This is a genomic window from Ruminococcus turbiniformis (genome assembly GCF_020687545.1).
Lineage (GTDB): Bacteria > Bacillota > Clostridia > Lachnospirales > Lachnospiraceae > Mediterraneibacter > Mediterraneibacter turbiniformis.
The window spans coordinates 1-57,671 of record NZ_JAJEQX010000025.1; the positions used below are offsets into that span (position 1 = coordinate 1).

44 protein-coding genes, 1 other RNA gene and 1 pseudogene (1 of these 46 running past the window's edge) are annotated in these 57,671 nt (G+C 48.3%); 10 read left to right on the plus strand and 36 right to left on the minus strand.

Annotation, left to right across the window (positions count from 1 at the left end):
• Positions 1-191: 191 nt before the first annotated feature.
• The 16 genes from LKD70_RS12945 to LKD70_RS13020 all read right to left on the minus strand — a co-directional run bounded on the left by LKD70_RS12945 (position 192) and on the right by LKD70_RS13020 (position 22,961).
• Complete coding sequence (locus tag LKD70_RS12945; RefSeq protein WP_227708387.1) at positions 192-1,628, minus strand: flippase; 1,437 nt, start codon at positions 1,626-1,628, stop codon at positions 192-194.
• A complete protein-coding gene (locus LKD70_RS12950) occupies positions 1,625-2,716 on the minus strand; it encodes a glycosyltransferase (RefSeq protein ID WP_227708388.1) in 1,092 nt (363 codons plus the stop codon). The genes LKD70_RS12945 and LKD70_RS12950 overlap by 4 nt, the downstream gene beginning before the upstream one ends.
• A gap of 15 nt (positions 2,717-2,731) precedes the next feature.
• Positions 2,732-4,495 (minus strand): ABC transporter ATP-binding protein, encoded by a 1,764-nt coding sequence (locus LKD70_RS12955; RefSeq protein WP_227708389.1) that lies wholly within the window; start codon positions 4,493-4,495, stop codon positions 2,732-2,734.
• Complete coding sequence (locus LKD70_RS12960; RefSeq protein WP_227708390.1) at positions 4,492-5,313, minus strand: hypothetical protein; 822 nt, start codon at positions 5,311-5,313, stop codon at positions 4,492-4,494. The genes LKD70_RS12955 and LKD70_RS12960 overlap by 4 nt, the downstream gene beginning before the upstream one ends.
• Positions 5,310-5,786 (minus strand): S24/S26 family peptidase, encoded by a 477-nt coding sequence (locus LKD70_RS12965; protein ID WP_227708391.1) that lies wholly within the window; start codon positions 5,784-5,786, stop codon positions 5,310-5,312. Before LKD70_RS12965 ends, LKD70_RS12960 begins: the two co-directional genes overlap by 4 nt.
• Positions 5,783-6,025, minus strand: a complete 243-nt coding sequence (locus LKD70_RS12970; protein WP_227708392.1) for a PqqD family protein — start codon at positions 6,023-6,025, stop codon at positions 5,783-5,785. Before LKD70_RS12970 ends, LKD70_RS12965 begins: the two co-directional genes overlap by 4 nt.
• Positions 6,026-6,069: 44 nt before the next feature.
• Positions 6,070-8,709 carry a SpaA isopeptide-forming pilin-related protein gene (locus tag LKD70_RS12975; RefSeq protein WP_227708393.1) on the minus strand — a complete coding sequence of 880 codons (2,640 nt, stop codon included), beginning with the start codon at positions 8,707-8,709 and terminating at the stop codon, positions 6,070-6,072.
• A gap of 6 nt (positions 8,710-8,715) precedes the next feature.
• Positions 8,716-10,032: a DUF4832 domain-containing protein gene (locus tag LKD70_RS12980; RefSeq protein ID WP_227708394.1), complete on the minus strand. Its 1,317-nt coding sequence runs from the start codon at positions 10,030-10,032 to the stop codon at positions 8,716-8,718.
• A 112-nt stretch (positions 10,033-10,144) separates the two neighbouring features.
• Entirely contained in the window at positions 10,145-11,365 is a 1,221-nt protein-coding gene (locus LKD70_RS12985) for a glycosyltransferase (protein WP_227708395.1), read from the minus strand.
• Positions 11,358-12,845, minus strand: a complete 1,488-nt coding sequence (gene pelG / locus LKD70_RS12990) for an exopolysaccharide Pel transporter PelG (protein WP_227708396.1) — start codon at positions 12,843-12,845, stop codon at positions 11,358-11,360. The genes LKD70_RS12985 and pelG overlap by 8 nt, the downstream gene beginning before the upstream one ends.
• The gene (pelF, locus tag LKD70_RS12995) at positions 12,845-14,320 is read right to left on the minus strand and encodes a GT4 family glycosyltransferase PelF (protein ID WP_227708397.1); all 1,476 of its coding nucleotides are present in this window, start codon (positions 14,318-14,320) and stop codon (positions 12,845-12,847) included. Before pelF ends, pelG begins: the two co-directional genes overlap by 1 nt.
• A gap of 20 nt (positions 14,321-14,340) precedes the next feature.
• On the minus strand, positions 14,341-16,161 hold the full coding sequence (locus LKD70_RS13000) for a DUF2194 domain-containing protein (RefSeq protein WP_227708398.1): 1,821 nt from the start codon (positions 16,159-16,161) through the stop codon (positions 14,341-14,343).
• Positions 16,154-18,547 (minus strand): hypothetical protein, encoded by a 2,394-nt coding sequence (locus LKD70_RS13005; protein ID WP_227708399.1) that lies wholly within the window; start codon positions 18,545-18,547, stop codon positions 16,154-16,156. The genes LKD70_RS13000 and LKD70_RS13005 overlap by 8 nt, the downstream gene beginning before the upstream one ends.
• Before the next feature lie 41 nt (positions 18,548-18,588).
• On the minus strand, positions 18,589-19,509 hold the full coding sequence (locus LKD70_RS13010; RefSeq protein ID WP_227708400.1) for a hypothetical protein: 921 nt from the start codon (positions 19,507-19,509) through the stop codon (positions 18,589-18,591).
• Between the two features lies 1 nt (position 19,510).
• A complete protein-coding gene (locus LKD70_RS13015; protein WP_227708401.1) occupies positions 19,511-21,712 on the minus strand; it encodes an NAD-dependent epimerase/dehydratase family protein in 2,202 nt (733 codons plus the stop codon).
• 16 nt (positions 21,713-21,728) lie between these two features.
• Positions 21,729-22,961, minus strand: a complete 1,233-nt coding sequence (locus LKD70_RS13020) for a nucleotidyltransferase domain-containing protein (RefSeq protein WP_320442606.1) — start codon at positions 22,959-22,961, stop codon at positions 21,729-21,731.
• Positions 22,962-23,209: 248 nt separating this feature from the next.
• Between LKD70_RS13020 and LKD70_RS13025 the strand changes: the two genes are divergently transcribed.
• The 3 genes from LKD70_RS13025 to LKD70_RS13035 all read left to right on the plus strand — a co-directional run bounded on the left by LKD70_RS13025 (position 23,210) and on the right by LKD70_RS13035 (position 26,292).
• A complete protein-coding gene (locus tag LKD70_RS13025; protein WP_227708402.1) occupies positions 23,210-23,476 on the plus strand; it encodes an autorepressor SdpR family transcription factor in 267 nt (88 codons plus the stop codon).
• A gap of 2 nt (positions 23,477-23,478) precedes the next feature.
• A complete protein-coding gene (locus LKD70_RS13030) occupies positions 23,479-24,138 on the plus strand; it encodes an SdpI family protein (protein WP_227708403.1) in 660 nt (219 codons plus the stop codon).
• A gap of 162 nt (positions 24,139-24,300) precedes the next feature.
• A complete protein-coding gene (locus LKD70_RS13035; RefSeq protein WP_227708404.1) occupies positions 24,301-26,292 on the plus strand; it encodes a glycoside hydrolase family 31 protein in 1,992 nt (663 codons plus the stop codon).
• A 130-nt stretch (positions 26,293-26,422) separates the two neighbouring features.
• Here LKD70_RS13035 and aspS read toward each other — a convergent pair whose 3' ends face one another.
• The 12 genes from aspS to LKD70_RS13095 all read right to left on the minus strand — a co-directional run bounded on the left by aspS (position 26,423) and on the right by LKD70_RS13095 (position 43,241).
• Positions 26,423-28,231 carry an aspartate--tRNA ligase gene (gene aspS / locus LKD70_RS13040; protein ID WP_227708405.1) on the minus strand — a complete coding sequence of 603 codons (1,809 nt, stop codon included), beginning with the start codon at positions 28,229-28,231 and terminating at the stop codon, positions 26,423-26,425.
• Entirely contained in the window at positions 28,224-29,474 is a 1,251-nt protein-coding gene (gene hisS, locus LKD70_RS13045) for a histidine--tRNA ligase (protein ID WP_227708406.1), read from the minus strand. Before hisS ends, aspS begins: the two co-directional genes overlap by 8 nt.
• A gap of 53 nt (positions 29,475-29,527) precedes the next feature.
• Positions 29,528-30,988: a coproporphyrinogen dehydrogenase HemZ gene (gene hemZ, locus LKD70_RS13050; RefSeq protein ID WP_227708407.1), complete on the minus strand. Its 1,461-nt coding sequence runs from the start codon at positions 30,986-30,988 to the stop codon at positions 29,528-29,530.
• Positions 30,989-31,090: 102 nt separating this feature from the next.
• Positions 31,091-31,714 carry an MBL fold metallo-hydrolase gene (locus LKD70_RS13055; RefSeq protein WP_227708408.1) on the minus strand — a complete coding sequence of 208 codons (624 nt, stop codon included), beginning with the start codon at positions 31,712-31,714 and terminating at the stop codon, positions 31,091-31,093.
• Between the two features lie 39 nt (positions 31,715-31,753).
• Positions 31,754-34,057: a RelA/SpoT family protein gene (locus LKD70_RS13060; protein WP_227708409.1), complete on the minus strand. Its 2,304-nt coding sequence runs from the start codon at positions 34,055-34,057 to the stop codon at positions 31,754-31,756.
• 235 nt (positions 34,058-34,292) lie between these two features.
• The gene (gene recJ / locus LKD70_RS13065) at positions 34,293-36,017 is read right to left on the minus strand and encodes a single-stranded-DNA-specific exonuclease RecJ (protein ID WP_227708410.1); all 1,725 of its coding nucleotides are present in this window, start codon (positions 36,015-36,017) and stop codon (positions 34,293-34,295) included.
• Positions 36,018-36,257: 240 nt separating this feature from the next.
• Complete coding sequence (gene secD / locus LKD70_RS13070; RefSeq protein WP_227708411.1) at positions 36,258-38,606, minus strand: protein translocase subunit SecD; 2,349 nt, start codon at positions 38,604-38,606, stop codon at positions 36,258-36,260.
• A 16-nt stretch (positions 38,607-38,622) separates the two neighbouring features.
• A complete protein-coding gene (scfB, locus tag LKD70_RS13075) occupies positions 38,623-40,029 on the minus strand; it encodes a thioether cross-link-forming SCIFF peptide maturase (RefSeq protein ID WP_227708412.1) in 1,407 nt (468 codons plus the stop codon).
• 132 nt (positions 40,030-40,161) lie between these two features.
• Positions 40,162-40,305: a six-cysteine ranthipeptide SCIFF gene (gene scfA / locus LKD70_RS13080; RefSeq protein WP_072524833.1), complete on the minus strand. Its 144-nt coding sequence runs from the start codon at positions 40,303-40,305 to the stop codon at positions 40,162-40,164.
• A gap of 88 nt (positions 40,306-40,393) precedes the next feature.
• Positions 40,394-40,795, minus strand: coding sequence for a TIGR04086 family membrane protein (locus LKD70_RS13085; protein ID WP_227708413.1), 402 nt, complete (start codon positions 40,793-40,795; stop codon positions 40,394-40,396).
• 186 nt (positions 40,796-40,981) lie between these two features.
• Positions 40,982-41,524: a stage V sporulation protein T gene (gene spoVT, locus LKD70_RS13090; protein WP_227708414.1), complete on the minus strand. Its 543-nt coding sequence runs from the start codon at positions 41,522-41,524 to the stop codon at positions 40,982-40,984.
• 85 nt (positions 41,525-41,609) lie between these two features.
• A complete protein-coding gene (locus LKD70_RS13095) occupies positions 41,610-43,241 on the minus strand; it encodes a Na/Pi cotransporter family protein (RefSeq protein ID WP_227708415.1) in 1,632 nt (543 codons plus the stop codon).
• Positions 43,242-43,567: 326 nt separating this feature from the next.
• On the opposite strand from LKD70_RS13095, the gene LKD70_RS13100 reads away from it, so the two are divergent.
• Both LKD70_RS13100 and LKD70_RS13105 read left to right on the plus strand, forming a co-directional pair.
• Positions 43,568-44,209: a PduL/EutD family phosphate acyltransferase gene (locus LKD70_RS13100; protein ID WP_227708416.1), complete on the plus strand. Its 642-nt coding sequence runs from the start codon at positions 43,568-43,570 to the stop codon at positions 44,207-44,209.
• A 37-nt stretch (positions 44,210-44,246) separates the two neighbouring features.
• Positions 44,247-45,164: an AEC family transporter gene (locus tag LKD70_RS13105; protein ID WP_227708417.1), complete on the plus strand. Its 918-nt coding sequence runs from the start codon at positions 44,247-44,249 to the stop codon at positions 45,162-45,164.
• Positions 45,165-45,283: 119 nt separating this feature from the next.
• On the opposite strand, the gene LKD70_RS13110 is transcribed toward LKD70_RS13105, so the two are convergent.
• The 4 genes from LKD70_RS13110 to LKD70_RS13125 all read right to left on the minus strand — a co-directional run bounded on the left by LKD70_RS13110 (position 45,284) and on the right by LKD70_RS13125 (position 51,354).
• On the minus strand, positions 45,284-48,412 hold the full coding sequence (locus LKD70_RS13110) for an ABC transporter permease (protein ID WP_227708418.1): 3,129 nt from the start codon (positions 48,410-48,412) through the stop codon (positions 45,284-45,286).
• Between the two features lie 9 nt (positions 48,413-48,421).
• Complete coding sequence (locus tag LKD70_RS13115) at positions 48,422-49,126, minus strand: ABC transporter ATP-binding protein (protein WP_227708419.1); 705 nt, start codon at positions 49,124-49,126, stop codon at positions 48,422-48,424.
• A 122-nt stretch (positions 49,127-49,248) separates the two neighbouring features.
• Positions 49,249-50,496 carry an MFS transporter gene (locus LKD70_RS13120; RefSeq protein WP_227708420.1) on the minus strand — a complete coding sequence of 416 codons (1,248 nt, stop codon included), beginning with the start codon at positions 50,494-50,496 and terminating at the stop codon, positions 49,249-49,251.
• Between the two features lie 36 nt (positions 50,497-50,532).
• On the minus strand, positions 50,533-51,354 hold the full coding sequence (locus LKD70_RS13125; RefSeq protein ID WP_227708421.1) for a zinc dependent phospholipase C family protein: 822 nt from the start codon (positions 51,352-51,354) through the stop codon (positions 50,533-50,535).
• 191 nt (positions 51,355-51,545) lie between these two features.
• Between LKD70_RS13125 and ssrA the strand changes: the two genes are divergently transcribed.
• Both ssrA and LKD70_RS13135 read left to right on the plus strand, forming a co-directional pair.
• Positions 51,546-51,890, plus strand: a transfer-messenger RNA (tmRNA) gene (ssrA, locus tag LKD70_RS13130).
• Positions 51,891-52,452: 562 nt separating this feature from the next.
• Complete coding sequence (locus LKD70_RS13135; protein WP_227708422.1) at positions 52,453-52,692, plus strand: hypothetical protein; 240 nt, start codon at positions 52,453-52,455, stop codon at positions 52,690-52,692.
• 33 nt (positions 52,693-52,725) lie between these two features.
• Here the strand turns inward: LKD70_RS13135 and LKD70_RS18815 are convergent.
• A pseudogene (locus tag LKD70_RS18815) lies at positions 52,726-53,316 on the minus strand (recombinase family protein); the annotation flags it as partial.
• 168 nt (positions 53,317-53,484) lie between these two features.
• On the opposite strand from LKD70_RS18815, the gene LKD70_RS13145 reads away from it, so the two are divergent.
• Positions 53,485-53,907, plus strand: coding sequence for a hypothetical protein (locus LKD70_RS13145; RefSeq protein WP_227708423.1), 423 nt, complete (start codon positions 53,485-53,487; stop codon positions 53,905-53,907).
• Between the two features lie 33 nt (positions 53,908-53,940).
• Here LKD70_RS13145 and LKD70_RS13150 read toward each other — a convergent pair whose 3' ends face one another.
• From LKD70_RS13150 to LKD70_RS13160, 3 genes are all read right to left on the minus strand, one after another.
• A complete protein-coding gene (locus tag LKD70_RS13150) occupies positions 53,941-54,549 on the minus strand; it encodes a DUF3592 domain-containing protein (protein WP_227708424.1) in 609 nt (202 codons plus the stop codon).
• Positions 54,546-56,003: a serine hydrolase domain-containing protein gene (locus LKD70_RS13155; RefSeq protein WP_227708425.1), complete on the minus strand. Its 1,458-nt coding sequence runs from the start codon at positions 56,001-56,003 to the stop codon at positions 54,546-54,548. Before LKD70_RS13155 ends, LKD70_RS13150 begins: the two co-directional genes overlap by 4 nt.
• A gap of 101 nt (positions 56,004-56,104) precedes the next feature.
• Positions 56,105-56,284, minus strand: a complete 180-nt coding sequence (locus tag LKD70_RS13160; protein ID WP_183774556.1) for a hypothetical protein — start codon at positions 56,282-56,284, stop codon at positions 56,105-56,107.
• A gap of 278 nt (positions 56,285-56,562) precedes the next feature.
• On the opposite strand from LKD70_RS13160, the gene LKD70_RS13165 reads away from it, so the two are divergent.
• Together LKD70_RS13165 and LKD70_RS13170 are read left to right on the plus strand one after the other, a co-directional pair.
• The gene (locus LKD70_RS13165) at positions 56,563-57,351 is read left to right on the plus strand and encodes a hypothetical protein (protein WP_227708426.1); all 789 of its coding nucleotides are present in this window, start codon (positions 56,563-56,565) and stop codon (positions 57,349-57,351) included.
• Between the two features lie 133 nt (positions 57,352-57,484).
• Positions 57,485-57,671, plus strand: partial view of a flavodoxin domain-containing protein gene (locus LKD70_RS13170; protein ID WP_227708427.1) — the start only. 458 nt of this gene lie beyond the right edge of the window; 187 of the gene's 645 nt are visible here — the first part of the coding sequence; it begins with the start codon at positions 57,485-57,487; its stop codon lies off the right edge, out of view.

A 57,671-nucleotide genomic window follows, 5' to 3' on the forward strand; every position in this document is an offset into this window, starting at 1 on the left:
AAAGCTGAAGTTCTTTTTCTATAAAAATTTCTTCATCTGTTAAGTGAAAGTAGGAAATATCAAAAATATCAGCAACTATGCAGCATTGACCGCAGTGAAGTGAATTATCATGAATAATTCAGGTTTATAATAATATCATTATCTTTTAATTATTGCAACTTTTTCTTCTTTTTGTTTTTTTAGCAGTTTTTTTAATTTTTTCGTGTCCTAATGTCTTTTATGGAATCAAGTACTTTTCTCTCGCCAAAATACAGATACACAAAAGCACCTGCTGCATAAACACCTCCTCCGGCCAGTATATCAACCACAATATTCAGCAAAGGATTCATTTTTAGGCAATCAAGCAGACTGCATGGCACAAGAATCAGACTTCCCAACAGACAGTATATAACCATATGTTTGAAAAAGTACTTTACCTGCAGTTCACTTCTGACAAACCAGAGCTGAATCACCATCACCACACACTCTGACGCCACTGTTCCGATGATGGCTCCCGCGCTTCCCAAACGTCCGATCAGCATAAAATTAATCACAAAATTCACCGCTGCTCCCGACATAAGAGCCATCACGTATTCCCGATCCATATATCTTGGAAGCAGATATACATTTCTGATCAAATCCGAATATCCGGACAGAATAACTACCGGGGCAATCATCTGCAGAAGTAGTACACACGTTGCAAACTTGCTTCCATAATACAGCGGAATAAAATCATCTGCCACGCCGATAAAACCAAAGGTCATCCCCACCGCAATAAAAGAGACAAGATGAAAAACAGCCTGAAAAAGCCGGTCTACGCCTTTTCTGTTGTTCTGTTCATACAGGAGCGTCATTCTCGGCATCACCACATCGCCTATCGCCGTCAGCACTGTTACAGCTGTCAGCGTAATACTCTGGACGTTTTCGTAATATCCCACTTCGGTTATGCCGACAATATTTCCAATCATGATCCTGTCCATCATACTGTACAGATATTTGGCAAAAACAGGGAAGAAAAGCAGAAGAAGACTTTTCCAGTGCCTTTTTGTGATATATCTCCAGGATATCCGCACGTCGATATACTTTGGCAGAAATAGCCACGTACAGGCCTGAATCAGAAAAACTCTGAACGCCTGAATAAATATATAAATTCCTGTATCCGCTTCCGTTCTCACAAATCCGAACACAAAGAATACAGACAGAATATTAAATATTGCACAGACTGTCGTGGTAACCCGGAACTCCTGCATCCCCCAGAAAAACCAGGATATGTCAAACATAAAGGAGAGAAGATTGAACACCTGCAGCAAAAGCGCCATGGAGTATTCCCCACCAAATACATTTACATAGCATAAGTAGACGGCCAGGACGACAATCGAACAGCTGATTTTTATTGAGATAAGCTCCGAAAAAACCCGGCTTCTCTTTTCTCTGTCATTTCCGCATTTCGAGATTTCTCTGTTTCCATATTTTGAAATCCCCAGATTAGCAAACAGGCCAAATAAAGAAACAATGGAATATGTATACGAATACGTTCCCACCCCTTCCGGTCCAACTACACGGGAAATATATGGTGCCAGAATCAGCGGAACAATAATGATCAGAACCTGATAGCCGACGTTATATACAAAGTTTTTCAAAATATTCATACCGAAGAATCATTCCATTCCTTATACAGCTCAAAGTAACTTTTCACGTTCCGGTCAACAGAATACGGCTCTGTATAATTGGGCAGTATCTCAGGATAATTTCTCAGACCCTCTTTCATCTTCTCCACAATGCCCTCGACCGACGAATCGCATAAATATTTTTTCAGTTCTCCGCGCATAACCTTTTCTGTTCCGCTGTTTCTGACCGATACGACCGGGCATTTACAGTAGAGAGCTTCGATCACTACCATGGACAACCCTTCCGTATCCGATGTCAAAAGGAGAAGATCTGCATTTGCCATCCATTTATATACGTTTTTCTCCCATCCTCTAAAATACACTTTTCCCCCGACACCATAACTGACTGCCATCGTTTTTAATTCGTTTTCCAATTCTCCTATTCCCAAAATCACAAGAGAATACTTTTCCTGAAAACTTCCTGCACAGAAAGCCTGTATCACTCGTTCTGGATGCTTGACCCCGGTCAGTCTTCCACAAAACAAAATATACGGTTCGGTAAAGCCGGGCTTTTCTGTTTTAAGCCGGTCAGCTTCTTCAAAATTAATCGGATTCAAGACGGTTTTTACAGTGTCCGGCTTCAAATGATATACATTGATCATCTCATCGGCAACGGAAGTACTGACACCAATCACCTGTCTTTTCCCATACAGCCACCTGATAAACATTTTGTATAAAAAGCTGTGAGAAAACGGGACAATGTCCTGGTGCGCATGCAGAACATACAGCGCTTTATCCGAATATCCGGACAGCCTTACAATCAAATCTGTAAAAAGCAGATTAGAAGTCAGAAGGCTGACGTCTCCGTCTTTCATGATCCTCCCAAGCTCACGGTTCAGTTTTCTGACCAGTCCGACAGCCCGCGTAAAATACGACAGCCCTGAAATCTCTGTGTCATCGCACAGATACACAACGCTTATCTCCGGATGCAGTTCATACTGTATTCCTCTGTGAATACAGATAATCGTAACTGCCACGCCCTTTTTCTGCAAATAATTTGCCTGGGTCACCACGACCCTTTCTGCGCCCCCATTCTGCAGTGAATTAATAATAAATACAGCTTTTTTCATCTCTGAACCCCACATCTAAAATTCAAGCATAATCTGCCGGATCCCCTCTTCATCCAGCTGCGTGATCTCCTGCTCACTGATACGGTATACCCTTGTGCACATCGTCAGAACGCTCGGTCGGTGTGTTGTGACAATACACGTTTTATTTCTCGCTGACTCCATAATATTTCGCAGAAGCCGTCTTTCCGTCGCAACATCAAGCGCTGAGGTTGCCTCGTCCAGAAGCATGACCGGTGCATCACACAGCATTGCACGTGCAATAGACAGACGCTGAAGCTGGCCTTCTGAAAGGCCTCCGCCTCGCTCCTGCAGATATGTATCCAGCCCCTCGGGCAGCTTTTTCACAAATTCATCCGCACATACATCCTCGAGGACAGTCCATATCTCTTGGTCGGTAGCGTCCGAGTTCAAAAGGCTTAAGTTCTCACGTATCGTCCCGGACATCATCGTATTTCCCTGCGGCACATAAGCAAACAGTTTTCTTGCCGCCGGTGTAATTGCAAGCGTTCTGTCCCCGGTCTGCGCCCACACGCTGCCGCCCTTTGCTTCCACAAGCCCCAGCAGAATGCGAAGCATCGTTGTTTTCCCCTCGCCTGACGGTCCGACAAGCGCCACCGCCTCCCGGGGCTTCACATAAAAAGAGGCTCTCTCCAGCACTTTATTCCCGTTATGATACCAGAAATCGATATTTCGTGCCTGTATTGTAACACCACCGGCGCTCCGTGCATATTCCTTGAACGAATCCACCGCTTCAATATCCGCCTTTTCCTCCGCCGGGATATCAATTACCGCCATAATGCGCCCGGCAGAAGTCGCTGCTCCCACCGCCGTCGGAACCATATTCACAAGGCTTGAGAACGCCGAGGAAAGATTTCCTGCCTGCTGAAGAAAAAGGGTCATTGTTCCATAGGTAATCACTCCGGTCCATAACCGGTATACCCCCCATCCGAAACAGGCGGCAGTAACTCCCATCCCCACAATCGACATCATGGAAGACGTCATAATTGTAAACTTATTATAATCAAGCTGTACATCTCTGTAGTATTCCTGTTTGTCCTGAAACAGCCCGTCATACTTTTTCATCAGGCCAAACGCCTTAATATACTGAAGGTTCTGAAAGGCCTCCTCATTGAAGGCCATCATTTCCGAGTTCACCTGGAGCATTTTTTTGTTGTAGATGCGCATCTTTCTCATAAGGATCCTTGACATTGCAAGGGTAACGGGAGCGCTGGCGAGCGCCAGAAGCGCCATAACCGGATCATAGTATAAGATCAGTCCCAGCGTTGCCAGAAACTGTACGATTCCTGTCACAAATGTGGGAATCCATCCGAGCACACTTGCCGCCACTGTATTTACATCCGAATTTAACCGGTTCAGAAGATCCCCCGAATGATATTCCGAAAGGGATTCCCAGTCAGCCGAAAGCACCTTACTGAAAACTTCAGCACGAATCTCCTGGCTTACCATAATTCTGTTTTTAGCCGTCACACGGCTGGACCACGCATTTACCCCGACATTAAGAAGCATCATAGCCACATATCCGACAGCCGCCGGCAGAAGAGCGCTACTGTCATAACCTGTAACTGCATCGATAATATATTTGGAAACAACGCCTGTTCCAAGTCCCATAACAGTACTGAATATCCCGAGACATATATAAAGGAGAATCGCCCCTTTATACTTCACACTGTACCCGTATATCCATTTTACTTCACCCATGATTTCAAAGAGCATTCCCTCTTTGAGCCGCTTTTTCAAATGGCGTATATAATTTCTCACCTTATTCCTTCTCCCCAAACAGTCCGACAGGCAAGCTCTACCGCCTCCTTATCCGGAAGGCAGGACAGAAAATATACCGGAACCTGTCTTACAAGTACGTCAAGCGAATTCATTACCTCCGTCACACACAGCCTGTTCCATGACGGGAAAAAAACATGTGAAAAAAATGCGGATACTGCTTCGTCCCCCTCTAATCGGCGTATTTCATTTTTACTGCCCTGCGCCAGTACAACAATTGCTTTAAGCGGAACCTTCTCATTTACCGCATAAGACGAAGAGCCTTTCCACGGTGTTCCCCACAGCATGCATCCTGTTTCACTGCAGTCAAGAACCGCCTTATCTCCATTGAGTATTTCCGCATTCTTATATTTTTCCCACAGTTCTGCCTGTGTCGTTTTCCCTGTACCTGAGGACGCGGTGAAAATCACCCCTTCTCCCCTCCAGCTGATGCAGGATGCATGTACAAGAACGCCTCCTTTTCCGGAAAGATACGAGTAGAACGCACAGAGAAAGACTTCCATCACTCCATCCTCCCCGTACTGCGCCCCCTCAATCACAAAACGTCTCCACTCCGAATCTGCTGCAAGCCTCACTCTGGGAAATTTTCTGCTGACAAACAGATGAGGATGCACCTCTTCCATCTGATAATAATCCACACCGTACCACCTGTGAAACGTTCTCTGATCCTCCCAGAGCTCCACCGTCACCTCGGGAACACTCTCCTGGCATTCAAATTTTTCAAACATGCTTAATGGGAAATCTTTCTCCCTGCTGATTTTTACCACTTTTCCCGCAATGCGGTAATATCTCTCCGTCATCCTTTTCCGGCCCTCTTCTGATTTCTGCATTTCTTCACAAAAGCAACTGTTTTTACTATCAATCCACGAACCGGCTTCATCATTCTCCACAGAAAAACATAAGCCCGGTATACCGGGCTGTTACATGAAATATACCGTCCGTTGCGCACGATTCCCTCTGCGACTCCAAGTACCTGATCACGAGAAATCACTTCTGTCCACGTCTGAGAATCTCCGTTTATGACGAACTGGTTCCCCTCTTCCTTTATAATCCGGTGAAGAATGCATGTTCCGTCTTTTCTCTGAAAGAATACAATCTCACCGCGCCGCGGCTTCCGCCTCTGCGGAGATGTCAGGTACACCTGATCCCGCAGATGGCTGAGTGTCGGACTCATACTATGCCCTGTAACAGTCAGCACAATACTGCGTCCGGCAGGGAACTCCCGCTCCATCAGTTCCCTCATTTCCTCCGCATTTACTGTCCGCACACTCATTTTTCCAGTATATCCTGGCGTGCCAGTTCTTCTGTAAACTCTCTTACACTCCGGACAAGCGTTTCCGGTTTCTCGTCATAGCTGCGGGCAAGAAGTTCAACCACTTCTTCTTCCGTATGATCCTCCTCAAGAATCTTCCAGATTTCCGCTGCCGTATCATTGAGTGAAATCAGTCCCTGTACCTTTCCTGCCATACTGCCAATCGGCACAGCCACCCACGAATCCGCTATCTGTCTCAAAATAAAACCACTCTTAATTTTCATCTCTGCCCAACTGCCTCTCCTTATTCCATACGATGATTAATCAGCTTCAGGTCAATCCGCTGTTCATCAAATGTCAGCGAAATATAGTACATTGCTTCGTTGAGCATATAGCCCTGCGGAGCATTAATCTCCCTCACAATATAATCGCCGCATGGAATGTCCTTGAAGTAGAACATTCCGTTCCAGTCTGTAATTGACACGAGCACAGAGCTGTCCTTTGAGAACTCTGTTGTCTCTACTGTAAACAGGCCAATCTCGGCCATGGCAAGGGGATGATTATGCTGATCTGTCTTCACACCCCGGATCGTACCGCGGATCATCTCGCTCGGAATCTGGTTTCCATCATTTACATACAGATGGATTTCTTTTGTATTCTGATCCTGATATGCAAAACGTACCTCGTAGCGTGTATCTGAACACCTGTAATGGCTGTTCGTCAGAAGTTCTCTGACATAATAGCTGCCATATGGTATATCCAAAGCAAAACAGATTTTTCCCGCTTCATCACAATGCCTGATGTCAATCAGTCCATCCTTTGGAATCTCAGTCCCGTCAGACAGCATTATGTTCTCCGCGGCAAACAGTCCGAACGCGAAGTCTTTGATTTCGCCCTTGTCTCCAATACCGAATATCTGATCCTCTCCCAATGTTTTCTCGAGATGGATGAAAACATTCTGACGCTCCCCTTCAAACTCAAGAAATGTCTCTGTTCCCGTCGCTTCGCCGTCTGCATATAAAAGCTCTGCCTTCTTAATTTCCGTATTTCTCAAAAGTCCATAAGGCGCTTTCTTTTCTTCTACCCTGTACTTTCCGAGATACAGCTCCCCGCTTACGGCATTTCCACCTTCGTCCGTTACAACGGTCTCTGCCACTGTATCTTTTGACATTCTGAGCGTACCGTCCGGAGTTACAATATCTTCATCTGCAATAATTTCATATACGGCACCGGCAACACTGCTTTCTTCAAAGCGCGGCGTATAAACAGATTCGCCGCCTACAGAATAGCCACCCGTGCCTCTTATTGTATTATCAGAAATATCCACTTTAGAGAGCACCGGTCCGCTCTTATGAAGAGTAATTCTTCCTTTCTGAGCAACGTTTTCTGCCGAAACTGTTACAATTGCAATGCCATTTTCCACAGCAGCGCCCGTTTCGGAAATTTCAAACGATACAGGCTGTGCTCTTTTCACATACCCGTAAGGCGCTTCCTTCACCGTCATCTGGTACATGCCGTTTTTCAGTTTATCCGGTGTAATAAAATACCCGTTTGCACCGGCTGAAAAAGTTTCAAGCAACATCGGCTCCGGATATGTAACCATCATAGTGACCATTTTCCCCGCACTGTCAGATATCATATATGTTCCGCCTGCAAGGGGGATCACATTTCCTGTCTCCGCATCTTTCTGCACTACTTTGACGAAAAATCTCTGTTCAGAGCTTCTCACAGAAACCGTATGAGTCTTTCCTGTCCGATCCAGCGTAACTTCAAAGTCTTCCGCCATCTCCACACCGCTTCTGCCATTGGTCTGATGTACAATATACGTCCCCTGCGACAATGCTTTCGACCTGGCATATCCGTCTTCGTCGCATACCAGCGTATCGCGTTCGTTGGCCTTCGCACTTTCATAGCTGCCTGCACTCTTAAGATAAAGCTGAAATTCTGCGCCCGCCTCGGGAAGCGCGACATTTCCCTCTCCGCCATCCGTATGCTTCACCACTGCAATAAATTCTTTATCCTGCTGCGGCATCAGATCATATGAGGGCACTGCTTCTCTTGCCTCCTGCGGCAGTGCTTTCGGTTTTTCTTTCTTTTTTCCTAATCTCATTTCCAACACCTTTATCCTCACTGCATATTTAAACCATGTAAAGTAATATTTTTCGTCTTTATAGCAGGCTGCAATCCTCTGGAAAAGCTCATATCTTGCCTCCCGGTTCTTTCTGTACATGTCTCTGTGCTTGCTGTACAGCTGAAGATATCCAACTACATCAATCAGTTTATGTGATTTTTTCAGAGTACTTTTCTCCACATAACTGCAGACGAGATTCTGGTCTATGGAAGCAATTCTGTGCTTTTCAGCCAGCCGAATCCACATATCGTAGTCGTCCTGCCTGTGTATGTGTGTGTCGAACCCGAGCATATCCTCAAACGCCGTCCGTCTGAACATTACCTGGGAAACCGAATGGATCGAGTCCTGTGAGAGAAGTCCCGCTGTATTTCCGGAATTTCCGCCCACCTCCGGCGCCATCTTATACTGTATGGAAAGAGCATCTTCCTCCTGCATCCAGCTGTGGCAGAAAACAAGAGCAACATCCGGATTTTCTTCCAGTACCTCTACCTGCGTGGCGGCGCACTCCTGATTCCAGGCATCCTTTGCCATCAGAAACGCAAGATATGTTCCATTGGCCTGCGCGGCTCCTTCATTCTTTGCCGCAGCAAACTCCCCTTTTTTACTCGGACACACAATCACCGGAATATCCGGATATTTCTCCATATCTTCGCGAAGTCCCAAACTGTATGCGCTGCCACTCTCGTTCGCATCAATAAGGATAATCTCGTAATTCTGATAGCTCTGTTCAAGAACACTTTGTATCGCACGCCGCAGAATAAGAGAGGAATTTTCATAAGATACGATAATAATGCTTAACAACGGTTCTCTCATATTCTGTCACACCCCTTTCTTAACTCTGCCCAGAAGGCAGCTTCCGTCATCCCCCACTGTGTTTTCATTTGCAAACAGAACTGTCTCTTTGTCTTTCTCCCCTGTAACCTGAAGCCTGATCTCGTATTCTCTACCTTCCTCCAGATCCAGCTCTGCTGAAAAACTGCTTACCTTTCCCGGCTGCCACATTCTGACGTCCGTATCAGCTTTGATCCGTTTTACTGTGCCGCTTTCCGTATCCTTTACAATCACCTCCACAGTACACGGCGTGTACCGCGAAGCGTAACCTGTGTTTTCCACCTCGACAGTTATGCTGCTTTTCTGCCACTTCCATCCGGCTTCTTTCAGCGATGTATCTCGGATTACAAACCGGTAGCCAAGATGTCTTTCTATATAATCATATCCGGACATTCCGTCAAAAACAGAATTTTCTTCCCGAAACACGGTATTTTTCCATTTATCGATTACTTCTGTATCATGTGCCTTATTCAGATATGATACATGCATTGTATTCAGCGTCTCATCCGCATTATAAAGATCGTTCAGCTCATTGTCCAGAACAGCTTCTCCGCCGTTTGGCACATAGAGATTGAGCTCATTCTGAAAGTCCAGCTCGTCTTCCCTGATCCAATGATCGCTTAACAGTTCCGACTTTTCTTTTGTCAGATCACCATACGTGCCGCAATCCAGGGAATTTCCCATAATCCCGTCATTAAACAAAGACAGTCTGGACTTCAGCACAGACATATCCCATGCCTCAGATTCACTGAGCGGTTCCACGGTCCGTGCTGCCATCCGCCAATATGCAGGAGTCCGGACTGCAAGAAATGCGGATTTTGGCATCGACTCATGCATCTTCTGTATAAGGATCTGATAGGTATCGTTTGTCAGGTACCTTGAGCTGTGCATCTCGGCCCAGCTTCCTACAAACACACCCTGAATAATATAGATCTGACCCTCATATTCCTCCATAACCTCACCGATCTGCTCCATATGGCGTAGAACAATGTCCAGAGACCGGGGATCGCTCTCCATTCCCTTTCCATCCCAGTCATACAGAGGACGGACAATCAGAGAAACGCTCTTTTCTTTTTCAGCATACGCTTCAAATGTCTTACTGATCTGCTCAAGGCCTGTATCGCTGATTTCACGATCTGCATACTCTCCTATGTGAATCTGAAGCAGCTCAAGTGTCTCATCCGTCTTCTCATTGCGAATGAGTTCATACGTGTCTTCTGCAGTCGGAGATATATCACTGATAGTAACACCCTTAATATTATAGAATCCACGTTCACTGTTTGCAAGAAATTTATTCGTTTCCACATATTTTTCTGCTTCCCAGTTTAATTTCCATCGGGAAACACCAAAAATTACGAGCCCCATAATAATTACAGCTCCAAGAATTATAATTGTTGCGCCGGTTTTTCTCTTCAATTTACGCTCGCTCCCCAAGCAGATTCAAAAACTCGTCAAGTCCGTTCTGATATGCTGACTTTCTTTCATAAGCAGCCTGTCCGTATTTGTTCCGGAGTCCTTTGTCGTTAATCAGCTTTTCGATTCCATCTGCCAGCGACTCCGGCTCCATCCCGACCACCAGTCCGTCTGTTCCCGAATCGATCTGTTCTTCGATTCCTGTACAGGCTGTCGCCACTACGGGTTTTCCCAATGCCTGCGCTTCCTCGATCACAATGCTTTTTCCTTCAAAGCGGGATGCACACACATAGATATCCGTCTGACTGAAGTATGGATACGGATTTTCCATAGCGCCGAGAAGATAAACGACCGCCCCAAGTCCTGCCTCTCTGATCTGTCTCTGCAGCTTTTTCTTTTCCTCTCCCTCACCAAGTATATACCACCGGAATCTGCATCCTCGTTTCACCAGGATATCCGCTGCCTTTACCGCAATGTCAAATCCTTTCATAAAATACAGCCTTCCGACAGTAAGCAGACGTATTCCATCGTATGTATCCGTAAATCCTCCCGGCTCCAGGGCACGTTCCCGGATGTGTTCTCTGTTAATTATATTGAAAAACAGTTTCGTTTTGCCTGTATACTCAGGATATATTTTCAGAAAACTTTTCCTTACATCCGACGAAACGGCAAAAATCCGGTCACAAACCTCATAACATCCTCCGTCAAGTTCCCGGGAATACCCCGCATGCACAACATCCGTATGAAGGAATGCGGCCTTTCTCTGCGCCTTGACTTTTTCCGCCACATACCATGTAGCAGGCCCTTCCAGATAAGCAACAGCAAGATCAAATTTCCCCGGAAGTGCACAACTTCCATCAGCAAGCATCCTCCGCATGATTTTCTCTGTCTGCTGTGCATCCTTCGTCCTGTCTCCAGTATTCCTTCTGCCGCGCATACGCACAAGCGCTTTTTTCAGGCTGCCTTTCCTCACAGTTGCCTGAGCAAGCCGCACGCCAACAAAAAATTTACCTCCTGCCGAGAGCACAGACCTGCTGTCTGTTCTGCGGTTCAGGATCTTTACATATTCGGGTACCTCCGAAAACAGCTCGCCTCTCGGGATAAGCACATAAAGATAAACTTTATACTGCTCCGGATTCAAAATACGCAGCAGCTCAATCAGCGCTCTTTCCGCTCCGGCTCTTCCCATTGTATTCATGACGAAAAGAATGCTTTTTCTATGCATGAGCTTCTCCCTTCTTCTCCTGCTGTGCTCTTCGTTTTTCCCGGAGATCATATACTTTTGCGTCAGGCATCGGCTCATTCTTCCTGTCCAGAAGAGTTCCCCTGCAGAAAATATGCTCATCAAGGTGGTTTTCCAACCAGCGCATCCGCATATATGCAAAGCTCCACGCTACGATACTTCCCACAAACACTCCGATCCCATACCAGTAATCCTGAAAGCCTTTGGCAAACACACTCACTATTCCTGTAATAACCACAAAAATCAGACTGGTAAGCGCACTTCCCGTCAGATCATTAAAATACTGGAGGAAAAGGATAATCGTATATAGCAAAAACAAGACGAAATATCCGGCTGCCAGGCATGGATATATGGACATGACAAGTCCTGTCATTCCGATTCGCGGCAGAAGAATAATGCACAACAGAAACAGTACAACCGATATAATATACTGAAGCTGTGTCACCCTCATAAGCTGATCTCCCATCAAGCGGAACATTCTTGCTTTCGCCTTTTCGATATCTTTCAGTCTTCCTCCGAGTACAGACTCCGTATATTCCTGGTAGCGCTCATGGAAGTGCATCTCCACATAGGCAATGAAAATTACGCTTGCGGACAGATTCGTAAACATGGCAATACAGCTTGCCATGTCATAAGGCTGATTACATACATATGTGTTGGCAAGCACCATACGCATATCTTCCTTCGTCCAAAACACGAAGTTGTGAATAAAAAGCCCCAATATATAGAAGAAATTCGTGAATATCAATTTCCAATAAATTCTGAAATATCCGAGCACTTCCCGATAGTGATGGCTGTTCTCGTGGAAATACGTCTTTGTATATCCATATTCCAGACAGGCGATCAGGAAAAAGCCGATCGTCATTGAAAGCAGCATACTGTAGGTAATCGTCATTCCGATGACAAATCTGAAAAGCAGCGAAAGAATAAAACAGATTACCATCCCAATTGCAAAAAAGAAGGAAATTTTCTTATATGCTTTCACAATTGACAGATAAAGCATCTGGTAAAAACACAGACCAAGTCCGATAAACGCACAGAACGAAGTACATATCCAATACAGAGGAATCTCCCCAACCACATATGCCCAGATATGAAACGGTATCCCGATCAGAGCCGCGAGCCCCATATTGAGCGCCATCCCGACATAAATACACGGAAGAATATCTTCGTATCTCTCTTCAAAAATCCGGTCTCCCACGTATTTTGAAAGCACAGAATTAAATGGTGACGCGGTCAGAAGCGAAAAGATAAAAACATACAGAATTGTACAGGAAAAAAGCTCTCTGTCATAGTATCTCACACTCTCAAATCCGAGACAGATATACATAAGCAGCATGGTTCCGATCACGACAAGCATCGGGGTAACCGTCGCGAGCATGCTGTATCCGGACCCGTACAGAGTGAAGACAAGCGTATGTCTTTTAAATATTCGGTTTAACCTGATTCCGATTCCAGCCATTAATCTGCTCCTTCCTGCTTTTCTATATCGAACGTCTCCTCCGGCCACGGGACACCATTGTCAGCGGCCATCTGGCGGTAAATTTCCTCATAAGTTCTGCGCATATATTCAATTCTGTATTTTCCGCAGACTCTCTGATATCCTATCTCTCCCATTCTTCTGCGCCTGTCTTCGTCAGACGCCAGTTCAACAATGGCGTCTGATATTTTTCCGATGTTCATAACCGGAAGGACAATTCCCGCATCACCGAGATCGTCCGACTCGCCGTAGATCAGTCCCTCACAGTTACCCACATTTGTCGCTATCATCGGCTTTTTCGCCGCGAATCCTTCCAGAACTGTAAGGGGCTGCCCCTCACTTATGCTCGTCAAAATCAGCATATCCATTTTCCCTATGTATTCTTTTGTATCGATCCTCCCAGTAAAAACAATATCTTTTACCTGCAGATTCTCCACAAGTTCAAAACACTCCTGCGCATACTCTTCATCCTCATCCCACGGTCCCATAATCCAAAGTTTCAGTTTGGGTTCCCGCTTCTTCGCATAGTAAAACGCATTGATCATCGTCTTCACATCTTTAATCGGTGCCACACGAAGGATTGCTCCCACATTAATCATCTCATCCCCCGGCTCTTTCCCCGGAATCTCTTCAAAATCCTCTACTTCGATTCCATTTGGCGTCACCCTGGTCTTTTCTTCCTGACAGCCAAGCTCAAGCTGAAGCGAGCGGGCATTTTCAAAAAGCGATGTCACCATATCGGCATGGTCATATGCGCAGAGGGACAGTTTTCTGAACTGTTCAATCCAGAAATCCTTATATACTCCCTGCACCCACCTTGCCTTGATAATCTCCTCTTCCCTCTCTCTTGTATAAATCCCGTGTTCCGAGACAAGGAGCCTGCTCCCGTACATATCTTTCGCCATGCTTCCGATCACTCCGGAATATCCGGTTGCCACACAGTGGTAAAGATCTGCCTTTTCCGGGCGAAACTGCAGTGCAAATCCAAGCGGCAGGTATATGGAACGCAGAGTCCAGAGAAAATCTGAAAATACGATATTTGTATATCGAAGCTCATAGACTTCCTTCGCAATATTAAGAAAGTCCTTTCCCATAAGAAGCTGATCGACAGACATGTGCTTTTCCTGAAACATCTGAAAAACAACATGCCAATTGACCTTCTCCCCCAGAACCAGCGCCCTCAGAGCTTCATATTCATCTGTCTTCAAGGAGACTCTCGCCTTTCGGTTGCGTTTTCCTCCTCGAAGCCACTGGCTGTCATTTAAATAGATCTCTCTTACTTCCGTCAGATTGTCAGGAAGCGTGTATGCAAATTTGCCGCTGATGCTTCTGTCCGCCACAATGGCAGCAACCGTAAACTCAATATTCGGAAACTGCTGGATCAGACTGTGCACCCAGCTTGACACACCGCCGACAACATAGGGATAACATCCCTCGGCCACAATGCATACTTTCATAAAGAGTCTCCTTTCCGCTGTCACTCGATATAGTAATCTGCGTGGTTCGTCTGGGAGAGCGTAATCTCCGCGGTTTCTTCCGTAACTGTCACCATATACCACCCAGATTCAATTTCCTCATACGTTCCGCCTGTCATGTCTGTGATCTCATTTCCATGAAGCCTCATGACAAAATAGCAGTCTCCATCCGCCGAATCAGCTTCAATCCGCAGAGTCTCGCCGTCAAACTGTGTATCATAGTTCAGCGCCATATAGCTCCGCACCCTGCGGTCTGCCTCCGATGCTGTCGTCTTCTCGAAACACTCAAACGGCGTCCTGAACGGCCGGTAATTTTTTGACCAGTCATTGCTGATGATATTCCAGCTGTCATTCTCAGAGTCCGGATAGAGCACTTTCGAGGTATCCACTGCTGTCCCATAATATCCGTATGCTGTCTGGAGACATCTGGAACGGAAATCATCGGAGTCTTCCATAACTCTGCTGTCCATATAGATTGGCATCTGAAGGACTCCGTTATCCAGATAGCTGAAAAATGTACCGTCATCTGTCTCGTCGTAATCTTTCAGTACCGTATTCACATCAGAGAGAAGATTGCCCTGTCCGACAAGCCCCTCATACTCTTTCTTGTCAAGATCTCCCGCCTGGAATGTAAGTATTTCATAATCCGGAAGAACCTCGTCAAACAACTGCAGATCCTGCGTAAGTTTCTCCTCAAGCGGAACATCCGACACCTGATATCCGGAAAGGCCGATCTCTCCCGACTCCTTCGTTACCTGTTCATAGTAAAACTGAAGGAGAGACTCATCCAGCTCATCGCCCTGCTCATAGTTCAGCCTCGGTGAACTGGTGACTGTCATCGCATCGTCTGTATCATAGAAAATCGCCACAATAGACGGCCAGAGAATATCCCGAAATACGATCGATGAATTCTGTCCGTACTCCCTTTCCATGACTTCCGGATTTTCATCTGCCATAACCGGGTAGTTTTCCACAACGGACACCTGAGCGTTCACCACAGGATACACATAGACTTCCTCTGTATCTGCCGCGAATCCTGTAAGGATTCCCGCCCCCATCTGGCCGGTAAGATAATCTCCGTTCACGACATACACTTTGCCTTCGTCCGGAGCATATCTCCAGATGATCGCGGGGAGATCTTCATTATCCAGATCCTGAATCCACGCCTCCTCAGACTGTGCCACCGCATATGCGGTCACAGAATCATCAAGTCTGGCGTAAGGCATCTCCTGTTCATAATCCTCATAGATCGTCTCACCGCCGATTACAAGTCCGGCAAAAAGCCGAAAGCCTTCCACTGTAATTTCGTCTTCCTCAATCTCAAGAATTCCAAGACTGTGTCTCAGGTCATCGTTTTCTTTCAGGATCTCCGTGTCAGGGAGCCCGGAAACGACCACATTGCGTCCCTGTTCAGCCAGATCTTTTAGTGCTTCTGTATCCTCATCCGATTCCAATGAAGAACCACTCACAATCAGGAATCCCGCACCGGACTCGTCCTTTGCCGCTTCGCTAAGGTCACTATAATAGCAGTATTCTTTCTTTTGTGAAATGCACCACTGCAGTCCGACTGTAAGACACTCATCGGATTCGCTTCCCACAAGTCCTACGGTATCTGTCGTTCCATTTTCTGAATATAACTCCTCTGCCTGTTGCTCATATCTGTCCTTTTCATTCTGAGCCAACTCCTCAGAAACAGCCTCAGAAGCATAAATATTTTCTCCTGTATCCATCAAGACATTCTCCGAAATACCCGTAAGCTGGAACATCAGCAGTACAACAAACATAATCAGTGTGATTGCGACATAATTGGCTCTACTAATCATACGTTTCCACCTCCGATGCCGTATAATCCCTGCTGTTATACCCATAATCGATTGCAAAGTTATTCAGGTAATACTCATTCTGTTCAATATAGTAGCAGACAAAATCATCGTCTTCGTAGTATACCTTCATTTCATTCGGGAATCTTTTCTGATACTCCTGCGCCCAGTAATAGAGACGGGAATTTGTTATGATCCTGTTTGTACCGGAATACTGAGAAAGCCCACTTGTCGGCGGCAGTTCCTGAGACGCCCAGTATTCGCTTACCTCTGCATCTACATCTGTAAATTCACCATACGAATAATCCATGCTTCTCTTTTCTATGAAGAAAAATACATACTGTGTCGGAATATACATCTCATCATCGTCACTGTAATTTTCCATCTCCTCCAAAAAGTCGCATACCTCATAATGCCACGCTACAGGTGATACCATATTGCGCTCCTCATTACAGGATACAATCGTCCATTTTTCATCCGGATATTTTTCCATTATATCATAAACGCAAAGCTGCGCTCCATCTCGCTCAAGGCTTGAAGAGTTCACTGTCTTTACCCTGATATACCCTCCTTCAGCTGTATAAAAAACAAATGCCGCAGCCATTGCAAGGGAAGCGAACTGCCACAAAGCCCTGACCCTGATTATCCGTCCCAGCACTACCAGTACTCCATCAGCAGCAAGACTGAGCCCTGTCAAAATAAAATATGCACAGTAGATCGAAGCCCTGCTCTGGTCAAGCAGTGATGGAAGCCCGAAAGTATCCGGTATACAGAGAATGATCAGAAATATTGAGGCAAGCAGTATCATGATAATATATCTGCTGTACTCCCACTCACGAAGAAGCCACATAAGGGGAATCTCAACAAGCAACACAGGCACACACCATACCCAGGCCTGCAAAACGCCTTCTGAACTGAAAATCAGCATCGTTAGCATGGCAACAGCTGTGCTTTTTGCATTTTCCACAAATTGTGATATTTTCTCCTGTAAAGACAATTCCGGTTGTGCAGGTTCAGATGAGGCCGTTTCTCCCGAGTTATCCCCCTGCGCCGACACCTTCGTATTCTCACCTGATGAATCAACTGCCGTATTTCCATTTTCTTCAGATGTATTTTCTGAAGAAGCGTCCTCAGACTGTTCTGTCTCATCACTCCGGCTGACTCCCATTACTTCCAGCGCCCAGTACAGCGAGCCTTCAAGCGGAGTTCCTCCCGCAAAAGCCACTGCCATTGGAAAAACCGGTATCATTATGGCAATCACCGCTGCACATACAAGTCTTCGAAATGTCTTTGGATTAAATATAAACCGGATGTATGCAACAGCAGCGGCAAGCACAAGCACTCCGGCGATAATCGTACTGTAAAAATGAGCAGAGAGAGTAAGACCGAAACTGATAATGAGAAGCCAGAGCTGAATTGTGGATTCCCTCCATCTTCTCTTTCCGTCAATCCTCGTATACAGAAGCTTCTGCTCTTTCATTCTTTTATATTCGGCATTTTCATCACGAACCGCCCGGAAAAATCGGATCAGCGCTATCACGCAGGGAAGGATAAACACCATTCCAAATTCCTGAGGAAGCGTTGCATAATAGCGAGCGTATCTTCCGCTTACCAGATAACTTCCCACAGCGAACGCGACGTATGTCAGATAGGGCGTATAGCGATAACGGCAGATTTCTTTTAAAAAAGCAAGGAACATCGTGAAAATGTAAAATGCCTGAACCGTGCCGAACAAAAGCACAAGCCTTACTGTAGGTATATCAAATACCGCATGGAAATAATACAGGAGGGCATGCATGCCAAACGGATAGATTCCGGCACGGTACAGTATTCCATCGTCCACCCCGTTAATCCAGTACATATGCACAACCAGATCCGATGCTCTCGGTCCAAAGTGATTTGTGATACTGAAATACCACATCACAAATGCGCTGCATCCCAAAAACAGGATAAGCTCAAAAATATTTTTTCTCAGAAAGATGCCGAGACGCCTCAATGCAGACTTTATTTCCCGTCCCAGCCAGCGGAAAAAGATCCGCATACTGTATCTAAAACTATTTTCGCGCTTAATAAATCTTCTCAGGTGAATCCACGTCTGTCTCACGTGCCCTTCCCATAGTTTTTTTCTTCCCTTGACAGCCATGCCAACCGGTATGGCAAAAGTCGTCGCAATCAGGACGTATCTGTTCGTAATATGAACAAGTCCCCACAGAAGCACTATCATTATGTAAAAAAAGTTTCCAGCAACTATGGAAAATACAAACTTCTGAGTAATACTCCTGCCCTGAAGAAATTTTCGCATGACAAAATAAGGCAGCACAACCACCATCAGTGTGTAGATTATAAATATTTTTGCAATCCAAACAGTAGTTACAAAATTAAACGACATCTTTTTTCTGCCTCCTGTATTGTCCTGCTTTATTGCTGTTTTTATCCCTGGAACAGTCTGATCAGCTCCATCGTTTCCTTATTGACGACGATACCCGACTTTTTAAGCTGTTCCATACATCTGAAAAAACCCTCTCTGTCATTGTATGAAAAATAATACTTCAGGCTTCCTATATAAGTATCCAGCTGGTAATCTCTGTTTTTCATTCCCCGGCGGGACCATTTTTCCGCCACAGGATATTCTTCGATATCAATCAGATCTTCCATAAGCCATCTGTACTGCTGTCCCTCCACACGTTCCGGATGATATCGGAAAAGGATATCTCCGATCTCATCTTCCATGTAGATATAGGCCCGTTTTTCATCGCCCGTGAGAATATTCTGACAGAGCACTTCGTGGATATATTCAAGCAGCAGACTTCCCAGATCAAAGTCTTCCGGATCCGCCTTAAGCTTTGAATGCATATTCTGTACATTTCCTCTGAACTCTGACAGCACATCCATGATCACAGATGCGGCATAGTGGGACGTCTCTGAATCAGGATTGTCAAGCGCAATTGCAATCGCCCCAAGAGATCTCCTGATATCTTTCTTCAGCACATCCAGAAGAAGTTTTCTCCTTCTTCTGACATCACTGACCAGCAGCGTCTCCTGCATGGGCGCTATATTAATATCCCGCTCTATATCTGCGGGGGTATAGTTCTTCATCTTTGCTCTGCTGAATGAAACATCCGACATATCCACATCCCTCTTTGCAAAAATGATGTACAGAATATGAGAAAATCCCATAAACAACGGACCTATTACAGGGCATACAATCATCACAAATGCCGCCATAAAATACTTTGCCCTATGTCCTCTATCTTTCTCCTTATTCTTCAGATGAAGAATTCCCCACAGCAGATAGACAATGGCAATAATCAGATTGATAATCAGAATAATAATCAGTAGTGCAAGCTGCATATCACATACTCTCTTTCAGACTGCATACAACTCCCTGCGAAGCGAAACGGCGTATAACAATATGTGCCTCCTGCGCATTGGAGTTGGCAAGAAGAATATAGATGTACCCGTCTTTCCCCACTCCGATACTGTCCGTTTCGCGAAGGTTCTTTAGCAGAATCTCATTGTAGTGTTTCAATTCCTTTTCATTCTTCTGCAGCACATCAACTGTTCCTGCAGACTGGATACAAATCAGTGCAGACTCTGCATAATCATGTTTACTGATTTCCATGCTCATCTTTACTTCTTCCTCAAACGCCTCTTCATTCAGAATACTTGTTTCCGGCAGATATCGTTTATCACTGAGAGCCTCCATATAAACATCTGAACGTGTAATAGCATTCTGGATCATATATCCAACAACCTTTAAAAGATTCATCTGATGAAGAGATATCTTTTCAAACGGGAGATTCCACACCATCAGGATATATTCCAGTTCATCCCCGTGCCGCAGGCCATAGGCCAGAACCGGCATTTCCTTCTTAAGCGAACGGTTGACGTAAACTTCATTTCTGGCAAGACTCTCTGACAGCTCTGTCTGTTCGGAATATTTAAGAGATTTGCCGAGCTGTCTTGCATCCTCTGTGGTAGCCACAAGGAGACGGCAGAAATCTGCATTTGACACTTTGTAAATTGCTGCATCTTCTGTCTCAAGCACCTGGCAGAGCACTCCTGCAGCCTGATACATTGCCTCTCCTGGATTCAGCTGTTCCAGACTTGCCGTCAGATTTTGCAGAACACCGAGGCTGTCGTCATAGGATACAATATGGTCCTCCAGTATATTCTTGACTTTCAGATTACTGCTGTTGATATCATAAATATCATCCAGCTGACCGGACAGAAATGCAATCTCCTCGTCCTTGTCATCCGTTATAATCTTCAATGTATCCCGGAGATGGCCGACCGCCATTCCGACGATAAAGAGCTGAGCCGTCCATATATAGATGTTATAATCCACCAGAACTTCAATTGCTGTTCTGTAATATGCCTGCCGGTAAATAAATCCTAGTGTACTGAAAAACGCTGATACAATCGCCTGCCTTTTTCCAAAAAACACGGCAAACAAAACAACATACAGCAAAAAGATATCAATACGCCGAAAATATTCACTGTCCGCCGTACGGTTATTGATAAGAAATACAATGATAAAACATACAAAGTTTTCTATAAACGGCAGAACCGCAAAAAATGTTTTCTCAAACCGGCGGAACAGCCGTTGGAACCAATTTCCTTCCCGCTCTTCACGCCTCAGAAAATCATTTCTGTTTTTGTCCATATATTCCATCATCCTGCGGACTCTCTCGCCGTAGCTGAAGCGGGTCTCAATTCCAAATTCTTCTTTTACTCGCTCTCCGGACATAATATTTTTCTGTGTGAGACCGATTGTATTGTCTTTGACCGTCACTTTTCTGGACGATGTTTCTTTAATAATACGTGCAATTTCAATTTCATTTTCTTCTTCAGAAGTCGTGATCTGATAAACGCTGTGTCGGTGCTCTCCCTTCTTAATAATCTCAAAAATTGCATAAACAGCATCTGCAATATACACAGATGAGAAAATATGCTTCTCTGAAGCGGGAATCTTACGGTTTCTCAAAGCACTTAAGCAGAGCTGTGCATGTACCTCAGTCACCTCTTTGCGGTTTCGCGGAAGCCAGTACATATGATCAAGCCTCAAAACAACCGTATCCATATTTGTCGTCTCGCCATATCTGATCACAAGATTCTCCCCCTGTGTTACCAGCATTCCTTTTGTCGATACCGGTGAGGTGGACTGTCCCTCAGCTACCGGAGACGCATAGCTCTCCTCATATACCTCATGAGAAGAAATATACACAAATCTTGGAACGCCGAGCATCTGTGCAGCCATAAGTACGTTAACAAGGCTTGACATATAGTACATAGACTCTCTTCTTGTCTTTCCGCTGCTCAAATTGCTGTCATATGCACCCGTAAAAAGGATAATATCAGGAGCTGCACTGTCTATAATCTCCTTAATACTGTCCGTATCATATGTAAAGTCATACTGCTCAAAAACATATGGATGCCGTCTTGTCGGATTTTTACTGCCCGTAAGCAGATAGACTTCCCATCCTTCTTTATTGAATTTTTCGATCAACTGACTGGTAAATATACCGTAGCCCCCAACGATTAATACATTCACTTGTGCAATCTTCCTTTTATTCAAACATTTTCATCTGTTTCATCAAAGCATTTCGCTGCTTTGCACTTTTAATCACATCCGAAGTTTTTCCTCTTCCAAGCCCCCGGTTATTCCGGAGAAAAATTGCGATCGTCACAGTCCAGAGAACCGGCCAGACTATCACAAGTTTTCTGAGACGCGGAAATCTCTTGCGCATCACTCTGTGCACCTCATATACATAAGACTTCAGGATATTGGAACTGCCTTTAAGAATTACCACTCGGGAGTTTACTCCCCTGCCGAACTCTCCGCCTTCTATTATATCCCGGTACAGCTTCTCTTCGCTGCCTTTATATTCCTCTCCATTGATTTCTTCCAACCATGGAACGCATTTATACGGAAGCCCCATATGTCTGACGCACAGCTGTGTCACCGTCCATGCGAACCCTGTAAGCCCTGTATCCTCAAGATATCTGAGGAACACCTCTGTTTCAACGTCTCCGGTTTTTTTTCTCCAGAATACACTCCAATCACACAGCATTCTCAACCCAAAGCCTGCATTTACAAAGTGCTGTGCCATATGAAGAAGCAGCTGAAGCGCATTTTCTGCAGGTGGGAGGACCGGAATCTTCTGTCCGGCCGCCAGATAGCAGTCCGGTCTGTATGAAAGTTCCGAATAGATATCCCTTATGGCCTTTTCTGATGCTGAATCGGATAGGAAGTCACATGGTCTCCAGTGAAGTTCAAGAAGGCATATCTTGTTCCCCATTTTTTTCGTCCACCCGCTGTGGAACTCCGCCAGTCCCTTTTCCGATTCAAATCCCTTCTCTCTTAATATGCATTCTGCCCGTCCAAACGCTTTTCTGTCCGGAATATAGATATCCGCATCAGCAAGTTTTCTCATTTCTTCCGAGGGATACAGGGAATTTAGTGAAATACCCTTTAGGACATATGCACTGATACCAGCATTCTTCAGAAGGGAAAGTACATATGTAGTAAATGAAAGCAGAGTATAGTATTGAAGCGAAAGCTGAATTTTTGCATTCTGAAACTTTTCTCTAATCTCCCGCGGAATGTCCTTCACGCCGAATTTATCAAGACCGGCTGACACGACTCCCCATATCTGATGCAGTTCTGCACAACGCCACAATTCAGTCCAGTCCTTTTCAGTCATAGTTGCAAGCATAGTCTCTGTCTGTTCTGTTATCTCACAGTTCTCCGAGAGACCGGCGGTTATGAGGGCATCCAATATGTTATTGTTTATACACATGCATATAATCCCCCCATTGTTAATAATATTCTTAATTATACGTCACTTCACAGAAAAACTCAATATTTTCCTTTATTTCACACAAAATCCACATAATCGTTCAGACAAGGAGCATGTCAGACCGCAGTCTGTCACAGTCTGCAGTCTGACTATTTAGATCTTTTTCTAAATAGCTCTTGACTTCGGCCTCCACTGGTGCTATACAGTATTTAGAAACTTTTCTAAATACTGATCAAAGGAGTGATTCATTGAGTTTTGCAGAGACATTCAAAGCGCTTTCCGATCCCGCAAGGAGGCAGATTCTTGAGCTTTTAAAAAACGGACGCCTGTCTGCCGGAGAGATCGCCAGCCACTTTGACATGACACAGGCGACGGTCTCCTATCACCTGAAAATTCTCAGGAAAGCGGATCTTGTTCGCGAAAGCAGGGAAAAGAATTTCATTTTTTACGAACTGAATCTGACAGTTGTGGAAGAGCTCATGGTGTGGCTGTCAGAACTGAAAGGAGATGCCTGAATATGAAAAACGTGAAAACATACGGAAAGACTGTTATTATCACTACGCTGATCACTCTGCTTCCAATTGTGATCGGCCTGATACTCTGGGACCGGCTGCCGGATACCATCGCCACCCACTGGGGCGCAGACGGGGAGGCCAACGGCTGGTCTGACAAGGCGCACGCCGTCTTTTTCCTGCCGTGTATGCTGGCAGTGATCCATCTGATCGCAGCCGCAGTTGTCCTTGCCGATCCGAAGAGGAAAAATATACACAGAAAACCGATGATGCTGACACTCTGGATCGTGCCCGTCATCTCACTCATTACCAACGGCAGCACTTATGTCATTGCCCTGGGCGCGGATCTTAATATGAGCGTTTTCCTCTGCCTTGTAATCGGAATCGTCTTTATCCTGCTGGGCAACTACATGCCGAAGCTTCAGCAGAATTATACCGTGGGGATCAAAGTTCCCTGGACGCTCAACAGCGAGGAAAACTGGAACCGCACCCACCGGCTGGCAGGCAAGATGTTTGTCCTGGGCGGCATTATCATTGCCGTCAGTGGTTTCATCAGCACATTTGCCGGGGACAGCGCCGTGTTCCTCGTCATGGTTGCGATCGCAATTATCTGCTGTCTGATTCCGGCCGGATATTCCTTCTGGCTTTTCAAGAAAGGAATATAGCAGGATTCTGCAATATTTTTGCAGTATTATGCAAGTCCTCCTTTTGAAAAAGCATTATAATACAATTCATACAGTGTACAGCGCAGCCCCTCCCCGCAAAAGCACTCCTGGAGGGGCTTTACACGTAAAACAGCATGCACAGATTCACAAGGAGGAAGCATCATGGTACGAAAATTTATTTACGGAACACCATTTGAGACGGAAGCAGTCACCGCCGATATTCCTGTGGAAAACGGTTCTCCCGCATACGGGGAACTCTGCACGGAAAACGGGTTTGGCTTCCGCTATATTATGGAAGACGACGATATTATATACGGGCTGGGCGAAGCAAACAGGGGCATCAACAAACGGGGCTACTGCTACACAAGCTGGTGCACGGATGATCCGAACCACACAGAGGACAAACATTCACTTTACGGCGCGCATAATTTTCTCATCGTATCGGGCACGCAGACGTTCGGCCTGTTTTTTGACTATCCGGGGAAAATCACCTTTGATATCGGCTATACCAAGTCAGATACTCTGGATGTGTTCTGCGACTCGGCTGATCTCGCTCTGTACGTTATAGACGGCACGGATCCATACGACATCGTAAAACAGTTCCGCCGCATCATCGGCAGAAGCTATATTCCGCCGAAATTTGCCTTTGGTTTCGGGCAGAGCCGGTGGGGGTACAAAACGCCGGATGACTTCAGAGAAGTGGCGGATAACTACCGCAACCGACACCTCCCCCTGGATATGATCTATATGGATATCGACTACATGGATTCCTACAAGGACTTTACTCTGAACGATGATTTCCGTGATTTTCCGGAATTTGTACAGGAAATGAAAGACCGGAATATCCGGCTGATCCCGATCATCGACGCAGGCGTCAAGATCGAGGACGGGTACAGCGTATACGAGGAGGGCGTGAAAAACCGCTATTTCTGCCAGAGAGAGGACGGCAGCGATTTCGTGGCGGCAGTATGGCCAGGTGATACCCACCTGCCGGATGTGCTTAACCCGGAGGCGCGGAAATGGTTCGGGGACAAATATCGTTTTCTCACAGATCAGGGAATCGAAGGGTTCTGGAACGATATGAACGAACCCGCCATCTTTTACTCAAAAGAAGGTCTTGCTGAGGCGAAAGAGCTGGCGCGCAGCTTTTCGGAAGAATCAGGCGGAGAAGCCGGCGTGTGGGAGATGGGGAACAAGCTCGCTTCCATCGCCAACAGCGAGGAAGACTACAGACGGTTCTTCCACAGAATCGGAGACAAAAAAGTCCGCCACGACAAAGTTCACAACCTGTTCGGATTCAATATGACAAGAGCTGCCTCGGAGGCATTTGACCGCATCGATCCTGAAAAACGTTTCCTCATGTTCTCCCGCTCCTCCTACGTCGGAATGCACCGGTACGGCGGCGTGTGGACCGGAGACAACAAATCCTGGTGGTCCCACATTCTCCTCAATCTGAAGATGATGCCGTCGCTTAATATGTGCGGCTTCCTCTATGCCGGAGCAGATCTCGGCGGATTCGGGGATAACACGACAAGAGATCTTCTGCTGCGCTTCCTGGCACTTGGCGTATTCACTCCGCTGATGCGCGACCACGCGGCTGCGGGCACAAGAGAGCAGGAGTGCTACCGCTTTGAGCACACGGAAGATTTCCGCCATGTGCTCGGCGTAAGATACCGGCTGCTGCCTTACCTGTACAGCGAGTACATGAAAGCGGCGCTCACCGACGACATGTATTTCAAGCCGCTCTCCTTCGTCTGGCCGGATGACCGGACAGCGCGGCGCATCGAAGACCAGCTCGTGATCGGAAATGAGATCATGATCGCCCCTGTCTATGAGCAGAACGCAGACGGCCGCTACGTCTATCTTCCGGAGGATATGAAATTTATAAAATTCCTTCCGGACGGCACCATCTCGGAAGAGATGCGCAGCCGTGGAGTCCACCGCATTGACGTGGCACTCAATGAAGTCCCGCTCTTTGTCCGCTCCGGGAAATGCATCCCTGTGGCGGATGCAGCCGAGTGTGTGGCTGACGTAGACAGTACCCGCCTGAACATGATCGGATTTGAAGGTGCAGAATATACGCTCTACGACGATGACGGAATCCATAAGGATTACGATCTGGAGAAGAACTGCAAGGTTCTGAAGATGGAATAAATCATAAAATAATCAATGGAATAACCTCCGGAACCATTACCGGAAAACAACTTAAAAAGGCGTCCTGTCAGACTTTTGTTTTTCCGTCTGATAGAACGCCTTTTCATTAATACTCTTCTTAATTCTATTCTTAACGTTCTTCCTGATTCTCTTCTTCTGCCGCTACTTCAAGTCCCAGCTCTTCCAGCTGTTTTTCATCAGCCGGCGTGGGAGCTTCAGTCATAAGGCAGGATGCGTCTTTGATCTTCGGGAATGCGATCACATCGCGGATGCTGTCCTGTTTTGCCATCAGCATAACGAGACGGTCAAGGCCGTATGCCAGTCCCGCGTGCGGCGGTACTCCGTACTTGAATGCATCTAACAGGAAACCGAACTGGCTGTACGCCTGCTCCTTCGTAAATCCAAGCGCCTCGAACATCTTCTCCTGAATGTCGTTCTGGTGGATTCTGACGCTTCCTCCTCCGATCTCGTTTCCGTTGAGCACGATATCGTACGCTTTCGCGCGCACTTTTCCGAGCTCGCCCTGCTCAAGAAGCGGCAGGTCCTCTTCCATCGGCATTGTAAACGGATGGTGCATGGCAAGGAAACGTCCCTGCTCATCGCTCCACTCAAACTGCGGGAACTCGGTAATCCACACGAAACGGTACTCGTTTTTGTCCAGAAGATCAAGCTGCTTTGCCAGCTCCACACGAAGCGCTCCAAGCGAATCCCACACAACTTTGTTCCTGTCCGCCGCGAAGAGAAGCAGGTCGCCCGGCTCTGCATTCATGGCCCGAATCAGGTTCTGCATCTCATCATCGCTCATGAATTTCGCGAAGGAGGATTTCACCGTACCGTCCTCCTGAACCGCCGCATAGGCGAGTCCTTTTGCGCCGTAATCTTTCACAAAGGCAGTCAGCTTGTCGATCTTCTTTCTCGGCATCGCCCCCTGTCCTTTTGCATTGATGCCGCGCACACTTCCGCCGTTTTCGATAGCGCCGGTGAAGACGCCGAAACCGCATCCCTTCACGGTATCGGTCACATCAACAAGCTCCATACCGAAACGCAGATCCGGCTTGTCAGAACCAAAGCGGTCCATCGCCTCCTGCCATGTCATTCTCTGGATCGGAAGCGGCACATCCACGTTCAGCACTTCCTTGAACAGTTTCGCCAGATATCTCTCATTTACATCGATCACGTCGTCCACGTCCACAAAGGAGAGCTCCATATCGATCTGGGTAAACTCCGGCTGACGGTCCGCGCGCAGATCCTCGTCGCGGAAGCATCTCGCGATCTGAATATAGCGGTCAAACCCGGAGCACATCAGAAGCTGTTTGTAAAGCTGCGGAGACTGGGGCAGTCCATAGAAGCATCCCGGATGGATACGGCTCGGCACAAGGTAATCCCGCGCGCCTTCCGGCGTTGTCTTTCCGAGCATGGGCGTCTCTATTTCAAGGAATCCTTCCCCGGAAAAGAACTGGCGCGTGAATGTCATAACCTGGCTCTTCATCACCATATTTCTCTGCAGATCCGGTCTTCTGAGGTCAAGATAGCGGTACTTTAAACGGACTTCTTCCTTTGTCTTTGAGTTTTCTTCGATCTGGAACGGCGGAGTCAGCGATTCGGAAAGAATGCGCAGTTCACTCGGGATCACCTCGATCTCTCCTGTCGCGATCTTGTCATTGACCGCTCCGGAGCGCATCGCCACTTCCCCGGCAACCGCAACCACATATTCCGAGCGCAGAGACGCTGCCTTTTCAAGAAGCGCCGCGTCCGTCTTTCCCTCTTCAAACACAACCTGGATGATGCCGGAACGGTCGCGGACATCCACGAACACAAGTCCGCCCTTATTTCTGTTTTTCTGCACCCATCCCATAACCGTTACTTTCTCGCCTGCATTTGCGGCGGAAAGCTCACCGCAGCGGTGGGTTCTCTTAAGTCCCTGCATTGATTCAGCCATTGTACACCTCCGTAATCTCTGTATATCCCTGTTCTGCAAGCTGTTCCTTCTGGAACTTCTTGTTCTTCTTCATATTCACAATCATTACCTGATTTCCGGCAGCGCGCTCCGCCTTTGCCTGGGAGAGCACTTCCAGAAGCTTCTCGGAAGAGAGCTTCTTCTCCAGAAGATATGCTTTCTTTGGTCTGCTTGTCGGCACCTGGTATCCGCGCTCCAAAAGCAGCATGACGATACGCTCAAATCCGATGGAAAATCCGACTGCCGGCGTATCCTGTCCGGTAAATTTTCCGATCATCTCGTCGTAGCGTCCGCCGCCGCCCACGCTGCCGCCGAACTCGTCCATGGAGATCTCGAAGATCGTCCCCGTATAGTAGGACATGCCGCGCACAAGAGTAGGATCAAACTTCATACGGAAATCCGCCTCTTTCTCCTGCTCCACAACAGTGATGATCATTTCCAGTGCATCCGCCGCTTCAGGCGCAAGATAGCCCTGTAATTTCTCTTTACAAGCACGGACGCCTTCCACATCGTCCGTAATCTCTTCAAAAAGCTTAAGATACTTTTCCACCGACTCCTGCGCATATCCGTTCTCCTTTAACTCTGCCGCAACGCCGTCCAGACCGATCTTGTCCATCTTGTCGAGTGTAATGAACACGCTGTCATAGTCCTTCTCCTCGAATCCGCTGTATGCCGCCATGGCCTTTAAGAAACGTCGGTCATTGATGCGGATCGTGAAGTTGTGGAAATCCAGCTTGCCAAGCAGTGTCGTCGTAGCCAGAATCAGCTCGATCTCCGCCAGATTCGTAGGCTCGCCGAGAATGTCGATATCGCACTGCATAAACTGACGGAAACGCCCTCTCTGGGGCCGGTCCGCTCTCCACACATTTCCCATCTGGAGCGCCTTAAACGGAGACGGCAGCTCGTTTGCGTGGTTGGAATAATAACGGGAAAGGGGAACCGTCAGATCGTAGCGCAGACCTCCATCCACAAGATCCGCCTCCTCTTTCGCCTCATCGATTTTCAGCTTCTCGCCTCTCTTGAGTATTTTGAAAATCAGTTTCTCATTATCTCCGCCCTGCTTGCTGCAAAGGTTCTCAATGTGCTCCACACAGGGCGTCTCAATCGACGAGAACCCGAATGTCTTATATGTGTCCTTGATCAGGCTGATGACATAATCTCTGACCTCCATCTCAGAAGGCATCATGTCCTTCATGCCTGTAACCGGCTTCTTTTTCAGCGCCATACTCTTACTCCTTTCTTCATCCGCCGCAGCACTCTTCCTGCGGTGCTGCGGAATCATGCCACGCCCCAGCGGTGCTTTCTCTCTATCATCTCGTCAATCCGGCTGATGTACTCACTGATATTTTTCACGTTTTCCGCCCGGACCAGATTGACTTCTTTTCCGCCCTCAAGCCGGATCGGTTCATCAAGCAGTATCTTTGTTGATGCCCCGGCCCCCGCCGCGAGGATCGTCTGTTTTTCTTCCATAATCAGTATATTGTATATTCCGGCTTTGTCAAGTTCTGCGTATCCCACATTTTCAAAATTCCCGGCAATATTTTTCTGCCGGTACAGGTAATAGGGCACAAGTCCCATCTGGCGGGCACACGCATATGCCTCATCCACCATAGCCGTAATCTCCGCTTGGAGATCCGCCGTGCGTCCCTCCTGACCGAACCTTGCCGCCCGCTTGATGGCAAGCGCATGGACAGTAAGGCTGTCCGGCCGCATCTTATGAATCCGGCTCAGCGTATTCTTCATGTCGTCCACAGTCTCCCCGGGAAGTCCGGCGATCAGATCCATATTGATATTGTCAAACCCGCGTTCTCTCGCCAGATAGAAAGCTTCCTCCGTCTGCGCAGCCGTGTGCCTGCGCCCCACCAGATCCAGCGTCTTCTGCTGCATCGTCTGCGGGTTGACGGAGATCCTCGTGACAGGATACTTCCGGATTACATCGAGTTTCTCCCTCGTGATACTGTCCGGCCTTCCCGCCTCCACAGTAAACTCCAGCACTCCGGACAGGTCAAAGTTCTCCGCGATTGCCCCCAGCAGCCATTCCAGCTGCTCCGGCTCAAGCGTGGTCGGCGTCCCGCCGCCAATGTAGACCGTATCCGGCCGTCTTCCGGACAGGCGGGCGCTCTTCCCCATCGCCGCAAGCTCTTTCACAAGCGCGTCCATATATCTGTCCACCCGGTCTTTCCACTGCCCGATGGGCGAGGAACTGAACGAACAGTAGGAACACACGCTTGGGCAGAACGGGATTCCCGCGTAAAGACTGAATCCCTTCTCGCAGTCAAGGCGGGAGAGAAGGTTCATCTCCCGCGCCGCCACCTCGGAGGCAAGCTTCGCCTTACTCTCACTGACAAGATATTTCTCCCTCATATGACGGGCGGCTTCCTCCTCTGTGGCGCCCATCTCCAGCTGCTCCATCGGAATCTTCGTAGGCCGCACGCCGGTGAGCGTCCCCCAGGCAAGCTCCTGGCCCGTACTCTCACAGAGGAACTGATACAGCTGCCTTGTCACTTCCCGCTTTACAGCCTGCTCCTTTTCCTCCTCTGTGGCAAAGCTCTGCTCAAATGTCCTCTCCACATCCGCAGACGCAATGGAAAAGCAAGACCCTCCCGGCATCTTTACTGCCACGAGAGGTTCCTGCTTTTCGTCCACATGCTGTATGATCTCTTCCCCCGGAAAGAATGATTTTACAATATGATATACGTTATATGTGTATTTGTTTTTTCTGCACGACGTCTCAATCATCGCTTATGTCCCATGCTTTCTTTTTCCTGACTGTGCGGGTCTCCCTGTGGCTGCAGGACAGGAGAGAGCCGCGCCGCTTCTGCAATAACACACTCCCGCGCATCACAGAAAGGGGTTGTACTTTTTCTCATATCCGATACTCGTCTCGTCCATATGTCCCGGATATACTTTTGTCTCATCCGGAAGAGCAAAGAGCGTTTCCTTTACGGAGCGCACCAGTTCGCTCATGCTGCCTGTCGGAAGATCTGTCCGTCCCACTGACGCGTGAAACAGCGTGTCTCCGGAAAAGAGCACCTTCTCCTCCGGGAGATAATAGCAGCACCCGCCGGAGGTATGCCCCGGCGTTGCAAGCACGCGGATTTTCAGACCGGCAATCTCAATCTCCTGCCCGTCCCGAAGCCCCTGCGCGTCTTCAAATGTAAAAGGCCGTCTGAGCAGGGAGCCCGAAGAGTTAAGTCCTGCGTCCGCAAGCATCGGCAGTTCTTTCTCCAGCGCATACACCGGAACGCCGTATTCTCTCTTCACTTCATTAAGCCCCATGATATGGTCAAAATGTCCGTGGGTCAGAAGCACGGCCTGCGGAGTATATCCGCCGTCTTCAATACGCTCCTTCAGATCCGTCCGCCACGCGCCCGGATCTACAAGGAAGCATTCCTTTTTCTCTTTATTCTTCACAATATAGCAGTTCGTCCCCACCGGGCCGACCACTACTGTCTCAATCTTCATCACTGTCTGTCTCCTTAAGTTTCGCCGCGTTTTGCGCGCTTATCCTGTCGTTCTCTCGATGTCGATCACGCTCTCAAGCTGCCGGAGCTTCTCAATCACACTGTTCAGCTCATCCCGTCCCTGGACAATAAAGCCCATATCGATCGTCGCGGTTCCCTTCTTGCTCGTGCGGACATTCATGGACTTCACATCGATCTTTGCCTCTGTGAAGATCCTGCTGATATCCATCAGAAGGCCCTGCCTGTCGGACGCATACATCTTAAGCTCCGCGAGATACTGTCCGCCGCCTTCTGTCTCGGAGGTATCTTCCCACTCCGCGTCGATCAGGCGTTCCCTCTCCGCATCCGAGAGATGCAGCATATTGATGCAGTCTGTCCGGTGGATGGACATGCCGCGCCCCCGTGTAACAAAGCCGACAATCTCATCTCCCGGCACCGGATTGCAGCACTTGGAAAAGCGCACCGCCATATCATTGATCCCTTTGACCACGATGCCGCTCTTTGACTTGGCAATGTGGACTGTCCGGCTGTTGGCCTCCGAGATTTTCTCAAGAATACTCTCATCCGTAATCTCTTTTCTGTGTTCTTTCTCATGCTCTTCCAGAAGCCGGTTCACCACCTGGCCTTCCTTTAAGCCGCCGTGGCCGATCGCTGCAAGAACTGCGTCCCAGTCGCGGAATCCGTATTTCTTCTGCACAACCTGCTGGTATTTCGGTTTCAGGATATCCGTCAGGTTGATGGATTTTCCGCGGCAGTATGACATGATCAGCTCTTTGCCCCGTATGATATTGTCCTCTTTAAACTCCTTTTTAAACCACTGGTTGATCTTATTCTTCGCCTGCGTGCTCTTGACGATATTGAGCCAGTCACGGCTTGGTCCCTTGGAGTTCTGGGACGTCAGAATCTCGATTCTGTCCCCGTTCTGTATCTTATAGTCAATGTTGACAAGCTTGCCGTTTACCCGGGCGCCCACCATCTTGTTTCCGACGGCGCTGTGAATGGCATAGGCGAAATCCACAGGTGTGGAACCGTTCGGCAGGTTTTTCACATCCCCGTTTGGAGTGAAGCAGTAGACGTCCTCCGCAAACAGATCCAGATCGCCCTTCAACAGACTTAAAAACTCCCGGTTATCCGACATGTCTCTCTGCCATTCCAGAATCTGTCTGAGCCAGTTCAGCTTCGCCTCCTGAGCCTCCATGCTCTTCGCCGCATCCGCGCCCTCCTTGTATTTCCAGTGGGCCGCGATACCGTATTCCGCCGTTTTGTGCATCTCTTCCGTGCGGATCTGTATCTCAAAAGGCTGTCCCGACGGCCCCATAAGCGTCGTGTGAAGCGACTGGTACATGTTCGGTTTCGGCATGGCGATATAGTCTTTAAAACGCCCCGGAATCGGGGTGTACATCTCGTGAATCACGCCAAGCGCCGCGTAGCAGTCTTTCACCGTGTCCACGATGATCCTCACGGCGAACAGATCGTACACCTGATCCAGCGTCTTGTTCTGATTCACCATCTTTTTGTATATGCTGAAAAAGTGCTTCACGCGGCCGTAAACCTTCGCACTGATATGTGCGTTTTTCATATGTTTCGACACTTCCGCCACGATCTGCTGAACAAATTCCTCCCTCTCGGTCTTCCTCTCGTTCAGGTCGTGAACAAGCTGATAGTACACGTCCGGCTTCCAGTATTTGAGCGACAGGTCGTCAAGCTCTGTCTTGATCTTGGATATACCGAGCCGCTGGGCGATGGGCGCGTAGATGTCCATCGTCTCTCTTGCTTTCTCCTGCTGCTTCGCCGGCGTCATAAACTCCAGCGTACGCATGTTGTGAAGCCGGTCCGCCAGCTTGATGATAATGACGCGGATGTCCTTTGCCATGGCGAGGAACATCTTTCTTAAATTCTCCGCCTGCACTTCCAGCTTATCCTGCGCGTAACTGAGCTGGCCGAGTTTTGTCACGCCGTCCACAAGGAGGGCAACTTCCTCTCCGAACTCTCTTGTGACATCCTCGAGCGTCATATCTGTATCTTCCACCGCGTCGTGAAGCATACCCGCGACAATGGTCTCTTTATCCATCTCCAGATCCGCGAGAATAATCCCCACCCAGAGCGGATGGATGATATACGGTTCGCCGGACTTTCTGACCTGGTCTTTGTGCGCTTCGCGGCCGGTCTTATATGCCTTCTCGATCATCGAGATATCTGTGGAAGGGTGGTATTTTCTCACTCTGGCGACCAGTGCCTGGTAAAGTTCTTCGGGGTCCTGATAATCCTCGGGTGCTTTCACTGCATGGCCGTCCACAATTTCCAAATTCTTGTTGAGCTGTTCATATTCAAGCGTCCCAGCCATATTATCTCCCCCTTTTCTCTGAATTTTCTTTACTGTATGGCGCCGCGCATCCGATGCGCCTTATGTTTTTCTGATATCATGATATTCTAGTATATCATTATTTTCCTGTTTTTCAAACATTTTTCTGCAAGGCTATGATAATTCCGTATCCGTTCGGCCCTCACCATTCGCCAGACCGTACTTACATACTTACTGCATCCTTGCCGCTTCTTTGCATATATAGCGGCAGGCAGCTTTACGGCTGAACCGGCAAATAATTCACGATTGTAAGCTGCAGCGTCCTCCGCCCCATATATTCATTGACAGACGGATAATAGGTAAAGGACATGACCGGATGCTCTTCCATCGCCTGCAGGCACGCCTGCACATCCCCGAAATAAACCGCCTCCATCTGGTTTCCCTGTTCGTCCTGCAGCCGGCATTTTAAGACATTGCGGTTTTTTCCGAATATCCTCGGGCTGATGACTCTTAAGTTTCTCTCCGCGAACAGAGGCTTCGTGTTTCCCTTGCCAAAAGGTTCCAGAAGCTCAAGTTCCTCCACAAGATTCTCTGTGATATAGGGGAAGGGCAGCCGCATGTCAATGGACACCTTCATCTGAAGATCTTCCTCGCTCAGGTTTTCCAGCTCATTGATCCTCTTCCGGAAAAGATCCACATTCTCCTCTTTCAGAGACAGCCCGGCAGCCAGTTTATGTCCGCCATACTTTGTAAAAAGCTCTCTGCATTTCGTCATATTCTCGTACATGTCGTAGGCCTCAATGGAGCGTCCCGAGCCCTTCACGCCGTCCTCTGCCTTTGTCAGCACGAAAACCGGCCTGTAATACCGCTCCCGTATCCGCCCTGCGATAATGCCGGCGATGCTCTCATGACAGTCCGGAAGATAGACAACAAGCACATGATCCCCCTTAAGCGAAGTACTCTCGATCATCTGCACCGCTTCCTCCACGCCCCGTTCTGTCATCTCCTTGCGGCTGTCGTTTAACGCCTTTAAGTCCTCCGCCAGCATCACTGCCTCTCTGCGCGTCTTCGCGTTCAGAAGTTCCAGCGCTCTCTTTGCCGTGTCCAGCCTGCCGCTGGCATTGATGCACGGACCGATGACAAAACCGATGTGATACGCGTTCAGCCGCTCCACATCCACTCCCGTACACTCGATCAGCGCCTTTAATCCGGGGTTTTTCGTCCTTTTGAGCATCTCAAGCCCCTGCTTTACAAAGATCCGGTTCTCCCCGTTTAAATCCATCACGTCGCCTACTGTGGCGATGGCCACGTTTTCCATCAGATCATCCAGGTCTTCCGGATCTCTCTGCATGACATTGCACAGCGCCTCGATGAGCTTATACGCCACCGCAGCTCCGCACAGCCCTTTAAAAGGATAGTCACATCCCGGCTGGTGCGGATCTACTACGGCGTCCGCCGGGGGAAGAAGGTACTCCCGCTCTCCGTCTTCTTCTATGAAGGGAACCTGATGATGGTCCGTCACGATCACGGTAAGCCCGTTCTTCTTTCCATAGGCGATCTCGTCCGCCGCCGCGATTCCGTTGTCGCAGGTAATGATCGTATCGATTCCGTCGTCAAGAGCGCGGTCGATCAGATCGATGTTCAGCCCGTATCCGTCCCTGATCCGGTCCGGAATATCCGTATCCACGTCCGCGCCAAGCTCCGTGAGTCCTCTCTGCAGAATGTACGTGGCGTTCACCCCGTCTATGTCATAGTCTCCGATCACACGGATGCGCTTTTCTTCCCTGATCTTCTCGACAAGAATCTCAACGGCACGGTCCATATCGCGCATAAGCATTCCGTCGCAGAGATCCGCGATCGTGCCGTTTAAATAAAGGTCAATGGCCTCCTCCCCGATCACATCCCGGTTCCGGATAAGCCGCGCAAGAATCGGAGAAATGTGGTACTTCTCCGCTATCTGATTAAAATCCGCTTTTTTCATGGTGATAAACCATCGTTCCATCTCTTCTGTACCTCCCGGGGCTTCCTGCTCCTTACGCCCCTTCCGGACTCATCAGGCCCGTATTGTCTCACTTCTGATATCATATCACGCGGGAGACTTCCCCGCCATACAAATCTCACTTCGCCAGACTTATGGCCCGGGCAAGACCGGGCTTTAGCTCGTCGCCTGTACAAAAACCCGGCTTCTGCGTCTTCTGGCAGAGCCGGGTTTCCGGATATCTCATATGTCGTTTTTTATTTATTACTTTCTCTTCTTTTTGTTTTTCCTGTTTTTCTTCACGCTGTTCCCCGCGCTGCCGGCAGAAACACCGTTTCCGGACTCCGCGCTAAGAAGAGCCATCTCTGTCTCTCTTGCAGCCGCATCTGTCCGGATCTTCATCACATACCACAGAGCTCCTGTAATGCACACCGATGTGTAGGCTCCGCAGGCAATACCTACCATCAGCGGCGCCGCGAACTCTTTGATCGAGCTTACTCCAAGCACATAGAGGAACACAACCATGATAAACGTTGTCAGGTTTGTGTAAATGCTTCTCGTCAGTGTCTGAGTGATGCACCGGTCGACAAGCGTCTTCAGCGACTCATCTCTGGCCTTCACCTTCAGCTCCTCGCGAATACGGTCGAAGATGACGATCGTCGCATTGATCGAGTAACCGACAATCGTCAGCATACATGCGATAAATGTACTTCCCACAGACACTCTCGCAATCACATAAAACGCAAGGACTACAAGCACATCATGTACAAGTGCGATAACCGCGCTGGTAGCAAACCGGATGTCCTTAAACCGGAACCAGATATACAGAAGCATGCAGATCGTAGCGATGACGACTGCCACAACTGCGTCCATGCGCATTTCAGAGCTTACAGTAGAACTGATATTCTCATAGGTAATCTCCCCTGTCACATTATAATTCTCTGTCATATACTGACTGAATGCCTCACGTTCCTCCAGATCAAGCGTCTGTGTCTTAAATACAACTTCGTTCGACGCTTCCACTGTCTGCACCTGGATATTGTTGTCGCCGGTGATCTCTTCCAGATCCGGAATCATCTCGCTGTCGACTTCATCCAGTGTGTATGCCTGGTCAAACGCCACGGTAGTGGAAGTTCCTCCCACAAAGTCGAGGGCGTAATTCATGGCGCCGATCCCCCGTGCGTGGTTCACTCCCATGAACACAAATCCGCTCAGGCACATCACAATTGATATAACAAAAAACGCTTTCCTTTTTCCGAGGAAATCGATCGGCTTTCTCGCCGCCTTTTTCCTTCCGTACAGCTTTTCACTTCGGATGCCGACTGCATAGATAGAATAGATGATCACTCTTGTAATCACAAGAGCAGTAAACATGGACACTACGATACCAAGCGCAAGTGTCTGCGCGAATCCGCGGACGCTGCCGCTTCCTCTGAGCCACAGTACTGCCGCCGCAATGAGAGTAGTCACATTTCCGTCGATGATGGCGGACATGGCCTTGTGGAATCCGGCATTCAGAGAGCTTCTCACCGTATGTCCCGCGGAAAGTTCCTCCTTCACACGGGCAAAAATAATCACATTGGCATCCACGGCCATTCCAATACCCAGGATGATACCTGCAATACCCGGCAGGGTCAGTGTAATGTCAAACGCATTTAAGAGCACCAGAATCAGTCCCGTGTAGAACACAAGGGCAATGCTGGCTGCCAGACCCGGAAGCAGATACACAAAGCACATAAACACGCAGACGATCACAAGACCGATGGCGCCTGCCAGAAGGCTCGTGCTGACGGCTTCCTCACCCAACTGCGCACCTACGACTCTGGAGCTGATCTCCTCGAGCTCTACGTTCAGTCCGCCCACACGGATGGTGGACGCCAGGTTGTCCGCCTCTTCAAAGCTGGACATTCCCGTAATCTGAGCCTGTCCGTTTCCGATCGGCTCCTCCACATTCGGAACGCTGATCAGCTCTCCGTCGTAATAGATGGCGATGCTGTCTTCCCCGTTGTCGTAGGCTTCCTGTGTGGCGTCGGCAAACTTTTCCGTTCCCTCATCGTTAAAGGTAAGTTCCACCACGTACTGAGCCGCGCCGGTATTCTGATCGCTGTACGTTCCCGCGCTGGCATTCGCCACGTCGGAACCGGACAGTACGATCGAGCCGTCTTCCTGAAGCTCTTCGATTGTCTTCGTCAGCTCATAGGCTGTCCCGTCTGCATTGATCGCATAGTTCTCTGTATCATCACTTCCGTAATGTTTGATAAAATACAGAGATCCCGGCTGTCCCAGATCCTTCAGTATCTCATTGGCGTCCTGGATACCCGGAATCTCAATGCTGATGCGGTTGTCCCCTTCCTGATACGCCTGTGCTTCCGTGCTGTACTGCTCCACACGCCTCTGCATCTTGTATACTGTGTCATCCATATCCTCCTGGGAAGGCGTCTCTCCTTTGACCTGATAGGTGATGCTGACACCGCCCTCCAGGTCCAGACCCAGATTGATATTTCTGGCAGCTCCCATCCCGTCAGAGTCCAGTCCGTGAATCGTAGTCACTCCCAGAAGAACCATGACGGCAGCCACAAGAATCAGGCTCAATATCCCTTTGCTTTTCTTCATGACTCAACGTCCTTTCTTATTCCGCGGCCCGCATATCAGCCAGCGCCGCTTTTATCATAATCGCGCATTCAACACGCTTGCGCTCCATCTCACAGCTCACCTCGTATGTATCGTTGATCGTGTGATGGAATTTATAAGAGTTTGCCATGCAGCCGCCGCTGCAGTAAAATCTGGCAAAACATTTTCTGCAGCTTTCCTTTGAATACACGCTGCATCCGCGGAATTCATCCGCCAGCTCCGGCTTCGTGATTCCCTCGTCCACATTTCCCATGAGGAACTCTTCCTGTCCCACGAACTGGTGGCACGGATACAGGTCTCCCCACGGAGTCACCGCCAGATACTCGGTTCCCGAACCGCAGCCTGAAAGCCGCTTGGACACACAGGGACCGCCCTCCAGATCGATCATAAAGTGGAAGAATGTAAATCCTCTTCCTTCCCTCTCCCGGTCTACCATGATCTTCGCCAGTTTGTCATACTCCTCAAAAATCGCCGGAAGGTCTTCCTTTCGGATCGCATACGGATCCGTGTCGTCTCCCACGACCGGTTCGATGGAAATCTGCTCGAATCCCAGCTCGGCAAAGTGCAGCACGTCATTGGAAAAGTCCAGGTTGTTTCTCGTAAATGTGCCGCGGATGTAGTATTTCTGCTGCTTTCTGCTCTCGGCAAGTTTCTGGAACTTCGGCACGATCAGATCGTAGCTGCCTTTGCCGTTCCGGAACGGTCTCATTTTGTCGTTGACTTCCTTTCGTCCGTCCAGACTCAGCACGACATTATCCATTTCGCGGTTTAAAAACTCCTGAATCTCATCGTTTAAAAGCACGCCGTTTGTGGTAAGCGTAAACCGGAAATGCTTGTCATGGATCTTTTCCTGCTCCCGGCCGTATGCCACCAGGTCTTTTACAACCTGCCAGTTCATCAGCGGTTCTCCCCCGAAGAAATCCACCTCCAGGTTGCGCCGCTTCCCAGAATTTGCAATCAAGAAGTCCAGCGCCTTCCTTCCCACTTCGTAGGACATCAGCGCCCTGCGGCCGTGGTACTCGCCCTCCTCGGCGAAACAGTATCTGCACGCCAGATTACAGTCATGCGCGATATGAAGGCACAGCGCCTTGACCACTGTCTTTCTCTGTTTTACCTCGCCGATGAAATCTTCATATACATCCCGTGTAAACAGCCTTCCCTCTTCCGTCAGAGTGATGACCGCCTCCAGAATATCTCTGATATCTTCCTTCGCGTATTTCTCTCCGAATTCCTTCCCGAGATATGCGGCGGTTTCCGGAGCCTTCAGCGTCTCCGCCGTATGAAATTCATTCTGTCTCTCCAGCGCTCCGATCACATCGTATGCCTCTTTATCAACCACATGGACAGCACCGCTGTTCACGTCGAGAACAATATTATATCCGTTGTTCTGATACAGATGTATCACATGAGTACCTCTCTTTCCTTTTTCCTGCTCACAAGCGGGCGCTCTGTCTGCGGGTACGCAACATGCATAAGGCAGCGGCCTTATACGACCGCTGCCTTTCCCCCTTGTTCTCTTGTGCCTGCGATTCTATTCTTACTTTCTGTTTTCGCAGGTCTGATTTCCTACTGTGCATGATGTCTTGCAAGCAGACTGACATGAAGTCTGGCACTCGCCGCATCCGCCTTTTTTCACTGTATTGTTTAATGTCTGTGTATTTAATGTCTTAATGTGTTTCATGAGCTGTCCTCCTACCTGTTTCATATTTGCTCGTTTGCTCGTAACATTATATCACAGGCACGGACGTTTTTAAAGCCCTTTTTTGCTTTTACGAAACCATGCCTCCGAGCATTCCGCCTCCCGCGCACAGAAGAAACGAAGTCGCCAGACTGACCGGTTCCGCCTGCAGGGAATGATACACTCCCAGAGAGATCAGCATAAGAAGCACAAAATAGACCGCTCCCGCAAGAAGTCCCCACAGAAACTTTCTCACCTTCATCAGCTTGCCCAGCACGAACCCGCCGGAAAACGTAGAGATCACATAGATCAGTATGATTCCCGCATTCACATTCTCTTCGCTCAGTCCGGCCTTGTAGAGAAGCAGCGTCAGTACAAGGAGAAGAATCCCCGTTACAATGTAAGCGCAAAGAAGCGCCTTTACGATCCGCAGCGCCACCCTGTCGGCTCCCGGTCTTTCCGCTTCCGGCCGTCCGCCCGATTTTCCTGCCATATCAGTTTTCCTCCCGAATTCAGACCTGTCTGTTGATACCGTTCACGGAACCCGCCGCCTGAAATCACCGGAAGTGCCAAAAGGCACATTCCGGGATTGTAAGCGGCGGATGTTTTCCGTCTGATAAAGCATATGTTTGTCCGGGCATGTTTATGACTATCCGGCGCCGGAATTCCCCGTCTCAGTTCACCCCATCTGCCGTCCAAGGAAATCGGCGGCACTGTACGCCACCCTCTGCTCCACCTCTCCGAACTTTTTTCTGTCATCCCGGTTAAGAAGAACGACAGAGCCGATCACATCTCCCTCACAGATAATCGGACAAATCGCTTCGTCCTGATATTCCTTCATATCCGGTGTTATCTTTATATAGGAGGAATCACTGCTTTCCGCAAGTACCTGGCCTCTGTTCCTCAGAAGCTGTTCCAGCTCCCTGCAGATAAACTGATCCTGCAGGTCTTTCTTCCCTGTTCCCGAGGCCGCAATCACCTGATCCGTATCCGTAATGCACACCGTACACCCGAGTGTCTGGGAGAGGCTCTCTGCATACAGCTTTGCCAGTGTTCCCAGCTCACCGATGGGAGAATATTTTTTCAGTATGATCTCTCCCTCTCGGTCCGTAAAAATTTCCAGCGGGTCCCCCTCTCGGATACGGAGCGTTCTCCTGATTTCCTTCGGAATGACGACACGCCCCAGATCGTCAATTCTTCTCACAATTCCTGTCGCTTTCATATAAAAAACCTCCGTTTTACAAACATCTGCACAAATCACTTTTTTCTGTCATTAAATGTAGTATCTGTAAAACGAAGGTTTTTATTCAGTTCATCTCATTGTACTGCTCCGCGATATTGAGCATATGGTCTCCCATTCTCTCAAAGTCCGTGAGGACCTCCGAAAAGACGATTCCGCTCTGCGGCTTGCATTTTCCTTTTTTCAGGCGCTGCATCTGCTTTTTCAGATATTTGTCTCTCATACCGTCTGTCTTCTGTTCATACACAACCGCCTGACTGAGCACCTTCTCGCATTCCGCCGGTTCCGTACTCCGGATGTTGTCCAGCGAGGCGAGAGTCTGCTTTTTCATCTCCTCGAGTTCTTCCAGCACATTGTCGGAGAACCGAAGATCCCACTTTTTCATATCATCCGCATATTCCGCAATATTCACCGCATGATCGCCGATCCGCTCCAGATTGCTTATCACCGTATAATATCCGTTTATTTTCCGGGAATCTGCGGCATTCTGCTCACCGGCCATAAGCGAAACGATATACTCCGTAATTCCCTTGTTAAGGAAATCAATATATTCTTCTCTCTCTTCGACTTTTTTCCTGGCCTTTTCATTATAACTGATCAGTGTGTCAAAAGCGTCCCGGATATTTTTTGATACCATATCGATCATCCGCTCCGTCTCCTCTCTTACCTGAGAAAGCGCGACCGCACTGTTTCCTATGGCATAGGATGACTCAAACGGCCTTATATATTTCAGACGAAGCTCTTCATCATCGTCTTTCTTGCTGTCAGGCAGGATTCTCTCTGCCGCCTTCGCCATATAAGAACCAAAAGGCAGAAGAATCAGCGTCGTGACAATGTTGAATATCGTATGCGCGTTTGCGATCTGCGCCACCGGATCTCCGGGTGTAAGCGACTCTACCCAGTCCACATAGGCCGGTACGGTAATACACAGCGTAGTAAAAATCGTCGTTCCTATGATATTAAACATCAGGTGGATAATCGTCGTTCTCTTCGCGTTCACCTTCATCCCGATCGATGCAAGCACCGCCGTGATACATGTACCGATGTTCTGCCCGAACAGAACATACACCGCGCTTGAAAGCGGGATCATCCCGGTTGCCGCCAGCGCCTGAAGGATGCCTACCGACGCGGAGGAAGACTGAATGATCGCGGTAAATACGGCTCCTACAAGAATACCGAGGAACGGATTGCTGAACTCTGTCATCAGACTGAGAAACGCCTCTGATTCCTGAAGCGGCTCCATCGCTGCCCCCATCATATCCATTCCCATGAAGAGAATTCCAAGCCCGGCAAGGATGCTGCTGATATGGTGTACCTGTTCACTTTTCACAAACATCATTGCCCCGACGCCGAGGATGGCAAAAAGAGGCGCAATCGCCCCGATGTCAAGCGCGATGAGCTGTCCGGTGATGGTTGTACCGATATTGGCACCCATAATGATCCATACAGCCTGCTTCAGCGTCATAAGACCGGAATTTACAAATCCCACCACCATAACCGTCGTCGCAGAGGAAGACTGAATCACAGCTGTGATTCCCGCACCGACAAGCACACCCTTGATCCGGTTGGAAGTCAGTTTTTCCAGAATTGATTTCATCTTGTTTCCTGCGGCAGCCTCCAGCCCCGCGCTCATCATCTGCATTCCATACAAAAACAGGGCAAGTCCGCCCAGCAAAGCGAGTAAATCCGCTATTCCCATTCCTTTTCTCCTTTGTAATAAACACTGCCGGTTCTTGGTTTTCAGAATCATATTCTTTCTCTCAAAAGAAAAGAACACGCTGTTTTTAAAGTATCACGCTGCAGATCATACTGTCAATGTGTATTTTTACGTTTTTTTAACTTTTCCTTACATTATTTTAACGTATTTTTTACCTGTGTGCCGGCCTGTTCTTTTCCGTCTCTCTTTTTATTCTTCCTGCTGATCTGCTTGAAATAAAGAATCTGTTCTGTTAAAATTTAAAAGATGACCGTGTGAAACACAGTTTATACAGGAATACAGCGTCAGTATACAAGGGAGTGGAAAAAATGAGTCTTAAGATACCGATTGAGACTTCTGCCAGACATATTCATATCACACAGGAGGATTTTGAGATTCTGTTCGGTCAGGGGACAAAGCCTACGTTTGCCAAAGAACTGAGCCAGCCGGGCCAGTATGCGTGCAAAGAGCGGCTCACTGTAGCGGGCCCGAAGGGCAGATTTGAAAAAGTTGTCATCCTCGGCCCGTGCAGAAGCGAAACACAGGTAGAGATCTCCGTCACGGACGCGCGGCGTCTCGGCATCAAAAGCGTGATCCGCCAGTCCGGCGATCTGGATGGCACACCGGGATGCACCCTCATCGGTCCGAAAGGGAAAATCGAACTGAGCAGAGGCGTCATCGTTGCCAAACGGCATATCCACATGACCCCTGTGGATGCCATCCGTGCTCATGTAAAGGACAACGACATTGTCTTCGTCATTACGACGAGTTACGAACGCTCCCTGATTTTTTCGGACGTTGTCGTACGCGTCAGCCCGTCCTATTCTCTTGCCATGCATGTGGACACGGACGAAGCCAACGCTTTCGCCAACGAGGACAATCCCACCGGCGTTATTCTCAAACTGTTCAACGGCCACACTTACAGTCTGCAGACCTGGGCAGACGAACTTCAGGCCGGCATTCACCGGTAAAGACAGCAAGAATTTAAATGAAACGGAGTCACCGCTTATGTTTATGCTGATTTTTGAGCAGCTCGTGAAGATGTTTTTCATTATGCTGCTCGCAGTTTTCTGCTTTAAAATTAAACTTGTAAACCAGGAGGGAAACAGCACGCTCTCCAATCTCCTGCTCCTCGTTGTCAACCCTTGTGTCGTGCTGGCATCCTTTCAGATCGAATATGACCCGGCGCTTGTGACTGGTCTGCTCCTCTCTTTTCTGGCAGCAGCCATAACCCATATCGCGGCAATTATAATCTCTTCTCTGTTCATCCGGAAAGGAAGCAGCCCGGACTATGGTATCGAACGGTTCAACGCAGTCTACTCCAACTGCGGATTTATCGGAATTCCGCTGATCCGCAGCGTACTCGGAGATACCGGCGTTTTCTATCTGACCGCGTACATCGTCATATTCAACCTTTTTTCATGGACGCACGGTGTCCTTCTCATGGAGAAAAAATATTCCGCGAAAAACTTAAAACAGGGGCTTCTCTCGCCGATGTTCGTCTGCTCGATCATCGCTGTGATACTGTTCTTCCTGCGGTTCCGGATTCCATCCCTTATACTGGATCCGATCAACTATATTTCGGATATGAACACACCGCTCGCCATGATGATCGCAGGATTTTCCGTCGCCCAGGCGGATCTGAAAGCACTGTGCCGGAAAACACGGCTTTACTATGCATCCGCAGCGCGGCTGATCATCGTTCCAATCCTGGTTATCCCGGTTCTGGCAGTTCTTCCTCTGCCGCGCACCGTCGCCCTTACAACGCTGATTGCGGCGGCGTGTCCTGCCTCTGCAACCGGTACGATGATGGCAATCCGCTATAAACAGAATTACACCTATTCCTCTGAAATTTTCGCGATGACAACTGTGCTGTCTGTCATCACCCTTCCGATGGTTGTCCTGGTGGCGGAAAACTTTCTCTGAGCGTTTTCGCCGGGATCGTAATTACAGAGCTTCTGCCCGTTGCCATACACAGGAAAAAGCGGCCCGAAACGGCCGCTTTTTCAGTTATTCCATATCTTTGTATTATTTTATTTCTCAGATCATTCCACGCTCTTTAATGATTCCACCATATTGATCCGCTTCAGCTTGAAGTACATCGCCCCGTTTACAAGACAGGAGAAAAGGATCGTCAGAAGGAACCCATACAGGAAACTGACTGCGTTGATATTTCGTCCGAACATCACAGAATCGATCTCCACTGTCACAATAATAAACTGATGGAGAATCTTCCCGAGCACCATTCCGAACAGTGCCCCGATCAGGGTGAGCACAATGTTTTCCCTGTACACGTATGCGGACACTTCCCCGTTGTAGAATCCGAGCACCTTCAGCGTGGCAAGTTCTCTCTGCCGCTCCGTGATGTTGATATTGTTCAGATTGTACAGCACCACAAACGCAAGCATTCCCGCCGATATAATCAGAACTACGATAACCGCATCCAGAGCGCTTAACATGTCGTTGACCTGATCCACAAGATCCGTCGTGTAGCTGACGCTTAAAGCACCCTCCAGCTTCAGAATATCCTCACCGACTTTTTCCGCCTCCGCAGACGTGCGGTCCGGCACTTTGTAAAGTACGGAATTGTATTCGGGCTCTCCGCCGTAAACCGACTCATAGAGCGCCGGCGTCATGTAGAGATAATGCCCCATGTAGTTTTCACATACTGCACTGATCTGTACGTTCAGATCCCCCTTATCCTCATCCCGGATGGTGATCGTGTCACCCGGCTTTACGCCCAGCTCCTTCGCCATCTTCTCCGTCAGCACGGCACCCTCATCGGTCAGTTCGTACCTTTCATCTGTGATACGGTCTTTCAGAACCGTAAAATTGCTGAACTGTTCCACGTCTTCCGGAACACTCAGATAAACATCATACCATCCGTCCCCGGTTCCCACTGAGATCTGCGTGAGAAGTCCTTCCGCGGAGTCCGTTACATTGTCATATTCCTGGAGATCGGCAAATACCTGATCTCTCTCCTCCTGGGATGCGCTGTCATTTAATATCACATTGCCGTCATAGAGCTGAATCTCATCGTACTGCCTCTCTACAATCGCAAAGATCGAATCCTTGATTCCGAATCCGACCAGCATCAGGGCCATACATCCTCCGATGCCGAACACCGTCATGAAAAGACGTTTCTTATAGCGCACCAGATTGCGTACGCTCGCTTTCCACGAGAAGTTCAGCCGTTTCCAGACAAACGGAATCCTCTCGAGCAGCACCCGCTGACCATGTTTGGGCGCAGGCGGACGCATCAGTTCAGCCGCCTGCGCTTTCAGCTCGCTGGAACATGCCATAAATGTGGCCGCCAGGGTACAGACAAGCGACGCCGCCGCTGCGCCAAGCCCGTACTGAAAATTATAGGGCAGCTGAATCGTATGCATATGCTGGTACATGATTCCGTAGGCAGTGATAATAATATACGGAAAGATCTTCTCTCCGATCAGGAACCCGATCACACTTCCCGCCACAGTGGCCAGAAGCGCATATCCCAGATATTTTCCCGCAATAGAATGCCTTTCATATCCAAGCGCCTTAAGCGTACCGATCTGGGTTCTCTGCTCTTCCACCATACGCGTCATCGTTGTCAGACTGATGAGCGCTGCCACGAGGAAGAAAATCACAGGGAACACTTCTCCGATGGCTCTCATTCTGTCTGCATTGTCTCCGTATCCTGTATATTCCGGAAGATTACTGCGGTCATAGACATACCAGACCGGCTCCTCCATATCTGCGAGCCGGGCCTCCGCGTCCGCAAGATCCGCCTGAGCATCCGCAATCTGCTGCTCACCGTCCGCGATCTCTGCCTGGGCTTCCGCCTCGCCGTCATAGTATTCTTCCCATCCGTCTGCGATCTCCTGCTCGCCGGATGTAATCTCCGCCTGAGCGTCCGCGATCTGCTGTTCTCCGGACGTGATCTGCTCCCATCCGCTGTTAATCTGTGCCTGAGCGGACTCAAGCTCTGCCTTTGCCGACTCAATCTGTGCCTGAGCATCCGCAATCGCCGTCTCGCCTTTCTGGATCTCCTCATACATCGCTCTTAACGTCGCCATCGTGACATCATCCGTCTGCCCGCTGGACGCAAGAGCGTTGTACTGCTCTTTCACAGCGTTGAGCTGGTCAATCTGCGCATTCAGGCTGTCAATGTTGGCATTGAGCTCTTCCTGCCCCGAATCCACCTGAGCCTGACTGTCATTTAACTGCTGTCTGAAATTCTGAAGTTCCGTAATGGAGGATTCCAGCTCACTTTTTCCGCTGTCCAGTTCCGCCTGGGCATCCTCCAGTTTCTGTCGTGCATCGGCGAGTTCCTGCTCCGCCTCGGCTTTTCCTTCTTCCAGTTCTGTCTGCGCGTCGGCAAGCTGCTGGCGTCCGTCCTCGATCTCCGTCTCGGCGTCCGCCATAATCTCGTCATACCTTGCCTTCTCCCGGTCCGCGCTGATCGCCTCCACATTGTCGATCACTTCGCTGACCCGGTTGTCGTACTCATCGGTAAACGCGGTCAGGTTTTTCGCGCCTTCTGCCTGTGCGTAGATCTCGGTGTATACATCCAGAGTGAAGCTCTCTTCCGGCACACATACAAAAGCACTCACCGTACCATTTCCGATCGTCGTGCTTCCCCTCTGAAACGCAATGTAAGCCGGGCTGCTCACAGCGCCTGTGATCGTAAATGTATCTGTGGTAAGTGTGTCTGTGATCTCATCTCCCGTCCCGCTTGAAAACGTAATCGTATCTCCGATCTCAAGGCTGCTCTCATTTAGAAAGTCCACATCCATGGCGCATTCGTTTTCCGTCTCCGGAAGTCGCCCCTCTTCCAGCTGAACCTGGTTCATCGACGGAAGCAGAGACATCACATGAACAACAATCTGGTTCTCTCCTTCCGTACAGAGCGCATCCACCGAATATCCGCCCTCAGCGTCACTGATCCCGTCCACCTCTTTAATCGCGGCTATATCGTCATCCGTAAGTCCCAGCGTACTGATCACCTGGATATCCATCATATTTTTTTCATCAAAATACGCGTCCCCCGAGTAACGCATATCGGGCTCAGAGGCACGGATTCCTGAAAAAAACGCACATCCGATCGCAACGATAAAGAAGATAGACAGGAAACGCCCCAGACTGCGCCGGATCTCCATAAAAAAATCTTTTCTCAACGCCTTCTTTTTCATCTGTTTCCCCTACCATTCTATCTCGTCAATCGATATCGGATGTCTGTTGACCTCCATATGTGATACCCGCCCGTTTTTAATATGTATCAGACGGTCTGCCATCGGTGCGATGGCCTGGTTGTGGGTTATAACAATGACCGTCATTCCTCTCTCCCTGCACATATTCTGCAGAAGCTTTAAGATCGCCTTTCCTGTATTGTAGTCGAGAGCGCCGGTGGGTTCGTCGCAAAGCAGCAGTTTCGGATTCTTCGCAAGTGCTCTGGCAATGGATACCCTCTGCTGTTCTCCTCCTGAGAGCTGTGCCGGGAAGTTGTCAAGCCGGTCGCCCAGCCCCACCTCTTCGAGCACCTCCTTTGCGTCCAGAGGGTTTCTGCAGATCTGAAGAGCCAGTTCCACATTCTCCAGCGCAGTCAGATTGGGGACCAGGTTATAAAACTGAAACACAAAACCGATATCTTCCCGTCTGTACCCGGTCAGCTGCCTGGCATTGTACGCGGTGACATCCTGTCCGTCTACGATAAGCTTTCCGCTTGTAGCCGTATCCATCCCGCCGAGGATATTGAGTACTGTCGTCTTTCCGGCACCGCTGGGTCCTACGATGACTACAAACTCTCCTTTGCTGATTGCAAAGCTGATCCTGTCTGCGGCGCGGATTTCCACTTCGCCCATCCGGTAAATCTTCGTAATATCATCCAACTTTACAAATTCATCCATATGTAATTCTCCCACAAGTATTTTCCCGCAAACCGGCGCTGCAAACTTTACCTTTGCAACGCCTCATTTTGGAATACATTATAACATGGAATATCAGGGATTTGCCAGATTTCAGATTATTTTCATACTTTTTTCGGTGCGTCTGCCCGCACTGCAAAGCGGAACAGAATCAGCCCCACAAAGAACATGACGGCAAGTGTACTGACGCCGATGTTAATGCTTCCCGTCACCTGACTCATAAAGGATACAAGCGCTGTTCCGAGAACGGACGCGCCTTTTCCGCAGATATCATAGATTCCGAAATACTCTCCCGACTTCTCTGCCGGAATAATCTTCGCATAATAGGATCTTGAAAGCGCCTGAACCGTCCCCTGGAAGAGGCCGACTGCAACCGCCAGAATCCAGAAATCAAGCTGGCTGTCCAGCCAGTACGCATAGACCGCAATACAGAAATACGCCGCGATACAGACCGTAATCACTTTTTCCGGCGCAATCTTCTTTATCATTCTGCTGAAAATCAGCACAGACGGGAACGCCACGATCTGCGTCACAAGAAGAGCAAGAAGCAGTCCCGTGCTGTCCAGCCCGAGGGCCTGTCCATAGGCGGTCGCCATATCGATCACCGTGTAAACTCCGTCGATATAGAAAAAGAACGCAAGCAGAAAAAGAAGAATTCTCTTATCTTTTTTCAGTTCCATAAATGTATGGCCGAGCCTGCGGAAACTTTCCCGTACCACATGTTCTCCCGAATCGGAAAAATACTTCTGCCTGTATGACTTAAGAAGCGGAATGGAAGAGCAGAGCCACCAGAGCGCTGTGATGACAAACGCCAGTATCATCGCCGTCTGCATGCCGATACCCATGCTGCCCGAACCGAGCACGATCACAAGGCAGACGATAAACGGGATGCAGCTTCCGATATACCCCCATGCATATCCGTGGGAAGATACTGTATCCATCCGTTCCGGCACCGTCACGTCAGTGAGCATCGCATCATAGAAGACAAGACTCGCCGAATACCCCGTCTTCGCGATCACAAAGATCACAAGGAACCAGATCCAGGACGAAAGGAATCCCAAAACAATACACCCCAGGACGCCGATTCCCATGGCCGCCGCAAAGATCACTTTTTTATAATTTTTCGTGTCTGCCACCGCTCCGAGCGTGGGGCCTAACAGCGCCACAAGAAGGGTGCAGATGGAAGTCGCGTACCCCCAGTACGCGAGATAATCCACGTCCGATATTCCCGCATTTCCCGCAAGGAAATTAAAATAGATCGGAAAAATCGTGGAAACCATCAGCGTAAATGCGGAATTACCCACATCATACAGTATCCACTTTTTTTCAAGTGAAGTTAGTTTTAATTTCATGACTGTAAACCTCTTTCTGATTTGTATTCTGTCTCCCTACAACCGAAGATCCTTCCATTCTTCGCCTGCACCGAACGTGCGGCCAAACCGCGCCGGCAGATCCGCATCTTCAAAAATCGACTTCTGATACTGGATAATGAGTCCCGCTGCCATCGGGACAGCACCCGCATACAGACGTTTTAAAAGTCTGCAGTAATCTCTGCAAGCCGGGTTCGGCTCCAGGCTCATAACCATCCCATGAAGGGAATCATACTTTCCGGTCAGCTTCATTCCGCCGAAAAGAAGTCTCCGCCTGCCCATCCCCGGAGCAAGGAGGATTTTGTGACACAGAATCATGGAGCGCATGGCCTTCTCCACGGTATCCGCTGACAGATCGCGGAAAAACGGAGCGATAACCGCCGCATTCTCATGGCTCGGATGAATATGCTTCGTCGCCAGGTACTGCACCGGATTGATATAATCTTCCTTCAGCAGCAGCCGGTCAAATTCCATCTCGATCTCCGAGTGAGATATTCCGCTTGTATCAATCATCTTTTCAATGTACGGATGACACTCACTGTCCAGAGCGAAATGGCAGATAAATCCGTAAATGTATGCTCTCGCCGCAGCCGGATCTTCTGACTTTCTGATCATTTCCAGGGCATGACGGAAAAATCCGTCAGCCGGTCTGTCATGCAGGTCATACCCCTGAGCGCTGACCGGATTTTTCATAAGAGGCTTATAGTAGAAGAGAAGGTCCGGGCCATGTACTCCGGCGTCAAAGAGCTCGCGGTTGTTTTCAATGGAATTTTTAAGCGGGCGCGGAAGCGCGCTGATGACTTCTTTTCCAAATTTGTAGTGTGCATATGTTGTAGGCATAGTCTCTCCTCTTTTCTGTCCGTTTACCCGGTATATATATCATACCGACGTAAACTATTATCACATATCACGTCAGAAAAATCCAGTCTCACTCTTGACTTTTGTCCGGAGCGGCTCTATATTATATATTGTGCAGTTATTCTGCGCTCTTTTGTACAGCTTTCATTTATAATGGCGACGAGCCAGAGTCAGGGCTTGTACTGGTTTCGACAGGGATCTTGAAGATGGAGAAGCTATCCGCAGGCTGATGCGTCAAATCGCAAACTTAAAATTAAACGCTAACGACAATTACGAATTAGCTGCAGCCTAATCGCTGCATGTCGGCTCCGGTGCACTCACACATCGGAAATCCGGCATCAAACATGTGAGAAACGATGACGGCAAAGCTTTGAGCCGTCAGGCGTATTATGAAGCTACCAAACCCGCAGGGATGTCAGTTTTCATGCGGCAGAGGGAATGAAAAAGAACTGACTATGATAGTAGAAGTACATGGGAGAGGTTTTTGGACGCGGGTTCGATTCCCGCCAGGTCCACCAAAAATGCCTTACTCGAACTATTTGACCCAAAAAAATTTGATGGGTTCGAGTGAGTTTTTATAAACGTGGATTTATAGGGAAGATCAGCATCTGAGAAATTCGATGCTGATTTTTTCTTATCCTTACTTTGACACGCGTCTTGACAATTTGTGGAACTTATGGCGCTGCGATTGGATTTTTCGAGTTTTGAGGATACCATCAAGTTTTTGCCCTTACTCGAACTATTCTCTGACAAAACATCACTGATAAGCCCATCCCCGAAGTAGGCTCGGAGATGGGCTTTGATTGTATCTATGAGAGTTTTGGCGCGCTCAGGGGTGGCGTGCTTGATTTTTATCAGATCGTCCTTGATAGGCTCCTGTAATTGGGCAAAGGGCGGAGCCAATTCAGCATCTACCTTAAGACCGCTTTCCGGGCCGTTACTAACAAGGAAACGCTCAAAGATAGCTTGATTCATGAGGCGTTTGATGGCGTCATCGGCATAGCGGTAAGTTTCTCCGCAGTTCTCGATGATGTCCAATGCAGCTTTTAGATTGTCTATGATTGCCTCAAAAGCGGTATTATGGATGCGGATCTCATGCTCGATGGTCGCCAGCTCTTTGGCAATTTTCTGCTGTTCGGTTTTAAGCAGATCCAGAGGGATAGCGTTGCCATAGTGGGCTTCAAGCAGTTTTTGTCGCTTGTTCTCAAGTTTAGCTTTCTGGCCTTTCAGACCGTTCAGCTCTTTTTTGTATTTTTCTTTTTCGCTCTCTACCAGCGTGGTCACTTGTTTTTCCAGCATTATCCTCACTTCTACCGGTAGCTGATAGGAAACATAAATCTGCTCAATCGCTTCTTCGACAGCACTGATCAGAACGGCTTTGGTGGTGCATTCTGGATGCCGTTTGCTATGGCGACCAGCGCAGACGAAGTAGGGGTAAACAGTTCCGTCTTTTTTCTTTTCGTTGCTGACCATCATACGCTCACCACAGCAAGCGCAGTATATACTGCTTTTTAAAAAGTGTGGGTGTTTAAAGTTGCGCTCGCCATTGACTCGAGAAGCGAGAATGGTTTGCACCTTTTCCCATGTTTCTGCACTGACCAATGGTTCGTGACTTCCGGGATGCTCCACACCTTTATACGTAACCACGCCCTTATAGTAGGGGTTTACCAATACCTTGTGGAGTGTTTTTAAGGTGATGGGTTGCGAGGGAATTCTTGGAGTGGAGCGAGTGTTCAGGCCACAGGCGGCTAGATGCTCCGCTAGGTCTGCCACCGTCCATTGGCCGGTAGAGTACTCCTCAAACGCCAACTTGATCAGTGGCGCTCTTTCTGGATCAATAGCAACAGTACGTGCTTCACGCCCTTTTTCGTCTATATCTCGTACATTTTTGTAACCGATAGGTGCTCGGCCAACGGTACCGCCGTTCTTGATTTTTTCGCCCATACCTTTCTTAACTTCTGTTGCCAGGTTCTGTGAGTAATATACAAAGCACTTGGATCTGACATTTTATAACGGATTTCTGAGTGGTATTGTGATTCAAAACCATGAGTATTACCGAGAATATTAAGTTGATTTTTGCGACAACATGTCTAAACAAGGAGGTTAACAAAAATGGCACTACTGATGAATGATACAGACATGAAACAAATGCTGGAATCTATCTGCCCGGAAGGGGAAACTTATCAGGGAGAAGCATGGGGGACGCTTATGTCGGGAACTGCGGAGATGCTGGCATTGGGAGCCCTGAGCAATGTATCCTGCTATGTGGGCGTGACGGAGAAGTCACTGGTCATTGCCGTCCTTGAAACATTCGATATCTCACACATTTATGGAAAGATCTGTATTCCTTTCGATCAGTTTGATGAAGTGAAGATAAAAAAGGGGCTCGTACCATCCCAGCGGATTATTAAAATGAAAAGCGGAAAAACGAAGCTCAAGCTTTCTCTGGTGAATAGCACCATAACCGCAAAAGTGAAAGACCAGAAACTGGGAATGCAGAAGATATGCGAGGCGTTGGAGAAGATCGCAAAATAAATATCAGGAGATCCGGCAGCCGGGGAGAGAACTTTATGGTTCCCTCCTCTTTTTATAATGCTGGAAAAGGGCATATAGCCCCAGCAGCCCAAAAACAGCCAGCGTGATTTTTATCCCTGTCAACATACACCATACTCCGGCAATAAACAGCGCAATAATGGCGGCCACTAGTTTGCCCATGATCCGCTCCCTTTTATCCGGATTGCGGATGAGCTTTGTCAAAATCAGGAAAATCAGCAGGAGCACAGATACTGCAGAGCCAAACAGGAAAAAGACAATGCCCAGCTTATAGCTCACGGAAACGCCGTAGCCTTCTACATTGACTACATCTGTTTGTGCCGGGTTATATCGGATATCTATTTGTTCACCAACTTCAAATGGGCGGTTGGATGTCCATACGTTCCCAATCCCTGTGCAGAGGCTGCCCTTCGTGGTTTTATAGCGAACGACAGGCGCATAGAAATATCGGAAGGAATCATCAGCATCTCCCATCCTGCTTTCGTATCCCACAACTGTGCCCGTTGTGGTGTCGGTATAACTGGCTTCTTCTTGCTGGGCTGAATAGAGAATCCCCCCACCGATGAGCATAAAACCAACTGTAAAAATCAGGATGAACAATCCGGCGCATAGCCTGATGCTCAATGGCCTCCTCCGGAGACTTCTCTTGTTCGTATTGTCTTCTTGTGCGCCCATAGAATCCCTCCCTTCAGAAAGCCTACGGCCAGAAGCAGTACAGCAGAAACAATAATGGTCAAGAAAACGTCAGGAACAAAAGCCTGAACGACCCAGAGGGGAATTTTCAAAAATACCGGAACAGCCATCAGCAGGAAGACGGGTAAAAGAAAATGCAAGCCAATCAAAGAGTACACTCCCGGCAATTTGTTGCCGCGCAGTAGCAGTACGCGTTCCCGGTATTTGGAAAGTCGGCATAACGGAATGATTGCTATTGTCAGTACGGCCAACATAGTCAGGTTGAGCCAGAGATGGTTCAGGGTATACGTGCTGCCCGATATTTCATTTGGCGCATCCCCCAGGAGCATGAGCGCCACGCCCCACCCCAGCGAATCTATCATGGCGTTTGCTGCAAAATAATCGTTTACATTGGCCGTAACAGCCATCGCAAGGCTGCTTTCCGGCAGCAGAAAGATGCAGGCGTTCCCGGTTTCGACAAGGCCGTTGTGCTGCAGAACCGGCTCAGAAAGAGGAGCCTCGATACGCGTCCACCCGTACCCGTACCAATAAGGGATGTCGCCATCCACATAGATGGTATCCCCATAAAACATCGTATCGATGCTGGATTCTGAAAGAATGCCGCTTCCTCTATTCAGATACATCTGTAGGTATTTCCCCAAGTCTTCTGTGGAGGATGAGATGTAACCGGCAGGGACGGTAATCCAGTCATCCTTGGAGGAAGGATATTTGTGGCTTGTTTTGATGTTGAAGCCCCAATAGTTTGTATAGCCATCAATCAGACCATTTTTCTCGCTTTCGTCCTGCGTAGCGGCAGTATGGGAAAGCTGCAGCGGCTCGAAGAGATTCTTCGTTATGTAATCACTGTACGATTCACCACTGACAGCCTCGATTATTTCGCCAAGCAGGGAATAATTTACATTGGCGTAATGATGCACACCCTGCTCGTTCACGATCTTATAATTTTCTAAGGTCTGGTACTGGCCAAGACCGCTTGTATGATTCAGCAGTTGACTCACTGAAATCCTGTCACCATCGGTTGCACCCGGCAGATATGCGGAGACAGGTGCATTCAGGTCAACTTTCCCCTGCTCAACCAGCTGCATGATGCAGACGGCGGTAAAGGATTTACTGACCGAACCCAGATAAAAGGGCGTTTCGCTGCTTTCGCAGTCTCCATAATTCCCGGAAAATAGTACCGCATCTTTGTTTACAATCGTCACGGACATTCCGGGAATATGGGCATTGTCTACGGCGGATCGCAGATAGTCATCAATCTCACGGTAATCAACAGGATTTTTCTGGTATCCATCCTGAGCATAGACGGGCTGTGCTGCTATCAAAATACTCAGGCAGCAAAAAACACAGAAACACAAAAGTAATGCTATCGTTCGTTTCTTCAACATAAGCTATTATCGACCTTCTCCTATATTTAACATGTATCTGGCGTGAATTTAACAAATGGCCGTTCCCAGTACTCCTGAAAACGGCCTATTTGAGAAAGACTTTATTCTATTGATCCAACCACGGTGGTTTTCTTGAAAACCAGAATACCTTTAGAAGAAGGCATGATTGAGCAGGAGATCAGTTCAAACCCTTCCCGCTCCATTTTGTTGGCCGCCTCTTCCACTTTTGCGGCCATGTCTTTCACCTTGGGGGAATACTTTATTACCACTGTTTTGTACATTGTATTTACCTCCGATCTGCCCGGGAGCCTCTGAGGCGTGTTGATAATGTCTTAAGCCTTATAGGCATTTACAACTTGTATTGTACCAGAAAGGAAATAGCCTGGCAACTTATAATTTCAAAGGCTTGTGTCCACACAAAATTCATATCCTCACCAGGAGAATATCTGTTTACCAAAAGTTTATCTGGGTTTTACTTTCAAATGGTGGCAATTTTGCCAAGTACAAAGGTATAATTATCTTGGATGATTATATGTACATCTGAGAGGAGGAGCAGTCAGTGGACAATTCAACGGCATTTTGGAACATTATATTCCCGACAATTTCCCCTTTTGCCATAATTATTGTATTCTTCCTGCTGTGGCGCATTATAAGGCGGCTGGAACAGCGAAAGTGGAAACCGATAACAGCCCGCGTTCTCCGTATTGAGAAAATCGACAAGAAAGATAGAGATGGCGTTTTAGAGCCGCGAAAATATAAACTGGATCTCGTATTCCAATGGCAGGGTGTAGACTGGCACCGAAGCTGGATATTCCCTCGCATATATGATCTTCCAAAAGCGGGCGATATTCTCCAACTGCGCTACCATCCGCAGAAGGAGGATTTCCAACTCGTCACGAGTCTGGCGGAGAAACAAAAAATCAGGCATGCTCGTCTGGTTTTGCTGCTGGTTATTGGCATAGTTATTTTTGTGCCGTCAGTGTTGTTTGGTTTGCTGCTCTTTCATTTGCCGCAGGAGCAACATGTCCTTTCCGAAAGCGCAGTATGGTTATTTTTTGCAGCGCCGCTTCTTGTTATATTCTTGGTCGTGCGTATCTATGGAGCCCGCCGCACCCGCCGCAAAATCGAATCGGGAGAATTTCAGCCTATCGCTGCGCAAGTTCACGGATTCCGCAAAGACAGCGAGGGCGATGTTTACGCATTCTGTCTCGTCAGAGTCAACGGTCAGGAAAAAGAAGTCACCCTGCCCATCGTCTATAGCAAGAATTATGAAGTCGGCCAATGGGTTACTCTTTATTTAAATCCAGATAATGGTGAGATATACGCTTACCCTGACACACATAAATGAGCTGTTTCTTGCACTAATTTTACACAGGTTTCACCATGGCAGGATAGAAAAATAGAATACGTTTGAATATCATTAGTAAAATAAGATAATCATACAAGCCCTAATTCAAAGATATTTAAGAGGAAAAACTTGCATGGATAATATGAAAATAAGTGCCATTCTTTATTCAATAGTGGCAATTATATTTATCCTATGTGCGGCCACTGGAGGCAGTCCTGCGTTTTATGGGGTTGCGGCTGCCTTTATTGCTCTGGCGGCGGCATCATACCCTAAGAAAAACAAGAAAGATTGCGAGCAGACTGGAATTCCTGCAATCAGCT

What these genes read in the sequence shown, in the direction of transcription:
- LKD70_RS12945 (WP_227708387.1), bottom strand. Translation starts at nt 1,628, where the DNA reads ATGAATATTTTGAAAAACTTTGTATATAACGTCGGCTATCAGGTTCTG.
- LKD70_RS12950 (WP_227708388.1), bottom strand. Translation starts at nt 2,716, where the DNA reads ATGAAAAAAGCTGTATTTATTATTAATTCACTGCAGAATGGGGGCGCA.
- LKD70_RS12960 (WP_227708390.1), bottom strand. Translation starts at nt 5,313, where the DNA reads ATGACGGAGAGATATTACCGCATTGCGGGAAAAGTGGTAAAAATCAGC.
- LKD70_RS12965 (WP_227708391.1), bottom strand. Translation starts at nt 5,786, where the DNA reads ATGAGTGTGCGGACAGTAAATGCGGAGGAAATGAGGGAACTGATGGAG.
- LKD70_RS12975 (WP_227708393.1), bottom strand. Translation starts at nt 8,709, where the DNA reads ATGAGAGAACCGTTGTTAAGCATTATTATCGTATCTTATGAAAATTCC.
- LKD70_RS12985 (WP_227708395.1), bottom strand. Translation starts at nt 11,365, where the DNA reads ATGCATAGAAAAAGCATTCTTTTCGTCATGAATACAATGGGAAGAGCC.
- pelG (WP_227708396.1), bottom strand. Translation starts at nt 12,845, where the DNA reads ATGGCTGGAATCGGAATCAGGTTAAACCGAATATTTAAAAGACATACG.
- pelF (WP_227708397.1), bottom strand. Translation starts at nt 14,320, where the DNA reads ATGAAAGTATGCATTGTGGCCGAGGGATGTTATCCCTATGTTGTCGGC.
- LKD70_RS13000 (WP_227708398.1), bottom strand. Translation starts at nt 16,161, where the DNA reads ATGATTAGTAGAGCCAATTATGTCGCAATCACACTGATTATGTTTGTT.
- LKD70_RS13005 (WP_227708399.1), bottom strand. Translation starts at nt 18,547, where the DNA reads ATGTCGTTTAATTTTGTAACTACTGTTTGGATTGCAAAAATATTTATA.
- LKD70_RS13010 (WP_227708400.1), bottom strand. Translation starts at nt 19,509, where the DNA reads ATGCAGCTTGCACTACTGATTATTATTCTGATTATCAATCTGATTATT.
- LKD70_RS13020 (WP_320442606.1), bottom strand. Translation starts at nt 22,961, where the DNA reads ATGTGTATAAACAATAACATATTGGATGCCCTCATAACCGCCGGTCTC.
- LKD70_RS13030 (WP_227708403.1), top strand. Translation starts at nt 23,479, where the DNA reads ATGAAAAACGTGAAAACATACGGAAAGACTGTTATTATCACTACGCTG.
- LKD70_RS13035 (WP_227708404.1), top strand. Translation starts at nt 24,301, where the DNA reads ATGGTACGAAAATTTATTTACGGAACACCATTTGAGACGGAAGCAGTC.
- aspS (WP_227708405.1), bottom strand. Translation starts at nt 28,231, where the DNA reads ATGGCTGAATCAATGCAGGGACTTAAGAGAACCCACCGCTGCGGTGAG.
- hisS (WP_227708406.1), bottom strand. Translation starts at nt 29,474, where the DNA reads ATGGCGCTGAAAAAGAAGCCGGTTACAGGCATGAAGGACATGATGCCT.
- hemZ (WP_227708407.1), bottom strand. Translation starts at nt 30,988, where the DNA reads ATGATTGAGACGTCGTGCAGAAAAAACAAATACACATATAACGTATAT.
- LKD70_RS13055 (WP_227708408.1), bottom strand. Translation starts at nt 31,714, where the DNA reads ATGAAGATTGAGACAGTAGTGGTCGGCCCGGTGGGGACGAACTGCTAT.
- LKD70_RS13060 (WP_227708409.1), bottom strand. Translation starts at nt 34,057, where the DNA reads ATGGCTGGGACGCTTGAATATGAACAGCTCAACAAGAATTTGGAAATT.
- recJ (WP_227708410.1), bottom strand. Translation starts at nt 36,017, where the DNA reads ATGGAACGATGGTTTATCACCATGAAAAAAGCGGATTTTAATCAGATA.
- secD (WP_227708411.1), bottom strand. Translation starts at nt 38,606, where the DNA reads ATGAAGAAAAGCAAAGGGATATTGAGCCTGATTCTTGTGGCTGCCGTC.
- scfA (WP_072524833.1), bottom strand. Translation starts at nt 40,305, where the DNA reads ATGAAACACATTAAGACATTAAATACACAGACATTAAACAATACAGTG.
- LKD70_RS13085 (WP_227708413.1), bottom strand. Translation starts at nt 40,795, where the DNA reads ATGGCAGGAAAATCGGGCGGACGGCCGGAAGCGGAAAGACCGGGAGCC.
- spoVT (WP_227708414.1), bottom strand. Translation starts at nt 41,524, where the DNA reads ATGAAAGCGACAGGAATTGTGAGAAGAATTGACGATCTGGGGCGTGTC.
- LKD70_RS13095 (WP_227708415.1), bottom strand. Translation starts at nt 43,241, where the DNA reads ATGGGAATAGCGGATTTACTCGCTTTGCTGGGCGGACTTGCCCTGTTT.
- LKD70_RS13100 (WP_227708416.1), top strand. Translation starts at nt 43,568, where the DNA reads ATGAGTCTTAAGATACCGATTGAGACTTCTGCCAGACATATTCATATC.
- LKD70_RS13105 (WP_227708417.1), top strand. Translation starts at nt 44,247, where the DNA reads ATGTTTATGCTGATTTTTGAGCAGCTCGTGAAGATGTTTTTCATTATG.
- LKD70_RS13110 (WP_227708418.1), bottom strand. Translation starts at nt 48,412, where the DNA reads ATGAAAAAGAAGGCGTTGAGAAAAGATTTTTTTATGGAGATCCGGCGC.
- LKD70_RS13115 (WP_227708419.1), bottom strand. Translation starts at nt 49,126, where the DNA reads ATGGATGAATTTGTAAAGTTGGATGATATTACGAAGATTTACCGGATG.
- LKD70_RS13120 (WP_227708420.1), bottom strand. Translation starts at nt 50,496, where the DNA reads ATGAAATTAAAACTAACTTCACTTGAAAAAAAGTGGATACTGTATGAT.
- LKD70_RS13125 (WP_227708421.1), bottom strand. Translation starts at nt 51,354, where the DNA reads ATGCCTACAACATATGCACACTACAAATTTGGAAAAGAAGTCATCAGC.
- LKD70_RS13135 (WP_227708422.1), top strand. Translation starts at nt 52,453, where the DNA reads ATGGATGCGGATCTCATGCTCGATGGTCGCCAGCTCTTTGGCAATTTT.
- LKD70_RS13145 (WP_227708423.1), top strand. Translation starts at nt 53,485, where the DNA reads ATGGCACTACTGATGAATGATACAGACATGAAACAAATGCTGGAATCT.
- LKD70_RS13155 (WP_227708425.1), bottom strand. Translation starts at nt 56,003, where the DNA reads ATGTTGAAGAAACGAACGATAGCATTACTTTTGTGTTTCTGTGTTTTT.
- LKD70_RS13160 (WP_183774556.1), bottom strand. Translation starts at nt 56,284, where the DNA reads ATGTACAAAACAGTGGTAATAAAGTATTCCCCCAAGGTGAAAGACATG.